The organism is Andreprevotia lacus DSM 23236, assembly GCF_900176275.1.
Classification (GTDB): Bacteria; Pseudomonadota; Gammaproteobacteria; order Burkholderiales; family Chitinibacteraceae; genus Andreprevotia; species Andreprevotia lacus.
This window is the reverse complement of record NZ_FWXD01000012.1, coordinates 1-57,471: the sequence shown is the minus strand read 5'-3', so window position 1 is coordinate 57,471 and position 57,471 is coordinate 1. Positions and strand designations below refer to the sequence as shown.

At 61.0% G+C, this 57,471-nt stretch carries 53 protein-coding genes (1 of these 53 only partly in view); 25 read left to right on the top strand and 28 right to left on the bottom strand.

What is annotated here, in order from left to right; translation table 11 throughout:
- Positions 1–794 carry the 3' portion of a hypothetical protein gene (locus tag B9A19_RS11400; protein WP_084090928.1) on the top strand. The gene continues 31 nt to the left of window position 1, outside the view, so 794 of the gene's 825 nt are visible here — the last part of the coding sequence; its start codon lies beyond the left edge, outside the window; it ends in the stop codon at positions 792–794.
- A 99-nt stretch (positions 795–893) separates the two neighbouring features.
- Here B9A19_RS11400 and B9A19_RS11395 read toward each other — a convergent pair whose 3' ends face one another.
- Both B9A19_RS11395 and B9A19_RS11390 read right to left on the bottom strand, forming a co-directional pair.
- A complete protein-coding gene (locus tag B9A19_RS11395) occupies positions 894–1,304 on the bottom strand; it encodes a hypothetical protein (protein ID WP_139798789.1) in 411 nt (136 codons plus the stop codon).
- Between the two features lie 13 nt (positions 1,305–1,317).
- The gene (locus B9A19_RS11390) at positions 1,318–1,896 is read right to left on the bottom strand and encodes a TMEM175 family protein (protein WP_084090926.1); all 579 of its coding nucleotides are present in this window, start codon (positions 1,894–1,896) and stop codon (positions 1,318–1,320) included.
- Positions 1,897–2,117: 221 nt separating this feature from the next.
- Between B9A19_RS11390 and B9A19_RS11385 the strand changes: the two genes are divergently transcribed.
- The 4 genes from B9A19_RS11385 to B9A19_RS11370 all read left to right on the top strand — a co-directional run bounded on the left by B9A19_RS11385 (position 2,118) and on the right by B9A19_RS11370 (position 6,906).
- Positions 2,118–3,797: a tetratricopeptide repeat protein gene (locus B9A19_RS11385; protein ID WP_176216891.1), complete on the top strand. Its 1,680-nt coding sequence runs from the start codon at positions 2,118–2,120 to the stop codon at positions 3,795–3,797.
- Positions 3,798–3,820: 23 nt separating this feature from the next.
- Positions 3,821–4,354, top strand: a complete 534-nt coding sequence (locus tag B9A19_RS11380; protein WP_084090924.1) for a DUF4124 domain-containing protein — start codon at positions 3,821–3,823, stop codon at positions 4,352–4,354.
- Positions 4,355–4,362: 8 nt separating this feature from the next.
- Positions 4,363–5,499, top strand: a complete 1,137-nt coding sequence (locus B9A19_RS11375; protein ID WP_084090923.1) for an NHL repeat-containing protein — start codon at positions 4,363–4,365, stop codon at positions 5,497–5,499.
- Positions 5,500–5,700: 201 nt separating this feature from the next.
- Positions 5,701–6,906 carry an aspartyl protease family protein gene (locus B9A19_RS11370; protein WP_176216890.1) on the top strand — a complete coding sequence of 402 codons (1,206 nt, stop codon included), beginning with the start codon at positions 5,701–5,703 and terminating at the stop codon, positions 6,904–6,906.
- A gap of 43 nt (positions 6,907–6,949) precedes the next feature.
- Here the strand turns inward: B9A19_RS11370 and B9A19_RS11365 are convergent, their stop codons facing one another.
- From B9A19_RS11365 to B9A19_RS11340, 6 genes are all read right to left on the bottom strand, one after another.
- Complete coding sequence (locus tag B9A19_RS11365) at positions 6,950–8,284, bottom strand: GGDEF domain-containing protein (RefSeq protein ID WP_084090921.1); 1,335 nt, start codon at positions 8,282–8,284, stop codon at positions 6,950–6,952.
- A complete protein-coding gene (locus B9A19_RS11360) occupies positions 8,281–8,976 on the bottom strand; it encodes a GntR family transcriptional regulator (protein ID WP_176216889.1) in 696 nt (231 codons plus the stop codon). Before B9A19_RS11360 ends, B9A19_RS11365 begins: the two co-directional genes overlap by 4 nt.
- Before the next feature lie 193 nt (positions 8,977–9,169).
- A complete protein-coding gene (locus B9A19_RS11355; protein ID WP_084090919.1) occupies positions 9,170–10,801 on the bottom strand; it encodes a Dyp-type peroxidase in 1,632 nt (543 codons plus the stop codon).
- A gap of 18 nt (positions 10,802–10,819) precedes the next feature.
- Positions 10,820–11,524 (bottom strand): hypothetical protein, encoded by a 705-nt coding sequence (locus B9A19_RS11350; RefSeq protein WP_084090918.1) that lies wholly within the window; start codon positions 11,522–11,524, stop codon positions 10,820–10,822.
- On the bottom strand, positions 11,524–12,186 hold the full coding sequence (locus B9A19_RS11345; protein ID WP_084090917.1) for a hypothetical protein: 663 nt from the start codon (positions 12,184–12,186) through the stop codon (positions 11,524–11,526). Before B9A19_RS11345 ends, B9A19_RS11350 begins: the two co-directional genes overlap by 1 nt.
- Positions 12,187–12,362: 176 nt before the next feature.
- Positions 12,363–13,586 (bottom strand): glycoside hydrolase family 18 protein, encoded by a 1,224-nt coding sequence (locus B9A19_RS11340; protein WP_084090916.1) that lies wholly within the window; start codon positions 13,584–13,586, stop codon positions 12,363–12,365.
- A 264-nt stretch (positions 13,587–13,850) separates the two neighbouring features.
- On the opposite strand from B9A19_RS11340, the gene B9A19_RS11335 reads away from it, so the two are divergent.
- From B9A19_RS11335 to B9A19_RS11325, 3 genes are all read left to right on the top strand, one after another.
- Positions 13,851–14,654, top strand: a complete 804-nt coding sequence (locus tag B9A19_RS11335; RefSeq protein ID WP_084090915.1) for an ABC transporter substrate-binding protein — start codon at positions 13,851–13,853, stop codon at positions 14,652–14,654.
- 116 nt (positions 14,655–14,770) lie between these two features.
- On the top strand, positions 14,771–15,529 hold the full coding sequence (locus B9A19_RS11330) for an amino acid ABC transporter permease (RefSeq protein WP_084090914.1): 759 nt from the start codon (positions 14,771–14,773) through the stop codon (positions 15,527–15,529).
- Entirely contained in the window at positions 15,526–16,215 is a 690-nt protein-coding gene (locus B9A19_RS11325) for an amino acid ABC transporter permease (protein WP_084090913.1), read from the top strand. The genes B9A19_RS11330 and B9A19_RS11325 overlap by 4 nt, the downstream gene beginning before the upstream one ends.
- Positions 16,216–16,316: 101 nt before the next feature.
- Here the strand turns inward: B9A19_RS11325 and B9A19_RS11320 are convergent, their stop codons facing one another.
- On the bottom strand, positions 16,317–18,386 hold the full coding sequence (locus tag B9A19_RS11320; protein WP_084090912.1) for a sensor histidine kinase: 2,070 nt from the start codon (positions 18,384–18,386) through the stop codon (positions 16,317–16,319).
- Positions 18,386–19,096 carry a response regulator transcription factor gene (locus B9A19_RS11315; RefSeq protein ID WP_084090911.1) on the bottom strand — a complete coding sequence of 237 codons (711 nt, stop codon included), beginning with the start codon at positions 19,094–19,096 and terminating at the stop codon, positions 18,386–18,388. The genes B9A19_RS11320 and B9A19_RS11315 overlap by 1 nt, the downstream gene beginning before the upstream one ends.
- 249 nt (positions 19,097–19,345) lie before the next feature.
- Between B9A19_RS11315 and B9A19_RS11310 the strand changes: the two genes are divergently transcribed.
- The 6 genes from B9A19_RS11310 (at position 19,346) to B9A19_RS11285 (ending at position 24,766) form a co-directional block, all read left to right on the top strand.
- Entirely contained in the window at positions 19,346–20,611 is a 1,266-nt protein-coding gene (locus B9A19_RS11310; protein WP_084090910.1) for an SPFH domain-containing protein, read from the top strand.
- 2 nt (positions 20,612–20,613) lie between these two features.
- The gene (locus tag B9A19_RS11305) at positions 20,614–22,020 is read left to right on the top strand and encodes a hypothetical protein (protein ID WP_217807047.1); all 1,407 of its coding nucleotides are present in this window, start codon (positions 20,614–20,616) and stop codon (positions 22,018–22,020) included.
- Between the two features lie 33 nt (positions 22,021–22,053).
- Positions 22,054–23,157, top strand: a complete 1,104-nt coding sequence (locus B9A19_RS11300) for a hypothetical protein (protein WP_084090908.1) — start codon at positions 22,054–22,056, stop codon at positions 23,155–23,157.
- 80 nt (positions 23,158–23,237) lie between these two features.
- The gene (locus B9A19_RS11295; RefSeq protein WP_084090907.1) at positions 23,238–23,879 is read left to right on the top strand and encodes a DUF2306 domain-containing protein; all 642 of its coding nucleotides are present in this window, start codon (positions 23,238–23,240) and stop codon (positions 23,877–23,879) included.
- 417 nt (positions 23,880–24,296) lie between these two features.
- Positions 24,297–24,497, top strand: a complete 201-nt coding sequence (locus tag B9A19_RS11290) for a hypothetical protein (RefSeq protein ID WP_139798788.1) — start codon at positions 24,297–24,299, stop codon at positions 24,495–24,497.
- 65 nt (positions 24,498–24,562) lie between these two features.
- A complete protein-coding gene (locus B9A19_RS11285) occupies positions 24,563–24,766 on the top strand; it encodes a hypothetical protein (protein WP_084090905.1) in 204 nt (67 codons plus the stop codon).
- Between the two features lie 194 nt (positions 24,767–24,960).
- Here the strand turns inward: B9A19_RS11285 and B9A19_RS11280 are convergent, their stop codons facing one another.
- From B9A19_RS11280 to B9A19_RS11235, 10 genes are all read right to left on the bottom strand, one after another.
- Positions 24,961–27,366, bottom strand: coding sequence for a penicillin acylase family protein (locus B9A19_RS11280; protein WP_084090904.1), 2,406 nt, complete (start codon positions 27,364–27,366; stop codon positions 24,961–24,963).
- A 443-nt stretch (positions 27,367–27,809) separates the two neighbouring features.
- Positions 27,810–28,694 (bottom strand): restriction endonuclease, encoded by an 885-nt coding sequence (locus tag B9A19_RS11275; protein ID WP_217807046.1) that lies wholly within the window; start codon positions 28,692–28,694, stop codon positions 27,810–27,812.
- Positions 28,695–28,965: 271 nt separating this feature from the next.
- Positions 28,966–30,111 carry a ribonucleotide-diphosphate reductase subunit beta gene (locus B9A19_RS11270; protein WP_084090903.1) on the bottom strand — a complete coding sequence of 382 codons (1,146 nt, stop codon included), beginning with the start codon at positions 30,109–30,111 and terminating at the stop codon, positions 28,966–28,968.
- A gap of 68 nt (positions 30,112–30,179) precedes the next feature.
- A complete protein-coding gene (locus tag B9A19_RS11265) occupies positions 30,180–30,746 on the bottom strand; it encodes a hypothetical protein (RefSeq protein WP_139798787.1) in 567 nt (188 codons plus the stop codon).
- Positions 30,747–31,204: 458 nt separating this feature from the next.
- Positions 31,205–34,108, bottom strand: a complete 2,904-nt coding sequence (locus B9A19_RS11260) for a ribonucleoside-diphosphate reductase subunit alpha (RefSeq protein ID WP_217807045.1) — start codon at positions 34,106–34,108, stop codon at positions 31,205–31,207.
- Between the two features lie 814 nt (positions 34,109–34,922).
- Positions 34,923–35,588, bottom strand: coding sequence for a hypothetical protein (locus B9A19_RS11255; RefSeq protein ID WP_139798786.1), 666 nt, complete (start codon positions 35,586–35,588; stop codon positions 34,923–34,925).
- A gap of 90 nt (positions 35,589–35,678) precedes the next feature.
- The gene (locus tag B9A19_RS11250; RefSeq protein ID WP_084090899.1) at positions 35,679–37,082 is read right to left on the bottom strand and encodes an alkaline phosphatase; all 1,404 of its coding nucleotides are present in this window, start codon (positions 37,080–37,082) and stop codon (positions 35,679–35,681) included.
- 26 nt (positions 37,083–37,108) lie between these two features.
- Complete coding sequence (locus B9A19_RS11245) at positions 37,109–38,536, bottom strand: alkaline phosphatase (RefSeq protein WP_084090898.1); 1,428 nt, start codon at positions 38,534–38,536, stop codon at positions 37,109–37,111.
- Between the two features lie 276 nt (positions 38,537–38,812).
- The gene (locus tag B9A19_RS11240; protein ID WP_084090897.1) at positions 38,813–39,292 is read right to left on the bottom strand and encodes an FKBP-type peptidyl-prolyl cis-trans isomerase; all 480 of its coding nucleotides are present in this window, start codon (positions 39,290–39,292) and stop codon (positions 38,813–38,815) included.
- Complete coding sequence (locus tag B9A19_RS11235) at positions 39,292–39,765, bottom strand: peroxiredoxin (RefSeq protein WP_084090896.1); 474 nt, start codon at positions 39,763–39,765, stop codon at positions 39,292–39,294. The genes B9A19_RS11240 and B9A19_RS11235 overlap by 1 nt, the downstream gene beginning before the upstream one ends.
- A 77-nt stretch (positions 39,766–39,842) precedes the next feature.
- On the opposite strand from B9A19_RS11235, the gene B9A19_RS11230 reads away from it, so the two are divergent.
- The 7 genes from B9A19_RS11230 to B9A19_RS11200 all read left to right on the top strand — a co-directional run bounded on the left by B9A19_RS11230 (position 39,843) and on the right by B9A19_RS11200 (position 45,333).
- Positions 39,843–40,961 carry a ribosomal protein uL16 3-hydroxylase gene (locus B9A19_RS11230; protein ID WP_084090895.1) on the top strand — a complete coding sequence of 373 codons (1,119 nt, stop codon included), beginning with the start codon at positions 39,843–39,845 and terminating at the stop codon, positions 40,959–40,961.
- On the top strand, positions 40,921–41,427 hold the full coding sequence (locus B9A19_RS11225; protein ID WP_084090894.1) for a DUF7931 domain-containing protein: 507 nt from the start codon (positions 40,921–40,923) through the stop codon (positions 41,425–41,427). Before B9A19_RS11230 ends, B9A19_RS11225 begins: the two co-directional genes overlap by 41 nt.
- 204 nt (positions 41,428–41,631) lie before the next feature.
- Positions 41,632–41,841: a hypothetical protein gene (locus B9A19_RS11220; RefSeq protein ID WP_084090893.1), complete on the top strand. Its 210-nt coding sequence runs from the start codon at positions 41,632–41,634 to the stop codon at positions 41,839–41,841.
- 79 nt (positions 41,842–41,920) lie between these two features.
- Positions 41,921–43,228 carry a TRZ/ATZ family hydrolase gene (locus tag B9A19_RS11215; RefSeq protein WP_084090892.1) on the top strand — a complete coding sequence of 436 codons (1,308 nt, stop codon included), beginning with the start codon at positions 41,921–41,923 and terminating at the stop codon, positions 43,226–43,228.
- 66 nt (positions 43,229–43,294) lie between these two features.
- Positions 43,295–43,876, top strand: coding sequence for a DUF4337 domain-containing protein (locus tag B9A19_RS11210; RefSeq protein WP_084090891.1), 582 nt, complete (start codon positions 43,295–43,297; stop codon positions 43,874–43,876).
- A gap of 81 nt (positions 43,877–43,957) precedes the next feature.
- Positions 43,958–44,671, top strand: coding sequence for a bifunctional 2-polyprenyl-6-hydroxyphenol methylase/3-demethylubiquinol 3-O-methyltransferase UbiG (gene ubiG, locus B9A19_RS11205; RefSeq protein ID WP_084090890.1), 714 nt, complete (start codon positions 43,958–43,960; stop codon positions 44,669–44,671).
- Positions 44,672–44,679: 8 nt separating this feature from the next.
- Complete coding sequence (locus B9A19_RS11200) at positions 44,680–45,333, top strand: HAD family hydrolase (protein WP_084090996.1); 654 nt, start codon at positions 44,680–44,682, stop codon at positions 45,331–45,333.
- Positions 45,334–45,426: 93 nt separating this feature from the next.
- Here B9A19_RS11200 and acuI read toward each other — a convergent pair whose 3' ends face one another.
- On the bottom strand, positions 45,427–46,410 hold the full coding sequence (gene acuI / locus B9A19_RS11195; protein ID WP_084090995.1) for an acrylyl-CoA reductase (NADPH): 984 nt from the start codon (positions 46,408–46,410) through the stop codon (positions 45,427–45,429).
- 109 nt (positions 46,411–46,519) lie between these two features.
- Here acuI and B9A19_RS11190 point away from each other — a divergent pair, with 109 nt between their 5' ends.
- Entirely contained in the window at positions 46,520–47,038 is a 519-nt protein-coding gene (locus B9A19_RS11190; protein ID WP_084090889.1) for an acyl-CoA thioesterase, read from the top strand.
- Between the two features lie 16 nt (positions 47,039–47,054).
- On the opposite strand, the gene B9A19_RS11185 is transcribed toward B9A19_RS11190, so the two are convergent.
- Together B9A19_RS11185 and B9A19_RS11180 are read right to left on the bottom strand one after the other, a co-directional pair.
- Complete coding sequence (locus B9A19_RS11185) at positions 47,055–48,704, bottom strand: hypothetical protein (RefSeq protein ID WP_084090888.1); 1,650 nt, start codon at positions 48,702–48,704, stop codon at positions 47,055–47,057.
- A 239-nt stretch (positions 48,705–48,943) separates the two neighbouring features.
- Positions 48,944–49,843: a LysR family transcriptional regulator gene (locus B9A19_RS11180; RefSeq protein ID WP_084090887.1), complete on the bottom strand. Its 900-nt coding sequence runs from the start codon at positions 49,841–49,843 to the stop codon at positions 48,944–48,946.
- A gap of 213 nt (positions 49,844–50,056) precedes the next feature.
- Here B9A19_RS11180 and B9A19_RS11175 point away from each other — a divergent pair, with 213 nt between their 5' ends.
- Positions 50,057–50,335 (top strand): hypothetical protein, encoded by a 279-nt coding sequence (locus tag B9A19_RS11175; protein ID WP_084090886.1) that lies wholly within the window; start codon positions 50,057–50,059, stop codon positions 50,333–50,335.
- Positions 50,336–50,397: 62 nt separating this feature from the next.
- Here B9A19_RS11175 and B9A19_RS11170 read toward each other — a convergent pair whose 3' ends face one another.
- From B9A19_RS11170 to B9A19_RS11155, 4 genes are all read right to left on the bottom strand, one after another.
- Positions 50,398–51,027 carry an SIR2 family NAD-dependent protein deacylase gene (locus tag B9A19_RS11170; RefSeq protein ID WP_176216888.1) on the bottom strand — a complete coding sequence of 210 codons (630 nt, stop codon included), beginning with the start codon at positions 51,025–51,027 and terminating at the stop codon, positions 50,398–50,400.
- 123 nt (positions 51,028–51,150) lie between these two features.
- Complete coding sequence (istB, locus tag B9A19_RS11165) at positions 51,151–51,897, bottom strand: IS21-like element helper ATPase IstB (RefSeq protein ID WP_084090884.1); 747 nt, start codon at positions 51,895–51,897, stop codon at positions 51,151–51,153.
- A complete protein-coding gene (istA, locus tag B9A19_RS11160; RefSeq protein WP_084090994.1) occupies positions 51,891–53,438 on the bottom strand; it encodes an IS21 family transposase in 1,548 nt (515 codons plus the stop codon). Before istA ends, istB begins: the two co-directional genes overlap by 7 nt.
- A gap of 223 nt (positions 53,439–53,661) precedes the next feature.
- Complete coding sequence (locus B9A19_RS11155; protein WP_217807044.1) at positions 53,662–53,919, bottom strand: hypothetical protein; 258 nt, start codon at positions 53,917–53,919, stop codon at positions 53,662–53,664.
- 193 nt (positions 53,920–54,112) lie between these two features.
- Between B9A19_RS11155 and B9A19_RS11150 the strand changes: the two genes are divergently transcribed.
- Complete coding sequence (locus B9A19_RS11150; protein ID WP_139798785.1) at positions 54,113–55,201, top strand: hypothetical protein; 1,089 nt, start codon at positions 54,113–54,115, stop codon at positions 55,199–55,201.
- A gap of 69 nt (positions 55,202–55,270) precedes the next feature.
- Here the strand turns inward: B9A19_RS11150 and B9A19_RS11145 are convergent, their stop codons facing one another.
- Entirely contained in the window at positions 55,271–57,094 is a 1,824-nt protein-coding gene (locus B9A19_RS11145; protein WP_084090881.1) for a P-loop NTPase, read from the bottom strand.
- Between the two features lie 136 nt (positions 57,095–57,230).
- On the opposite strand from B9A19_RS11145, the gene B9A19_RS11140 reads away from it, so the two are divergent.
- Positions 57,231–57,471 (top strand): leucine zipper domain-containing protein (locus B9A19_RS11140; RefSeq protein WP_139798784.1); only part of this gene is annotated, 241 nt, incomplete at its 3' end.

Genomic DNA, 57,471 nt, shown 5'->3' with positions numbered 1-57,471 from the left:
ATCCAGCCGGCACCGGCGCCCGCTGGTTGAAACAAGGCTGGACGCAGTTCAAACAAGCGCCGCTGCGCTGGTGCCTGCTGGCGTTGCTGCTGGTCGCACCGAATGTTGCGGCACGCTTCCTGCCCGTTGGCGGCACCTTGGCCGTAACGATGCTCTACCCGCCCTTGCTGTGCATCTTCGCAGGCATCATTCGCACTGCAGACAGCACGGGCCAGATCAGTCTGTCTGCCGGCTTGGCAGCTTTCGCCCCGCGATGGCAATTTGCCTTGGGCTTGGGGCTCGTTTCCAGCTTGCTGAGTCTGATGTTGCAACTGGTCGTGGCAAGCTGGCTGAGCATTCCCTATGGCGTCATGTTCGACCAACAAGCGCTGGTCATCTGGTTTGCTACGCATGGTGCCGGCCACTATTTGCTGCTCATGCTGCCATTGATGCTGCCGGCGATGGCGCTGACCTACTTTGCCCCGCAGGAAGGCACCTTGCACCAGCGCAGTCTGCTGCAGTCGCTCAAGGCCAGTTTCATCGGTACCTTGCGCAACATACTGCCGTTGCTCGGGCTGATCCTGCTTGCCGCTCTCATCCTGGTGGCACTGCTGCTCGTGCTGATCGTGATCGTCGTCATACTGGTCGTGCTGGCCAAGCTTGGCGGCCTCAACCTCGTTGGCGGCGCCTGGATATCGGTACTGCCTCCGGTGATCACGATCATCATGATGGTGCCACTGATGGCAATCGGCCTCCTCACTCATTTCCATAGCTGGAAAGACATTTTCTCCACGGCAGCACCGCAAGCGGCCTGACGCTGACGCCGGGGACGCTTCCTGGCCTCTGTACCCATCCACAATTGCGCTTGGTGCCGCGATCGCGACACTCGCGCAGCCGTGCCGCTGGGGGCGTGCTCACCCCTGGAGGTCATCCTGTGCGCCCACACCGTTCAGCCGCCGCAGCACCTGCGAGGCCAGCGCCCCTTCGCCCGCACCAAATCCCCGGTTGTGCGGGTTGGTGTTCTGTTCAGCAGTGACGTCCTGCCACAGTTCCACCGCGCGCAGCGTCACATGGGCAGGATCAGTGTCGAGTTCAAAATCGATGAAGCGCCCGTCCTCGGTCAGCAAGCACCCCCAAACACGCGGCATGCCGGGAAAATCGAGCTTCATCCAGACAATGATGGCGCGTTGCGGGTCGATCCCTTGCTGCGCTGCCTGCTGCTGCAATGCAGTCGGCCACGGATGCGCACGCCAATGCGCGGCACAGCGGGCAATGCCGGCATGGGTCAGCGCGTTCTGTTGCTGGACGTTGCGCTGCCGTGCCATTGCCATGTGCTCCTTAGCGCGCGCCCAGCAAACGCTCAATCCGGCGATCCGGTATCAGCCAGATGCCGGCCACCACCAGATAAAGCAGCTGCGCCAGCCATTGCGAGACAAAGGCCAGCGGAATGGCGATGGCGTAGATCACCACCGACAACATGCCCTTGCGATCCTTGCCTATGGCCTGGGCCAGCAGCGAATCCTTGCCTTCGATGGCAATGATGCAGTGCGCCAGCATCCAGTAGGCCACGCCCGCCATCAGCAGCACGGCGCCATACAGTGCGGTGGGCACGGGCGCGAAGTGGTTCTCGCCCATCCAGCCGGTCACAAAGGGCAGCAAGGACAGCCAGAACAGCAGATGCAGATTGGCCCACAGCACGCCGCCGCGCACCTGTTTCACCGCATGCAGCATGTGGTGGTGGTTGTTCCAGTAGATACCCACGTAAACAAAGCTGAGCACATAGCAGAACAGCACCGGCAGCAAGGGCAGCAGCGCCGACAGCGTTTCGCCATGCGGCACTTTCAGCTCCAGCACCATGATGGTGATGATGATGGCCAGCACGCCGTCGCTGAAGGCTTCAAGGCGGTTCTTGTTCATGTGCGCTCCTCGCGGCTGTGCCGGCGTTTTTTGTCTGAATGTGGCGGCATGGTAGCGCATGCCGATAACGCCCGACACCCGGCAATGCTGCGTCAATCAGAACAACAGCATAAACAAGATACCCCTATAATGGACTTTCCTTTTTCTTGCTCCAGCCCAAAGCGGCAGCGTGCCGGATGGGCGCCACCGGCAGCCTGTCCTGTGCGTGCTGCGCCTCCCTCATGTCCGATCTGAACGCCATCCTCTCCGCTGCCTTCCAGGCCCACCAGAACAACGATATCGCCACAGCGATACGCGGTTATCAAACCGTGCTGCAGCAGCTGCCAGGCAACTGGCAGGTGCGTACCCTGCTGGCAACCGCACAATTGCAGTCTGGTGATCTGGCGGGGGCCGAGGCCGGCTTTATGGCCTCGCTGCAACTGAATCAGGGACAGGCCGATGCCTGGCTCAATCTGGGCAATGTTCGGCGCGAGCGCGGCGCCTTGCAGGATGCACTGGCAGCGTTCGATCAATGCCTGGCGCTGAATGCCGACTTTCCGCCGGCCTGGGTCAATCGCGGCAACGTGCTCACCGCGTTGGGCCGCCATGCCGATGCCATCAGCAGCCATCAACGCGCGCTGGCGCTGGCGCCCGATTACGCCGACGCGCACGGCAACCTCGCCATCGCTTATTGGGAGCAACGCGACTTTGCCGCAGCGCTCGCCGCTGCCGAGCAAGCCATTGCGCTCGACAATGCCGACCCGGCCCCGTGGCTGACGCGTGGTCATGCACTACGCGGCTTGAGCCGCTATGCCGACAGCCTGCAAAGCTACGAAGCCGCGCTGGCACGCAACCCGAGCCATGCGCACGCATGGCAGAACAAGGCCAATGCGCTGTGCGATCTGGGCCGCCATGCCGAGGCACTGCAAAGCTACGCGCAGGCACTGCAGCTGACCCCCGACGATGCCGACATCCAGTGGGCGATTGCGCTGACGCAACTGCAGCTGGGCCAGTTTGCCGAGGGCTGGGCCAACTACGAAGCACGCTGGCGCTTGCCCAGCCGTGCCGGCGACCTGGCGCGCTTTGCAATCCCGCGCTGGGCTGGCGAGCCACTGCAAGGCAAGCGCATCGTACTGCACACCGAGCAGGGCTTTGGCGATGCCATCCAGTTCAGCCGCTTTGCGCTGACGCTGCTGGCACAGGGCGCCCACGTCACACTGGAGGTAAAGGCGCCGCTGCAAACGCTGCTGCAATCGCTGTCGCCGGCCATCCAGATCGTTGCGCAAGCCGGCAGCAGCTTTGCCGACCACGATTACCATTGCCCACTGATGAGCCTGCCGCATGTACTGGGCACTACGCTGGCCACGCTGCCGGCGCAAACACCCTATCTGCATGCCAGTCGTGCACGCCAAGCCGAATGGGCCGCACGATTGGGCGCGCCCTCCGCGCTGCGGGTGGGTCTGGTCTGGTCGGGCAGCCCCACGCACAAGGATGACTATTCGCGCTCCATCCCGCTGGCGCAGCTGGCCGGCTTGGTCGCCACACCGGGTACCGAGTTCCACAGCCTGCATGAACGCGTGCGCGACAGCGATCAGGCCGCGCTGGCGCAACTACCCATCACCAGCCACGCAGACAGGCTGAGTGATTTTGAAGCCACTGCGGCACTGATCAGCCAGCTTGATCTGGTCATCACCGTCGACACCGCCGTGGCGCATCTGGCCGGGGCACTGGGCAAACCGGTGTGGGTACTGCTGCCGGTATCGCCCGATTTCCGCTGGCTGCTCGATCGCAGCGACAACCCCTGGTATCCCGATGCACGGCTGTTCCGCCAGCGGCAAGCCGGCGACTGGCCGGGCGTGCTGGCCGAGGCTGGTGCAGCGCTGGCGTTGCTTGCTTCCCAACATGCGGGCACGCCCGCCTGAATCACTTACCGGAGGAGATACTCATGCGCTACTTGCCCCTGCTTGCTGTGTTGTTGTTGCCGCTGCCTGCGTTCGCCATCAACGTCTGTACCGATGCCGCCGGCAAGGTCAGCTATCAGGATGACCCCTGCCCGGAGCTGCCCAGCAACAAGGCGATACAACCGGTACGCGCCAGCAAGCTCACACCGCGCGTGGTGCAGGACACGATCAGCCGCTACAGCCAGGCGCTGCAGGCGCGCGACTATGCAGCGGCCCGGCGCTTTCACTCCAGCCAGCTGGTGGTGGAAATCACCAACAAAAAAGGCACCGCCCGCTACGACGGTCGTACCTTTGGTGAAATGACCAGGCGCGTATTGCAGGCAGCCCAGCGCTATCAGGTGAGCACACGGTGCGACACGCCGAAAATCGAGGCGGATCGCGCCATGGTCACCTGCCAGGTCAACGAGCAAATGGTGCTGAACAACAAGCCCATGGGCGGAACGTCGACTGAACAATACGTCTTCGTGCTGGAAGATGGCCAGGCCCGCTATCTGAGCGTTGCAGCCAAAACTGATTGAGCCTGGGCATGCGCACATCCAGACAGCTCGGCAAATTTGACCGCTACGCACTGCTGGCCGGGCTGGGCCTGCTGCTGGCCTTTGCGCTTTGGTGGTGGAGCAACGGCAGCGCTCACGCGGTGCGTGGCCCGACGCACCTGCAGCTGGGCGGCGATGGGCGCGTCTATGTGGGGCTGGAGCAAGAGCTGGTGGTATTCAACCAGAACGGCGTGCAGCAGGAACGCATTCCGCTGTCGCGCTTTGGCGTGGACATGCTGGTTGGCGATTTCCTGATCGACAAGCAGAGGCGCATCATTCTGCGCCGCCCCGTGGGCGATGGCCCGCCCGGCAAGGGACTGCGCGTGTACATGCGCAAGAACGGCAAGGGCATCGACGAAGTCCCGGAGGGCGACACCGCGCTGCAGCGCTGCCCCTTGCAAGGCGGCACTTGCGAACCGTTCGCGCCGGCCTTTCGCAGCACCCGTACTTTCAAGCTGTGGCTGGATGAAAAACGCAACGCACTCTTCCTGGCCGATACCGCCCAGCACCGGCTGCTGCGCCTGTCCCGCGATGGCGAGCTGCAGGCCAGATCAGAATACGGATACCGTTTCCCCAATACGGTGCAGATCGGCCACGACGGCCTGCTGTACGTGGCCAACACCGACTTCCACCGTATCAGCGCAGTCAGCCCCGAGCAGGCCGATTTCGGCACCGTCCGCGACGAGCGGTTTTTGTCTGATTCGGAACTGGATCGGCGTAGCGACTTTCCCGCCGCCGCAGCCGAGGCCGCGGATGGCACGCTCTGGGTCATCGATGACGACCACCACATGGCCAATGGCAAACTGTTGATGCTGCCTGCCAACGGCACCGCGCAAACGCTGGAGATCGAACAACCATCTGGCGCAGACCCCACCGCCTTGCTGGCGATAGGCAAGCGCATGCTGGTGGTGGACCCGGGCCGGCTGGAAGTCCGCCAGTACGATCTGAATGGCAAGATACTGGCGCCTTTCGGTGATGCCGCCTTTCGATCCGGCCTGGAGTCGCAATTCCTGCAAAAGCGCGTGATGCGTGCACTCTCCTATTTTGCGGTTGCACTGCTGCTCGCGCTGGGCGCTGCACTGATCGCGCTCAACATCCTGCAACGGCGCGAGCAGCAAGCCGCCTAGCCCACCGCCTGCCGGCGTAACGCCTGCAGCGCGGCTTTGACAGCTATGGTGGAACAAGAGCCGCCCGCTGCCCTGGCAGCATGGACTGGCCGTCTGCCGCTGCCCGCCAGCGGTTGACAGCCGGCATGCCGACCAGACGGGGTGGCCCGCTACGCGGAGTTAGCCATGCCGGCTGCCCCTCCCCCACTGCGATCAGCCTCCTTGTGGCACCGGCCCGGCAGGGGCCTGCTCGCTGCCGTCTGCTTCACCGTCGCGCTGCTGGCGCTGCCTGCCAGCGCCGACGATGCCAACCCCGTCGCGCCGCTGGCCACACTCCCCCTGGAATATGTACAAGGCCTGCCACTGCTGCAGGCGCGCATCAACGGCAGGGATATCGGTTATCTGCTGTTCGATACCGGCGGGTCGTTTGCACTGGATGCCCAGACCAGCGATGCGCTGGCGCTGCCGCGAGGCAAGCCGATCCGCCTGCTGGGCATGGGTACGGCAACCGCCCAAAGCCAGCGCATCCGCGCCACGACACTGCAACTGGGCGATCTCACCTTGCAGGACGTCGATGGAGTCAACACCGATTTGTCCTTTCTGCGCCAGGCATTCCACGATGTACCTGTTGTGGGCATCATCGGCGCCGAGCTTTACCTGCACCAGCCCCTTGCCATCGATCACGATCACGACGAGCTACGGGTCTACCCGCCCGGAAGCAACCCGTTTGCCGGCAAACCCAACCCGGTTCCCCTGTTGAGCAGCGGCCATGACGGGCAAAAACTGGTGGTGCCGGCACGCATCGGCAACTCCGACAGCAAGATCGTGCTCGACAGCGGCTACGATGCCGCGCTGGCCATCGTCGGCGAGCACGCCGGCTCGCTGCAGCGCACTGGCCCGTTACGGCGTCTGGTGGGCAGTGGCATCGGCGGAACCAACCTTTACCAGATTGCCCTTGCCGAGCCGATCAGCCTGTTCGGCCAGCGCCTGCCGCCGCAAGTGGCCGAGTTCTATCTCAGCCCGCAATCGGCCGCCCCCATCCTCAATGAAATCGATGCCTATGTCGGGCCACCGCTGCTGCGACGCTTCAACCTGTACATCGACAAGCCCCGCGCGCTGCTGCACGCCGAACTGCGCCCGCCAGGCTGCGAGCACCCGCAATACGGGAACAGCGGCCTGATCGCATGGAAAACCGCGCAGGGATTCGCCATCTCGACCGTGCTGCCGCACAGCCCGGCGGCCAACGCCGGTTTGCGCCGTGGCATGCTGATTACCCGCGTCGATTCACTGCCTGCTGACGCGATCGGTCAATGCGAACTCGACAGCAAGCTGGATGGCGCAACGGGCACACGCGTCCGCCTGCGACTGCAGACGCCAGCACCAGACGCAGTGGAGTTGCAACTGGAGCCGCTGTTTGCCTCACCCTGAGCAGCCCGTGCACCATGTGGCCTGCTGCTGCCGGGTAGCACAGCTAGAGGCTGATCACCCTGTTCCGCCCACCGCTCTTGGCCTGGTACAGCGCCTGATCGGCGCGCTCCAGCACAGGCTGCAACAACTCGTGCGCGCCCCAGCCGGTCACGCCGATGCTGATGGTAAAGGAGATGCGTTGCTGATCCGGCAACACCACGGTTTGCTGCGCCAGTGCCAGACGCAGGCGCTCGGCCAGCACCTGTGCCTGTTCGGGTCCCGTACCCGGCAGCAGGATGGAAAACTCCTCGCCCCCCATGCGCGCAACGATGTCAATGATGCGGCAGGTTTCGCGGCACACCTCGGCCAGCCGCTCCAGCACCTGGTCGCCAGCGGCGTGGCCGAATGCATCATTGACCTGCTTGAAGTGATCAATGTCCAGCGCCAGCACGCTGAGCGGCTGCTGCAGGCGGGCGCTGCGCGCCTGTTCCTGTGCCGCACGCTCCAGAAACGAGCGGCGATTGAGCAAATGGGTGAGCGGATCGGTGCGGGCCAGATGATCCAGCCGGGCAATCAGCTCGACGTTTTCGTTCAGTGCCGCAGTCAGCTGGGCATTGGCGGCCGACAGCTTCTGCGTCACCTCGCGCACCTCGCCCAGGTCGGACACGATTTCAAAGAACTGCGGCTCGTCGCCCACCGGCGTGCCCAGCGAAATGACCAGTGACTGCGCCCAGAAACGCTGCCCGTTGCTGCGGGTGCCGGCAAATTCGAAGCGCACCGGGTTACCCTGCGATGCCATGGCCAGCACATGGTGGAAATCGACCCCGACGGCTATCCAGCCCAGCGTGGCGTGGTTCTCGCCCAGCAAGCCCGACGCCGGGCAACCGACCAGGCGGCAAAAATGCTCGCTGACATAGCTGTAGCGGCCCTGCGGGGTCAGCGTGGCCACCAGGGCATGGCTTTTCAGCGATTGCCACCAGCCACTGCTCTGCAAGGTGAGTTTTTTCAGTTCGCGCCGTGCACGCCAGTCATCGGTGGCATCGATGACGAAACCGGCCACACCATCCAGATTGCCTTCGGTGTCCAGCACCGCCTGACGCTGCATGCGCCACAGCCGCTGGCGACCATCCTGCAGTTGCACCATGACCTCGTTGCCATAGGGCTCACCGCGAGCCAGCGTGGTGCAATCTGCCCGCCCCATAGGCTCGGCCAGCCAGGGCGGCATGCACTCGGCGTCGGAGCGCCCGATGATCTGGCGCACCGGCAAATCGAGCATGTCGGCCCAGTGGCGGTTCACCCAGCGGTAGCGCAGATGGATATCCTTGACCCAGGCGGCATATGGCAGCAATTGTCCCAGCGCGGCGGCATCCATGTTCAGGTCTATGCCGGGCAGGTTCATTCGGTGAACTCCACGACATAGTGGTAGTAGTCGCTGCGAAAATAGGAATACGTCAGCTCAAGCGGGCTGCCATTCTGCATATAGCCCACACGCGTCAGCCGCAGGATGGAATCGCCGGGCTGAAAGTGGCAGCGTGCAGCCAGTGCGGCATCACACAAGGCGGCATCGATCTCCTCGACGGCGCGGAAGATGCTCAGATCGTTGTCACGCATGTATTGATAGAGCGAATCACCGACCTGCATCGGGTCGGGCATGAACACGGCCGGGATCGTCGTGGCCTCATAGCCCATCACGATATCGTCGGCGCGGCGTATGCGTCCCAACCGGGATACCAGTGCGCCGCCTTCCAGGTTGAGGCGCCACTGCTCGTCATGATTGGCCGAGGCTACCTCGCGCATGTGCCATTCGGTGCCCGGGGTAAATCCGCGTGCACGCAGCATCTCGGAAAAACTGGCCAGCCGTGCGATAGGCTGATCGAGCTTGGGCGTGATGACATAGTTGCCATTGGCCTCGCGCCTCAGCCAGTGCTGCTGCGTCAGCGCATCCAGCCCTGCTTCCACCTCGGGCATGGCCATGCCCAGCACCTGGGCAAAATATTCTGCCTGCGGCAACGCTTCGCCCGGCAGCCAGTAGCCGGCCACCACTGCCACGCGCAGCTTCTGGAAAAACTGGATTTGTGCAGCCTGCGGCATGCCCGCATCCGGGGCCAAGGCCAGCAATTTTCGATCGAACCCGTATACATCCATCATGCCGGCCCAGCCCCCTTGCCTGCGTCAGTCAAACATCCGTTCTCACAGATGTTTTTAGACGATGGGCACAGCGCGCGCCGACAAATCGCGCCAGCCCGGCATGCAGGCAGGCCGTGGCGGCCCGCCCGCGAGGCGATCAGGTCGGGTCGACCGTGCCGGCCGCAATCATGCGCAGCGCGGTCAGGCTGGGCACGAAGAAGTATTCGCCGCCACGTGTTTCAACAAAGCGCGGCAGACGCGGCAGGATGTAAGGCGCGTCGTCGCTGGCCGGATCGACTTGCAACACCGCCTTGCTGGGGAAATGCTCGCTCTGGCTGTGGTTGCCGAGCAGGATTTCCTTGTCGTTGCCGGCCTTGAAGTCGTTGCCGTAATTGATCCACTGCTGCTGCACGAACTCGAACTGCCGGTTGATATCGGCATTGAGCATCATGATGATGATGCCATGGTTGCCGTCGTCGCGGCTGCGATCCTTCACCGTGCCATACGGCAGGCCACGGCGCAGCACGCGGCGGCGGTTGGCCAGCGCACCGGGGGTATCGAAAGCGCCTTCGCTGACGCTGAACGCACCGCAGACTTTGGCCGGGTCTTGCTCGTCACGCGTGAACTCCAGCGACGCACGCGGGTTGATGCGGCGGATATGCGCACTGAACGGGCAGCGGCCGCCGCTCATGTCCTCGTCGTAGGTGAAGTTGCTCAGCAGTTGATCCTTGCCGTGGCCATCGGCAGCCTTGTAGTCGGCATCGAAACGCGCCTTGCTGGCATCGTCCCACGCCTTGACGATGGGTGCGCCGTTATCGCGCCAGCGGCCGACAAACTTGGCCGCCAGCAGCTCCTTGCCGCCGGGATAGCGCTGGCCGTGTTCGTCCAGATAGCGTTCGAAAGTGCCGACATTCTCGTGCAGCTTGCGATAAATCATGTAGGTGCCGTTGCGCGCCAGCAGCAGCGGGCTGGGCGCAGGCGGGTATTCCAGTGCCTCGTCAGTATGGCCGAGCAGGAATTCGCCGGCGGCCAGCGGCGCCCACTGACCATTGGCCAGCTGTTTGCCACGACCATTGATGCGCTCGGCGTCATAGGGCACGCCCTCAAATACCGGGTCGCCGATGCCGTCGGTGTAGCCAAAGTGCTCCTTGCTGGTCGGCACGCCGTTTTCCAGCACGGCCTGCACATCCTGATAGTCGAGCAACTCGCCGTTGTCGCCACGATGGCCGCCCAGCAATGCCACGCCGCCCTGCTGCGCGGCTACTTGCTCCAGCAGCCAGCGATAGCCGGCTTCGACGCGCGCCTTGGCGTCATTCACTGCCGCCTGCACGGCGGCAGGCTTGGCATCCTTGGGCAAGGGCATCAGGCCGTTGATGGAGACGAAGATGTGCACATCGTGCTCGCGCGTTTCGCGGTTGTGCTGCCAGATCGGGTCCCAGTGCTCGGGCGCGCTCGGGCCATCGTCGCCAAGGATGTCCTTGCGATCCTTCATGCCGGCCACGAATTCGGGCGAAAAGCCGATCAGCGATTCACGCGGCAGGTCCAGCTCTTTCAGCCCCTGATAATTGAATGCCACATTCAGCGTCCACTCAGGCGGCGGCAGCTTGTCCGGGCCTTCGCCCCACTGCACCGCCGTGGTCACGCGACGGGTCAGCGCGGCAACAAAGGCGCGCCCCTTGGCCCCGTCACGAATATTGAAAAACACATAGCGGGCAGCCGGGTAACGAAAACGGCCATAGGCGCGCAGTACATTGCCCTGAATGTCCAGCAAATCCAGTTGGTAGGTCACGCTTGCAATCCTTGTTGGTCAGGGCAGCCGGTACTTGCCGGGCTCCCACGTGGGAGTGGCAAGCTCGTGCGGGGCAATCTGCTTCATGAAGGCCTGGAAGTTCTGCCGCAGGGTGGCGGTGGGCAAGCCCTGGTTGTCGACGGCAAAGCGGGCGAACTGCTGCTTGATGTAGAGCGCCTTGAGCTGCTCGGGCAACGGTTCGTCGTTGGAGCCGACAAAAAACAGCGATGCCGGCAGCGCACAACGCTGGATATAGGCAGCAAAGCCATCGGCATCCTTCACTTCGTCGAAGCCATAGCAGTATTGCCAGATCGATTCGACTTCCTTGCGTATGGCCTGCCACATGCCGCGCAGATACGGTGCGATATCGCCCGACGGGCCGACGTACACATTGGCCGAGAACACCAGATAACGCGACTTGAGCTGATCATGTGCAGGCATGGCGGCGCGGCGCAACCAGTCCGGCACCACCGGTAACCAGTCGTTGAGCGTGTCCGGTGCGCTGCCACCGGGTTGCGACTCGGTATACACGTTGTCGAGCACGAAATAGCGGCACAGATAGGTCTGTGGCACCGCTGTCATCGGGCTGTTGGGCAGCCCATTCCAGCCCTGCAGGATGCTGCGTACCTTGTCGGCGTAGGCGATCTGCTCGTCGGCAATGATGCCTGGCTTGATCGGTGACAGCACGGTCAGTGCATAGGCGTTGCCGCTGAGGTTGCCCATCAGTGCTTGCTCCCGTCGAGTTGGCCTTCGTGCCAGCGCTGGCGGCGTTCCACCTGATAGGCCGACATGCTGACGATGGGGGTGGGGTACATATCGCCCAGGTCGTGCTGCAAATCACGCAGCAAGGTGCGGTATTGCTTGGCGAAATCGTCATCGCTGGCGTCGCGCGTGGCGCTGTCGAAGTCCAGCAGCTTGGCCTTGACGATGCGCGCCGACTTCACGTCGTTGGACGTGGCCAGCGGATAGGCGTTGTAGTAATGCAGCGTATCGAGCTGGTTATAGCGGATGTATTTATGGAACGGGGTGAGTGATACCGATTTGGAATAACGCACGTTCCACTTCCAGAACATGTCCAGCCCGCTGGGAATGGCAAAGGTGAACGAATCGACGTATTGATCCCAGCTGCCGTTGAAGTTGCTGAAGAACAGCATGTAGGAATACTTGAGCGTTTCCCTGGGCTGGCTGGGGTGCACGTGCGGAAACTGGTCACGGCCAATGATGACCCAGCGCGCATAGTGAATCAGCGACAGCGTGATCAAGCCCTTGAGCGTGGCCGGGCGCTGCAGCGCCACCCAGAAGATCAGCTTGTTGAGCCACGCCGTATACCAGCGTATCGGCGTGATCACGTTCATTGCATAGGCTTTGCCCGCAATATTGGACATGGCAGCGTATCCCTCGGCCAGTTCATTTGCCCGGGGCACGGCTTACCCCAATAGCATAAATGGCTGACCAAGGTAGAGGCTTTAGCCTCAGCCAGCAAGCACTATTTGCATGCCTGCATGTAGGAAAGCGGGCCACATCACGCCGGGGCAGATTGCCCGCCCCGGCGCAGCATGAACTACTTGGCTACGGGCAGCAAATCCTTGGCCAGCTGCTTGAGCAAGGTCTGGTTGCGGTCACCGGTGATCTCCCAGAACATGGCACCACCCAGGTTTTTCTCCTTGATCAGCTTGAGCTTGTAGCCCAGCGATTCGCTGTCTTCATAGCTGACGAACTCGCCGCCGTCCGGGTTGTAGAGGAAAGGCGCCTTGGCGATGTTGTTCCAGTAGCGGGTAAAGCCCTTCTTGTTGACGAGCTTGTCTTCGATTTCGGTGTAATCCAGCGTGCCGTCCTCCCAGCTGCCCCGGCCCTTGCCATCGCACTGCTGATACTCGCCCTGTTTTTCGGCCGCGCATTTCTTCCAGCTCACACCATAGAACGGCACGCCGAGCACCAGTTTGTCGGCCGGTACGCCGGCCTTGAGCATCAGATCGACCAGCGAGGCCACATTGTTCTTGTCAGATGCGCCCGGCAGCATGGAGGCAGGGTCGTGATACAGCGGCGCCAGATGGCCGGATGACTTGCTCCAGGTGCCATTCAGGTCGTAGGCCATCACGTTGGCGAAATCCATGTACTGGATGGCCTTGCCCATTTCGGTATTGCCCATGAATTTCTCGCTGTTGCCCAGGGCTGCGGTCAGCAGATAGGGTCGGCCATCCTTCTTGCCTGCTTCATCCAGCGCGCTGCGCAGCGCAGCAAACAGCAAGGTGAAATTCTGCTTGTCCTCGGGGCGATAGACATTGGTTTCCAGCCCGCCGGATACCGGAAACTCCCAATCGATATCCACGCCGTCAAAGCTGTGCTCGCGGATGAACTCAACTGCGCTATCGGCAAACACCTTGCGCGATTGCTCGGTCAGCGCCACATCCGAGAACGACTTGGACCACGACCAGCCGCCCACCGAGATCAACGTCTGCAATGCCGGGTTTTGCCGTTTGAGACGCCGCAAGGCACCAAAATTGTTCTTGCCGCGCGTATCCACATTGGGATCGCCCACCGTAATACGGCCGTTGGCGATATTGGCAAATGCATAGTTGAGGTGCGTGATCTTGCTGGCATCGATATCGGATGGATAGTAATTGCGGCCGTATGCGCCCCACGAGATGTAATACGCCACTACCCGCTTGCCGGCAGCTACGGCAGGCTTGGCAGCCACTACCGCGCTGGCCGGTGTAGTCTCGGCCGCGTGGCAGATGCCGGCCAGTGCTGCCAGCAGGCAGGCAATCTTGAAACAGGTTTTCATGCGGGTCTCCCTTTTTTGTTATCAACCACCCACAGCACCCGCTATTGCAATGGCGGGCTCGGGTCGTCTTAATTACATACAAACAAGAACTTACATTCAACATCGATTTTTATAGCTCATCAAAAACTATAAAACGAATATTTAATTCTTTCCGGTTATCAATCGCCATCCCGCAAGATGCAAGGCACGCGGTTACCCACCGCGCCCTCCGGCCCGCAGGCAACCCGCCTGCGTGTGCCATCCAATACTTCGGGAGACCCCACGATGAAAATCGCCCTCTTGCTGGCCGTGGCGCTGGCATCCCTCTCCGGCCATGCACTGGCCGACAAACTCGATGACATCAAGAAAGCCGGCGTACTGCGCGTGGCCGCCTTTGACAGTAACCCGCCCTTCGGCTTTGTGGACGAAAAATCGCGCCAGCTGGCCGGCTTCGACATCGATATTGCGCAGGCACTGGCAAAAAAGCTTGGCGTGAAGCTGGAGCTGCAGGCCACCAACCCGGCCAACCGCATTCCGCTGCTGACCGCCAACAAGGTTGATCTGGTCGCGGCCAACTTCACCATCACCGACGAGCGCCGCAAACAGGTGTCGTTCAGCGTGCCTTATTTCGCCACCGGGCAGAAGTTCATTGCGCGCAAGGATGTGCTGAAAAAGCCGGACGACATCGTCAAGCTGCGCATCGGCGTAGACAAGGGCACCACGCAGGAAGCGCTGCTGCGCGAAAAGTACCCGCAAACCCCGGTCGTCGCCTATGACGACACGCCGCTGGCCTTTGCCGCGCTGCGCAATGGCAATGTACAGGCCATCACGCAGGACGATGCCAAACTGCTGGCGCTGCTGGCCAACGCACCGGACAAGACCAAGTACGAAATTTCGCCGTTCGCGCTGACGCGTGAATACCAGGGCATCGGCGTGCCGCTGGGCGAAGCGCGCCTGACCGATTTCGTGAACAGCACGCTGACCGAGCTGGAGAAATCCGGCGAGGTGCAGAAGATTTACGACCACTGGTTCGGCCCCAAGACCCGCGCCCCGCTGCCGCGCGATTTCCGCGTCGGCGACAAGACCTGATTGCACTGATCGGGTCTGCAGCCAGCCCTGCTGGTTACATATTTCACCCCTGAGCTACTTCATCTCCTTTCTTCGGCGGGCGCCTGCGCCCGCCATTTTTCATTGGGAGTTCGCCAATGACCGATTGGCTTGTCCATCCGCCACGCTGGCTGGGCAATGGCTGGCTGACCTTGCGTCATGTCGAGGCCATGCTCGATGGCCTGCTGTACACCAGCCTGCTCTCGCTGGCCGTCATCGCCACCGGTACCTTGCTGGGTTGCGCGCTGGGTATTGCCCGGCACCAGGCCCGGGCGCGCTGGCTGGCATGGCCGCTGGCGGCGCTGCACAACGGGGTGCGCAATGTGCCGCTGCTGGTGCAGGTGCTGTTCTGGTATTTCGGCATCGGCGCGCTGCTGCCCGAAAGCTGGATGCTGTGGCTGAACACGCCGCGCGTCTTGCTGCAACTGGGCGACTGGGCATTGCCGTGGCCATCGTTCGAGTTGCTGGCCGCGTGGTGGGCGCTGTCGCTGTACGCGACTGCCTTCATCGCGGGCGATATCCGCTCCGGCCTCAATGCAGTACCACCCGGCCAGTGGGAAGCTGCACGTGCCAGTGGCATGCGGCAGTGGCAGGTGCTGCGCTACGTCGTCCTGCCGCAGGCATGGCGCACCGCATGGCCACCGGTACTGGGCAGTTATCTGAACACCCTCAAGAACACCTCGCTGACCATGGCCATCGGTGTGATGGAGCTGTCTTACCGCGCGCGGCAGATCGATGCCGAAACACTGCTCACCTTCCAGTCGTTTGCACTGGCCAGCGTGCTGTATGTGCTGCTGATCGTGCTGGTACAACGCTTGCTGCGCCCGCGCCAACGCGCCGCATGGGGGGCTGCATGAATACCGGCATCGTCACCAACAATCTGTTGTTCTTTCTGGTTGGCGCCTGGCCAGCAGGGCCGCTGGGCGGGCTGGCGCTGACAGTCTTGCTGGGCGCCGGTGCCGGCCTGCTCGCCAGCGCGCTGGGCCTGGCGTGGGGCATTGCGCTGGCACAATGCCGTGGCTGGCTGCACCTGGCGCTGCACGCAAGCAGTGAATTGCTGCGCGCAATACCGGTGCTGCTGCTGATGTTCTGGTGCTACTTCCTGCTGCCCATCGTGTTCAAGGTGGATATCCCCGGCGTGCTCACGGTGCTGCTGGCGCTGGCGCTGGTCTCCGGCGCGTATCTGGCGCATGCGGTTGCTGCCGGTATCGCTGCCGTCCCCTCGGGCCAGCGCGAAGCAGCGCTGGCCTGCGGCCTGACACCGCGGCAGGCGCTGCGCTTTGTGCTGCTGCCGCAGGCACTGCGCACGGTGTGGCCGTCCTTCGTCAACCAGTGTGTGACTTTGCTCAAAGACACTTCGCTGGCCTATATCGTCGGCGTGGCCGAGTTCACCTTCGTCGCCAATCAGGTCAACAACCGCGAGCAGGTCTACCCGCTGGAAGTCTTCAGCTTCGTCGCGCTGGTCTACCTGCTGCTGTGCAGTGGCGTGCAGTGGCTGGGCAAGCGTTTGCTGGCGGGCAGGCACGCACCGAAGAGCGGCTAACAAACCCCAGCGGAGCGGTGCTGGCAAGGCGTGCGAAACGCAGACAGTACAAGGGTACGGCAAGTAAGCGCAACGCAGCCAGCAGGGACTTTTTAGCCGCGCTAAATGGCCCTTTGCAGCGTGAGCACCATGCTCACCCCATCCCCGGTATTAATGGCCGCAATGGTGCCGCCCATCTTGGCCATATAGGTCTTGGCCACGAACAGGCCCTGACCGCGATTGCCGTTCGCGGCCGCGTCCTGCTGGTCGGATACGCCGTATTCGAATACCGCATTGATCAGGGTATCGGGGATGTTCGGCCCCTGATTGTGGATGGTGACGGTGGCGGCGGTAGCCGTCGCCTCCAGCGTGATGTCTATGGGAGTGTCGGGCAGCCGGTAGCGCTCGGCATTGCGCAGGATGTGGGTGATCACATCCTCCAGCGAGTATTCATCGGCGCGCACCTGCACCGCCATGCCGGGGCCGTGGTAGCGCACGGCGTTGATGCCCACGCACGGCGCGTTGCCGGCCACATGGTGCAGAAAGGCATCCAGCTCCAGGCTATCCACCTGCAAGGTGGTGGCCTGGAAAGCCTCGCTGGGCGAGGCGCTGCCATACAGGATGCGGATGGCCTGCTGCATGCGGTGGATATAGCGTGCACTCTCGTCACCCGCGCCGCCGTGCAGCGCCATCAACGATTGCAGCGGCGACATGATTTCGTGGCCCACTGCGTGCCACATGTCCTTTTCCTGTTCGGCGCGGATCTGCTCGCGCTGCACGTCCTCTTTCACGCGCTGCAGCAGATCGGACAGCGCACCGGCCAGCACGCCCAGTTCGTCGGCGCCGCGCAGGTCGCCCAGCTCCAGTTGCTCCAGCTCACCCACCCCGCGCACGCCGCGCGATACGCTGGCGGCACGCCGCGTCAGCACGGTGATGCGGCGGATGATGCCGATCTCGATCAGCGCCCAGGTCAGCGCGATCGCCAACAGCATCGCGCCGACAAACCACGATATGCGCGTGGCCACCGCCGCCAGACTGCGGTTGATGCCGCCGATATCCCCGGTCAGCTGCAACTCGTAATTGCCCAGCGGCGTATTGATGATTTCGCTGGCCTGGATGGGCTGGTCATAGCCATCCACCGACAGGCGGCGGATCACGCCACCCAGCCAGCGTGCGGTGTCGCCGCGCTTGTCATCCAGCCCGGCCAGCGTCAGCAGATTCTGCGCGCTGCCCTGCTTGCGGATGCGCAACGTCTCGCCCGGCAGCAGCAGCGGCGTGAGGTCGGCCAGCGAAAATGGCGGCGTAGCGCCACTGCTGTTGCTGTCGAGCAGCGGCACGCCCTGCCCTGGCGGCAAGACTTCCACCCGCACTTGCATGCGAGCCAGATCGGCCGGCGGCCATACCGGGCGCGTTTTCTCGAACAGCGCGTCGCGCAGCACCGCCACCGGCAAGCGCACCGAGAAGAATGCGCGCCGCGCGCAGCCGGTGGTCGGCCTGGTGGCGTCCTCACTCACGCATTGCGGGTTTTGCCACAGCCAGCCGCGAAAATCCTTCACCGGCCGTGCACCGGGCTGGGCCAGTTCGTCCTCGATGAAGCCGGTCAGCCGGCCACGCAGCGCGGCATCGCCATCGGGCGTGCCACGCCCGTCCGGCAGCTCGAACGGCGCCAGCCAGCGATAGGTCTGACCACGCACCGTGGCAGTCACCCGCACGCGATGCGCCTGCGTCACATCCAGATCGCCGCGCGCATGCGGCACCAGCTGCGCGCTGGCAAAACGCCCCGCCACATAGATGAAGCCACCGGCATACGGGTTGCTGCCGATGGCCACGCACACCGCACCATAGGCAGGGTATTGCACCTGGCAGCCGGACATCTCCACCGCCTGCTGTACCTTGCTCTGGTCGTCGAAATCGATGGCCGGAAACGGCAGCAGCAAGGGGTGCAGCGGCGTAACCGGCGTATTGGCTGCGGGCGGGTTGAGCAAGGCCAGCTGGCCGGTGGGGTGGCGCAACCGCAGCGCGATCTGCTCGGCCGTCTTGTGAAAGCTGGTCTGGTAGCTGCGATAGCCGAGCTGCTTTTCCTCCTTGAGCACGTACAGCGCCAGCGCCAACGTCGCCAACGCCAGCAACAGGAAAGCACCACGGAACAGCAGCCGCAGCCGGAACGGCGCCAGACTCCACCAGCGCGCCATCAGCCCTGCCCCGGCGTATCAACCCAGCGGAAACCGCGCATGGGGATGTTCTCGATGCCGTCGAAATACGGGTCCAGCTCACGAAAAGCATCGCGGATGGTGCTGATGTGTTTGCGGATGTTGTCGCGGTTGCGGCCGCTTTTCACCACTGCAAACAGATCATCGTACGACACCACCTGCCCGCGCTGCGCATACAACGCCGCCAGGATGCGCTGCGCCGTCAGCGGCAGGTTGACGCGCTGGCCACGCCAGGTGGGGCTGGACTGGCGCAGCGGGTCGAGCGACAACTCGCTGGCCGGTGCAGCAGGTGCAGCCGGCTGCGTGGCCTGCTTCTCGCGCGCGGCGCGCAGGATTTCGAGGAAGGTATCGACGAAGTCGGCCTCTTCAAACGTGGTTTTCTGCAGGTAATCCCACGCATCCAGCGCCTTCATGATGCTGCGGTAAATGGCTGCGGGCATGGCCGACACCACCAGCACCGGCGTGCCGTGGCGCTTGTTGATGGCATTGATGATGGCCACCCCGGCATGGCGCTCGCGCCCCAGCTCGATATCCAGCACCACCACGTCGTACTGCTCGCGCGCGATGGCGGCTTCGGCATCGTCGCGGGTGAACCATTGCTCGACCGTGATGCCCGGCCGCGCGGCCTCGATCCAGCCCTTGAGCTGGTTACTGGTAGGGATGTCATCTTCGATGACGGCGACTTTGAACATGGCAACGACCTGCGGTTGACTATGCCCACAGTATCCGTACTTTCGCCCCGAGCGCGCCAGCACGTCGGTGTGAGTGTTTCTTCCGGAGCGTGACCGGGCGCTCCGCCGCCGGGCGCATTCTGGCATGACGGCCGCATTGTTCGCTCCAGTGCCCCGGCAGCACCATGGTTGCCAGAACGACGCACCTTGCCACGGTGCGGTTCAGGCCGGAACGGCCACCCCATAACGGCGTACTGAGGAGCATCAATCATGTCGGAAAAGCTCAAGCAAATCGTCCAGTCCATCCGCACTGCACTGGGCGTCCGTGATCAGCGCGAGGGAGAACTGGAAGTAGAAACCACACCACGCCGCAGCAATCCGCAACTGCGCTACGGCCTGATTGCTGCAGCGGTGCTGGTGGGTGGTATCTACTTGTCGGTCGATTCGGTGGCGCCTGGCGAAGTGGTGGTACGCACCAATCAGCTGACCGGCAGCAGCAGTGAATTCCGCGCTGGCAGCATGCTGGCCATCCCCGGGCTGCACCAGCTGCGCCGTTTCTCGCTGCGCGAGCAGCTTTATCACCCCACACAAAGCAGCAAGGCCAATGGCGATGCACCCTTTCAGTCGGTGGAGGGTCTGTCGGTCGGTGTGGACCTGACGGTGCACTACGCACTCGACCCGGCTCGCGTGCTGAGCAGCGCCCGCAAGCTGCCGGACGACATCGGCGGCCAGGTGGTGCAGCCGGCAGTGCAAGGCGTGATCTACAAGACCTTTACCCGCTACACGGTGCGCGAAATCTTCTCGACCAAGCGCGGTGAAATCCAGCAAACCATCGAGAGCGAACTGCGCCCCAAGCTGGCCGGCAGTGGCCTGGTGTTGCTGAACGTGCAGATCGGCAAGGTGGACTTGCCGGCCGACTACCGCGCTGGCCTGGAAAAGATGCTGGCCGAAGAACTGGCCAGCGAACAGATGCGCTACACGCTCGAGCTGAAGGACAAGCAGGTGAAACAGACCGCGCTGGAAGCCGAAGCCGAGAAGGTGAAGCGTGAGAAAGCCGCTGAAGCCGCCGGCAACGAGCAGATCATCGCTGCCAAGGCGCAGGAAGAAGCCATGAAGCACGTGCTGCCGTTCAAGCAGAAACAGATCGAGCAGCGCCAGCTGGAAGCGGAAGCCGACAAGGTATCGCGCATCAAGACCGCCGAGGGCAGCGCACAGGCGCGTGTGATCGAAGCCGGTGGTGAAGCCGATTCGCGCCGCAAGCTGGCCGATGCCGAAGTCTATCGCCAGCAACAACTGGCCAAGGCCAGCAGCGACCAGATGGCGGTCGACGGCGCGCTGCTGTCCAAGCACCCGCTGCTGATCCAGAAGGCCATGGCCGACAAGCTGTCGGACAAGATCTCGGTCATCATCGCCCCCACCCCCAAGGACGGTGGCTTCATTGGCGCTGCGCTGCTGGGCGCGCAACAGAAGAATGCCGCCCCGCAGGTTGATGCCGGCAACAACGCACAGACTGAACAGCAAGCCGAGGAGCAATAATCATGGCCATCGCTACCCTGGCGGCACTCGCTACCGTTGCCATCGTCACGCAGGATCAGGCCGCCCTGCGCAGCGCCCCCAAGGATTCCGCCCAGCAGCAGGCCGTGATGTGGCAGGGCGATACGCTGGAAATCCGCGGTGAAAAACAGGATTACCTGCAGGTGTACAACCACCGCCTGGAGCGTGGTGGCTATATCCGCGCCAGCGCGGTGCGCCAGAGCAATCTGCAGCCCGAAGACGCGCCCGAGTTGCTGTCGGTAGTGCGCTTCCTGCGCGATACACCCGGGGCCGAAGCGCTGGGCATCGGCTACGCAGCAGCCTATTTGAAAGCCGCCCCGGCCAATGGCATCAGCGCCGAAGCGCTGGATGATCTGGGCGTCCTGGCCGAACGGCTGGCGCGGCGTGCCTCAGCCAGGCAAGGCAAGAGCACCGATACCACGCTGGCCGCGCATCTGGATATTGCCGCCAGCTATGGCGTGAAGCTGACCAGCATCGAGCGCGATGGCCGCCTGCAACTGTGTTACGACGGCGATGCCTTCCGCCACGTGCTGGCCATGCCGTCCAGCGACGAACAACGCGCCCGTGCCGCACTGGCGCTCACCCGCCCGGACTGTATCGATCCCAACCTGCGCCCCGGTGAGCGTTATGCCATCGACCAGTGGCGGGCCGAACTGATCGACCGCGTGCCGGCACTCAAGCTGCCCGAGCATGTGAAGAATCGCCTGCAAATGCGCCGTGCCGGCATCGCCGCCAGTCTGGCTTTTGCCAAAGCCCGCAAGGGCGAGGATGCCGCAGCGCTGGCCAACCGCGCACTGCAGGCGCTGGCTGCCGTGAACAAGGCCGAGCTGCCCGAAGAAGATACCGGCAGCTATGCCGATGCCGCCGTGCGTGTCGGCGCCGTACGCTGGGCCGCCGAGCCCGCCGTGGCCATGCCGGGCAAGCTCAGCATCACCACCCTGCCGGGTGAACCGGGCGAAACCTGCGTGGCACTGCTCGACGCAAAGAAAGCCGTGCTGCTCAAACACTGCACCTATGGCGTGGTATGGGCCGGCTCGGCCAGCAGCAACCCGCAAGGCAATGCGCTGGCCCTGGCAGTGCAACCGGTGGACGGCTGGCGCGAGCTGTGGGTATTCCATGCCGTGAGCAACAACTGGCAGCTGGACATCCTGCCACCCGCGCTGAACAACCCGGACGTGGGTTACGCCGAATTCGCCGGCTGGGTACCCGGCGGCCAGCAAATGCTGACCGTACGCGAAGCACGCGTCGATGGCCGCTACAAGCGCAGCTTCGAGCTGCTCAAGCTCGACACGCTGGAAGTGCAAAAACAGGCCGACACCCCGAACTCGCTGACACCGTTCTACAAATGGCAGGATCCGCAGTGGAAGCGAGTGACCATCAGCCTGCGTTGAACAATACAATTGCCCTGAATGCAAAGGACCATCATGCGACACACCACCAAACTGCTTGGCTTGCTGCTGCTCTCCGGCCTGGCTGCGGCAGCGCCGATCACGGTGCAGACATTGACCTACCCGCCCGATGGGCAAGATGCCTTGCGCAGTGAAACGCTGAAGGTCCCATATGTACAGGGAAACAACGCAGCCGCGCGCATCAACACCGCCCTCTATCTATCGCAGTTCAACGCCCCGCCACCGCATCAACCGCATACGCTCGGCAAGGCGGACAAGCTGGATGCAGTCGGCACGGCATCACTGAACTTCAATGTGGTGCGCAACGACGAACGTGTTTTCGCCATACACCTTGAAGGGGAAGGCTGCGGCGCATATTGCGAGAATTTTGATCAGTACCTCAACTTCGACGCACGCGATGGCCGCCTGCTGCTGCCCGACACTCTGTTCACGCCAGCCGGCAAACATGCCTTGAACGAGCAAATGCGCCTGGAACGGCGCAAACGCTATCGTGCAGAGCTGGCCCAGCTGCAACGCGAATACAAGCAGGCCAGACAACAACATGCGAACAAGGACACGCTCGACGATCTCGATGCGCGCATTGCCCTGAATCAGGATTGCCTGGCTGGCACCGAGCCGGCAAACGAGGTGAACGGCCAAGCGGAAAGCTTCTATCTCGCGTACCTGGTGCAAGCAAACTCGCTGCGCCTGGATGGGGGCCGCTGCAGCAACCACGCCAGCCGCGCGCTGGATGATGTTTACGATGTGGTGATTGATTTGCCACTCTCCACCGTGCGCCCCTGGATGAGCGACTACGGCCGCAAGCTGCTGCTGGGCGATAGCAAAAGCGCCAGCACGCCCAGCCTGGCAGGCCGTGTGTGGCAAGGCAAAATCGGCGCCGCGGCTGTCACATTGTGGGTGCGCGACGAAAAGGCCAACCACCTGGATGCACTGTATTTTTACGACAAATACCGTACCCCCATCGCATTAAGCGGCAGCCATGATGGCAACACCGTGCAACTGGATGAAAACGATGCCCAGGGCAAGCCATCGGCGCAATTCCTGTTGCGGCTCGATGGTGACAGCTTGCTTGGCGAGTGGGCAGGCAAGCAAACGCTGCCGGTCAAGCTGGCACCGTAGCCCAAGCAGAAACGACGGTCGCGTGCTGTCGGTAGTACGGTTAACATGCGCGCAGACAGGCTCCCGCAAGGAACCACAACATGCGCCCCACATCCACCCTGCCAAGCTGGCTGACACCAGCCGGATTGCTCACTCTCGGCATCGTGCCCGCGCTGGCCGGCGCCGCGCGATTGGTACTGCTGGCGCATGGCGGGCCACTGACAGCGGACAATGCACGTTTTCTGGCTGCACCGTGGCCGGTGGCCATTCACATTATCTGCACCACACTGTATTGCCTGCTGGGCGCATGGCAATTCTGGCCCCGGCTACGCCGGCAGCAGCCCGGCTGGCACCGGCTGGCCGGGCGCATCCTGGTGCCCTGTGGTCTGGCCAGCGCGCTGTCCGGCCTGTGGATGACACAGTTTTACCCGTGGCCCGAATTCGACGGGCTGGCGCTTTACCTGATCCGCCTGGTGGTGGGCAGCGCGATGCTGGCGTCGCTGTACATCGGCTTTGCGGCCATCCGTAAAGGCAATGTCGCCAGACATCGCGTGTGGATGACACGCGCCTATGCGCTGGGGCTGGGTGCCGGCACGCAGGTATTCACCCATCTGCCCTTGATCATCACCCCCTCGTTGCGCAGCGAGCTGAGCCGCACGCTATGCATGGCCGCAGGCTGGGCCATCAATCTGGCGGTGGCAGAATGGTTGCTGCACCAGCCTGCGCAGCCCTCCACGCGCTGATCACGCGCAGCAAGCACCTTTCAAAAACAAGACGCCCTTGCGATAACACATATCGCACAGCCAGGGTTGAGGCGGCAGCTCACTGCATGCCCAACCGGGCAGCCCATATTCGCACAGCCGGCTTACCCAGCCACTGCTGGCCTGACAGCAAGGCTCGAAAACATCACGCGGCCCGCTCATGGCCACTGCCACCTCACCCCCTACCAGACGCCACATCAATTGCTTGTCGATAACGTCAAAAAGCAAAAAGCAAATCGTCGCTTATTTGCATCAATCCCAAATTAACATTGACCAGATGAGACAGCGTATAGCTACAATGCCAACGGCATAAACAGCAGCCAGCCAATTGGCTGTGTTATGTCCTTGGCTTTACCCCAGATGCTTTCCCAATCCTCGAATCGTCCTACAGGAATGATCATGAAGAAATTCGTTGCTTTTGGTGCGCTGTTCTTTGGCATGATGTTGAATGCTTCCGCCACCGAAACCCGCTATTACCAGGTTTATAGCTCCGAAACACTCGGCGGCCAGGCTTATTGCAGCGCCGTATGGCCTGGTTCGACCTACTTTGGCGTACGCCAGGGCATGGGCGCATATTTCTACATTGCCTGCCAAAAGTAATCGGCGATTGCCGATTATTGCAATAAGCGTCATCCCCTAAATCGCGTAGCTCTACAGGAATGATCATGAAAAAGTTCGTAGCTTTGGGTGTTCTGTTTTGCGGCATGCTGATGAATGCATCGGCCTCCGAGTCGCGCTATTACCAGGTTTCGGGCAATGTGACCGTTGACGGGCCGTCTTTCTGCCAATCCGCATGGCCGGGCTCGACTTACAATGGCCTGCGCCAAGGCTCTGGCCCGTATTACTACGTTGCCTGCATCAAGTACTGATCCAGGAATGAATGCCTGATCGCCTGAATGCAATAGCATTTACGGTCAAAAAAAGAATGGCCCGGCAAATTGCCGGGCCATTTTTACAAGGCTGAAAAACCGGAGCAGTGGCCGTGCTTGCCATCCAGGCCCCCCATCACCCGGTATTGCCAGTCATCAGCGCCGCCAGCAAAACCCTGCTGACGGTATTGCGCTTATTGGCGAACAGCCGTCAAAGTCAGCACATGCGTTTGCGGGCCCGGCAGTAACGGGGCAGCCTTGCCATCGACCCAGGTGGCATGCCCTGCCAGAAAGTAATCGCTGAGCGGATGGCCGCTCTGCCCGCCCGGCATATTGAAGATGGCTTGTGCCTCTCGCGAGGGCGACATCACCATGCGTTCTGACTGGCCAAACTCCGGCGCGGCCACGCGTGGCATGTTTTCATCGCCCGCCAGTTGATCGGCCGGTGCAGCCAGCCAGCGAGCCAACCACGGCATGGCGCCAATGAACGGGTGGCCGATGTGGGCGGTGTTGCGCTGGCCCCACGTTGCCGCACTCAGCGGCGCGCCGTTGGCAGTCAGCTTGGTGATGGTGCTGTCAATCGCCGCCAGCTCGACGGCCTGCCAATCGTTAAAACCCATCGGCAGCCACGCTTGCGGGCGCTGCTCCAGCAACCTGGCGATCACCGTCGGCCAGCGCGACGTGGCCACGGCAAACGAAGCCTGGCTATCGTCTTTTTGCAGCTGCTCGTCCAGGGCGCCGAACAAGCGGCTGTAGAGCTCATTCAGATAGCCCTTGCTGAGGCGATAACCTACCGAGCCCACATCCGCCCGGCCAGTCCAGCCGGTTTGCAGCAAGCGCTTGAACTCGGCCCGCTGCGGGTGGCCGGCCAGCGCCTTGTCGTCCAGTGCACGCAGTGCCCGGTCACGCCAAGGGGCCATGAACACAGCGCGGTCATCCAGCATCACCAGATAGGCCCGAGCCTCGTCGGTCGTGCCCAGCCCGGTGAGGTCATCACGCAACTGCCGGGTACGCGCGCCCAGATCGGCACCGCCATCGCCAATCTTGCTGTACTCGGCCCCTGCCAGCTGGCGGGAATTGGCAGTCCAGAGCTGGCCAGATGCCGGGTCGATCACGCTGGGGTATTGCCCGGGCGCAGCCAAGGCTTGCCAGCCCGCATCGACTGCATCCGCCCGGTAGGGGAAACCCGCCGGCACATGCCGGCCAGGCAGCGGGCCGGCGATGGTCCAGCCGATATGGCCGGCACTATCCCCCACCACCACGTTCTGCGCCGGAATGCCCAGGCGCTGTGCTGCGGCCACCGCTGCGGGCACATCTTGTGCCTGCGCCATCGCCAGCAGACCCAGATTGACCGCGCCCTTATCGTGCGCCACCCAGCGCACCGCGTAACGCTTGCCACCCACCGACCACACCGGGCCGAAGCGGCTATCCGCCACTTTCAGCACGTCTGGCTGGGCGCCTTTCACCACGATCTGTTCGGTATGGTAGGTCATCGCCTCCCAACCGTTGGGCACCTTGTAGCGTTCCGGGTTTTTCGGGTCCCATTCCAGCTCGACCAGATCGAGATAATCACCATAGCTGTTGGTAAAGCCCCAGGCCACGTGGCCATTGGTGCCGGCCACGATGGACGGCACGCCCGGCAAGGTCACCCCCGCCATGCGAACCGGCTTGCCAGCCTCCGGATAGGCCAGCACCGCGCGATACCAGATATGTGGCAAGCGCAGCCCCAGGTGCATATCGGTACCGATGATGGCTGCGCCATGCGCGGTGCGCTTGCCAGCCAGCGCCCAGTTATTGCTGCCGACGGTGCTGAGCATGGCCACCGCCGCAACCTGCTTGGTGGCCACCCGGCCAAACCAGCCCGGCGCCGTCTCCGGCAAAGGCGCAGCGGCCTCGGCGATGGCTGGCGCATCCAGCGGCGCATCCCACTCGCTGCTCTTGGGCAGCAGGAAATCCAGCTGCTGCGCGGTGGTTGATTGATCGCGCAGCCAGCCACGCACGAACTCGCGGTGCAGCTGGGATTCTTGCAGCTCGAAATACATCGACCAGATCACCAGCAGCGAATCTTCCGCCCGCCAGCGGCGCGGCGCTACGCCCAGCAGCGCATACTCGAACGGCCGGTTTGAGAGTTGATCCAGCCCGGCATTCACCCCTGCCACGTAGCGATCCAGCACCTTGCGGTCAGCCTGCGGCAATGCCGCCACTGCCGCTTCCGCCCGCGCGGCAAAGCGGTGCAAACGCCGCCCTTCGTCATAGGCAATCGCTGTCGGCCCCAGCAGCTCGGAAATCTCGCCGGTGGCCGAACGCCGCAACAAATCCATCTGGAAGAAACGCTCTTGCGCATGCAGGAAGCCGGTGGCGTAGGCTACGTCTTCCCGGCTGGCGCCGGAGACCGTTGGCACGCCCTCGGCATCGCGCTGGATTTTTACATCCGCCTGCAAACCCTGGCTGGCCACACTGCCATCCAGCACCGGCTGGCTGCCGCGCAGGAACACCGTGCCGCCGATCACGGCAACGGCCAGCACCAGCAAAACCAGCACCAGCAGGCCAATCAGAATGCGCCACCACAACGGCCTGGGGCGTGCGAGCGATTGCTTCATCAGTCTTCCTCCCGAATTTTTTCGGGAGTGTAGCAGGCTGCAAGAAAACTGATATGACACCTACTTAAAGCTTGCAATGTGTCGCATTAATGCCAAAACCGGTGCAAGGAAAACTCCACAATGCTTGGAGCGATGTTTTGAGTTTCCTCTGCACAATACGCTTGGCGACCTGACCCCGAGCGAGTTTCGGCTCGCCCAACTTAAAGCCATAAACCTCTAGCGTCGACTGCTCGGTTAACTGGGAAGAGATCAGGCAAGATAATGGGCCATGCAAAATACAAGACCCGACCCAATACTGTTTGGTTAGACGTTTTTCTTCATATCAAATCAGCCTGCGGCGATGTTTTTGATTGGCCTTTTTGACCTAACCAAACAGTATTGAGACCCGACCCTATGATTCCCTTGTCGATGTCATCATGGGTAAAAGGCATCTCAGCTCGCTGTTACTTGGTGAACATGTCACGTACGCGCACAAAGGGTGCTCCGGTCTCAGCTGCGCGACGTACCTTGGCAGATAACACGAGATTCAACGGCAGCCCCCTATCCAGACACTCAAAAATATCTAGCCCGTCCATACAGATGATTCGTTTGCCACGGCCAAAGGCGGCCAAACCCTCTTCGGTAAAACCACTGTCGCTTACAAACAGGCCACGAGTCCAGGCTGCTTTTTGCTCCAGCTTTCCTTGAAAGGTATGGAGCTCTGCGACTCCGATTCGCTGAGCGTGCCATTTGGCTTCAACAAGATATATTTCGTTCTCAAGCTGGAAACTTCCGTCGATTTGTTCACCTTTAAGGTTAAAGGGTTCCCGTGCAGCCATTCCGAAGGCATTGAACAGCTTTTTCAGAAATACTTCGAAGCCGTAGCCTCTAGCGTGAGGGGATAGTTGCGCGAGTGCGAGTAGGTCAGCCTTCAAGGTCGTAAACTTGAGCCGATCGGTGGCCTGTGTCGGCGTGTAAGATGTCTGAGCCCCCGGCGCAGGCTCAGACAGCTTGCTGATCAGCTGCAGCAATCGACCTTCAGCACCTTCTACGGTCTCTGGTTTGCACGCGCGTATCCGCACTGCCTCCCGATACTCCCATAGCGCCATCAAGGCTTGAACAACAACTGGCTTGTTCACTGTTTGCAGGAAACACCTCAGACGTTTGGCCTTCGAACCCCCATTGCGCGCATAAACCGGATCATCAATATCAATGTTGAGTTCTTCGGCGAAGAAACCCGCAAATGTCCTGTCCGAAAAGTTCAGCACATACCCGCTACCCATGTCGAACACATCGTCAAGGAACAGCATGTCGATACTGCGGATATTGGGAGTGCTGTTGAACTGCATACTTAGTCCTCTTAATAACCAGCGCTTCAATTAGGGTTTTCGTCGGACAGGCCAAAGTGAAAGCACTCTTAATTGATTACTGGTACTCAATGCAACACACCAACTGCACGCATCAGCATTCCCGGTAACCCAACAGTGCTTATAGAAAAAGCCTCGCTGGTACGAGGCTCTTTCATTTACAACTACCGTACCAATGACGATATATGTGTCGTCGAGTGCAAGCTTATCTGTCGTTTTGGACAAACTATGTGTCGCGCGACGATGATTAATTTCAATCCCAGCTCAACGCCCCACCCGTCTGATACTCGGTCACCCGCGTCTCGAAGAAATTCTTCTCTTTCTTCAAATCAATCATTTCGCTCATCCACGGGAACGGGTTGGTTACGCCGGGGAAGAGTTGATCCAGGCCGATCTGTTGCAGGCGGCGGTTGCAGATGAAGCGCAGGTATTCCTTGAACTGGCCGGCGTTCAGGCCCAGCACGCCGCGTGGCATGGTGTCTTCGGCGTAAGCGTATTCCAGGTCAACGGCTTTCTTGAACAGCTCTACCAGCTCGGCCTTGAAGCTGTCGGTCCACAGCTGCGGGTTTTCCTGCTTGATGGTGTTGATGAGGTCGATGCCGAAATTGCAGTGCATCGATTCGTCTCGCATGATGTACTGGTACTGCTCGGCAGCGCCGGTCATCTTGTTCTGGCGGCCCAGCGCCAAAATCTGCACGAAGCCCACGTAGAAAAACATGCCTTCCATGATGCAGGCGAACACGATCAGCGACTTCAGCAGTTGCTGGTCGGCCGCCAGGGTGCCGGTCTTGAAGTTGGGGTCCGTCAGCACGTCAATAAACGGGATGAGGAATTCATCCTTGTCACGGATGCTGGCCACTTCGTGATAGGCGTTGAACACTTCGCCCTCGTCCAGCCCCAGCGATTCCACGATGTATTGATAGGCGTGGGTGTGGATGGCCTCGTCGAACGCCTGGCGCAGCAGGAACTGGCGGCATTCCGGGCTGGTGATGTGGCGGTAGGTGCCCAGCACGATGTTGTTGGCAGCCAGGCTGTCGGCAGTGACGAAAAAGCCAAGGTTACGCTTGACCAGACGCTTTTCGTCTTCGGTCAGGCCGTTGGGGCTTTTCCAAAGCTCGATGTCGCGCTGCATGTTTACTTCTTGCGGCATCCAGTGGTTGGCGCACTGGGCCAGATATTTTTCCCACGCCCACTTGTGCTTGAACGGCACCAGCTGGTTGACGTCGGTGGTGCCGTTGATCACGCGCTTGTCCACTACGTTGACGCGCGCATTGGCAGCAGCCGGTGCTGCAGGCGCGAACTGCGGCGCAGCAAAGGCTGCAGCGGCCGGGGTGGTGGATTGCGGTGCCGCCGGGCGGGCCGGCGTGGTTTCAACAACGTCGTCGTCAAAGCTCAGCATGGGGGTATCCCTCTCTCAGTCGATTACTGGTCAATCGGTGTCTATTCAAATTCTAAATACAGGCCGGCTCAAAATGCCGCCTGTTGCTGCGTCTGGCCGATGCGCACGGCAATGTCGTCGGTGGCGATATTGCGGCGCTTGGCCAGATCATGAAAATCGCGCGGGTGCTGGTCGCTCAAACCGGCGGAAGGGCGGAAGTTGAGCGACAAGTGCGCGTCGCCCACGTACACGGTTTCACCCGCACCCACATGTACCGAGGCATTCAACGGTGCTTCGGCGTAGCGATGGGTTACTTCGTGTGCCACTTCCAGCCGCCACCAGCCAAACATCTTGGACAGGCGATAATCGCCGGCCGGGACCGTCACGGCATACAGCTTGCCGTGCTCTGTGGCTGCATTGCCAGGCGAATAAATGTAATCGGTGGCAATGCTTGCACGCAGATACAGCGGACCACTCGGGCCGTCGACCACCAAAGTGGCAGTCGCACTATCGCGGTCAAAACTATCCAGCGTCACCGCCACCAGCAGCACTCCCTGGCCAGCCGGCGGCGATAACTTGCCCCCCTGCACCGGCAACGGTGTAGTGCAAGCCGCGAGTACAAGCATCAGTGGCAGTAACAACAGTCTCAGCAACATGACCATCCTCCTTTCGCACAGTTGCCACCAGGAAAACCGGCATCCTGCGGGTTGGACCACAACGGATGCAGGGAGTTTTATCCTGCTCTCCCGCCAGGGGGCCAATGGCAGGCCCAGCATAACCAAGCCTGCCTTCCGGATCGCTACGCTTGCCATTACTGGCAAGCTTCGCAACACACTTGCGGTGTTCGCCGCTACGCAGCGGCGGATTGTGGCTTCGCCGCTGCCCCGGCTGGCGCCGCCTGCCTTACTGGCCAACCTCGCAATGCCCGATCCTTCGGATCGTGCTGCACGTCACTCACGTAACGTGCCCTGTGGCTTCGCCGCTGCCCCGGCTGGCGCCGCCTGCCTTACTGGCGAACCTCGCAATGCCCGATCCTTCGGATCGTGCTGCACGTCACTCACGTAACGTGCCCCGGATTGTGGCTTCGCCGCTGCCCCGGCTTGCTCCGCCTGCCTTACTGGCAGGCCTCGCAATCCGGGTTGTCAATGCTGCAGAACTTCATGTCGCTGGCCGGGGTGTTGTCCTCGGCCTGCGCCACCGGTGCAGCTACCGGCGCCGCGCTGGCAGCTGCAATTGCGCCAGCCGCTTCGGCCGATGCACTGCTGTAACCACCGGCAACCGGCACCGCGTTCAACTCGCCGCCACGGCCGGTCGATTTCTCGGCGTTGGAGGCAGCCAGTGTGCGCAGGTAATAGGTGGTCTTCAGGCCACGAATCCACGCATGCTTGTACAACTCGTCCAGCTTTTTGCCCGAGGCACCGGCCATGTAGATGTTCAGGCTCTGTGCCTGGTCGATCCACTTCTGGCGACGCGAGGCGGCCTCTACCAACCAGCTCGGGTCCATTTCGAAGGCGGTGGCATACAGCTCGCGCAGGTCTTGCGGGATGCGGTCGATGCGCGATACCGAACCATCGAAGTACTTCAGGTCGGAGATCATCACTTCGTCCCACAGGCCACGTTCCTTCAGATCGCGCACCAGGAAGTCGTTGATGACGGTGAACTCGCCCGACAGGTTCGATTTCACGAACAGGTTCTGATACGTCGGCTCGATCGATGCAGCCACACCCACGATGTTGGAGATGGTTGCAGTCGGCGCAATCGCCAGGCAGTTGCTGTTGCGCATGCCATAGGTGGCAATGCGTTCACGCAGCGCGGCCCAGTTCAGGCGCTCGGTGGTGTCCACTTCCAGATAACCACCGCGCTCTTCGGCCAGCAGCTTGAGCGAATCGTGCGGCAGGATGCCACGGTCCCACAGGCTGCCCTTGAAGCTCGGGTAGGCGCCGCGTTCCTGCGCCAGCTCGGTCGAAGCCCAGTAGGCGTGGTAGGCAATGATTTCCATCGATTCGTCGGCAAACTCGACCGCCGCATTGGATGCATACGGCTTGCGCAGTGCATACAGGCAATCCTGAAAGCCCATGATGCCCAGACCCACCGGACGATGCTTCAGGTTGGACGTACGCGCCTTGCGCACCGGATAGAAGTTGATGTCGATCACGTTGTCCAGCATGCGCATGGCGATGCGGGTGGTGCGTGCCAGCTTCTCGCTATCCAGCGTACGGTTGCCGTCGGCGTCTTCCTTGATGTGGTTGATCAGGTTGATCGAGCCGAGGTTGCAAACGGCGATTTCATCCTCGTTGGTATTGAGGGTGATTTCGGTACACAGGTTGGAGCTGTGCACCACGCCCACGTGTTGCTGCGGGCTGCGGATGTTGCACGGGTCCTTGAAGGTGAACCACGGATGGCCGGTTTCGAACAGCATGGTCAGCATCTTGCGCCACAGCGTCAGTGCCGGCAGCTTCTTCACCACCTTCATTTCGCCGCGTGCGGCCTTTTCTTCATAACGCACGTAGGCGGTTTCAAAAGCCTTGCCGTACAGATCATGCAGGTCCGGCGCTTCGGACGGGCTGAACAGGGTCCATTCGCTGCCTTCCATCACGCGCTTCATGAACAGGTCGGGAATCCAGTTGGCGCTGTTCATGTCGTGGGTGCGACGGCGGTCGTCACCGGTGTTCTTGCGCAGCTCGAGGAATTCCTCGATGTCGGCGTGCCAGGTTTCCAGATAGGCGCACACTGCGCCCTTGCGCTTGCCGCCCTGGTTGACGGCCACGGCGGTGTCGTTCACTACCTTCAGGAACGGCACGATGCCCTGCGACTTGCCGTTGGTACCCTTGATGTGGCTGCCCAGTGCACGCACCGGGGTCCAGTCGTTGCCCAGGCCGCCGGCAAACTTGGACAGCAGCGCATTTTCCTTCAGCGCTTCATAGATGCCGTCCAGATCATCGGCCACGGTGGTCAGGTAGCAGCTGGAGAGCTGCGAGCGACGGGTACCCGAGTTGAACAGTGTCGGCGTCGACGACATGAAGTCGAACGACGACAGCAGGTTGTAGAACTCGATGGCACGCGCTTCACGGTCCACTTCATTCAGCGCCAGGCCCATGGCCACACGCATGTAGAACGATTGCGGCAGCTCGATACGGGTGCCTTCCACATGCAGGAAGTAGCGGTCGAACAGCGTTTGCAGGCCAAGGTAGCCAAACTGGTAATCACGCTCGTGCTTGAGCGCAGCGCCCAGGCGGGCCAGATCGTACTGGGCCAGGCGCTCGTCCAGCAGTTCGGCGTCGATGCCCTTTTTGATGAACTTGGGGAAATACTCGGCGTAGCGGGTATCCATTTCCTCGTGCGCGACTTCCTCGCCCAGCACTTCGCGGCGCAGGCTGTTCAGCAGCAGGCGCGCGGTGACTTGCGAATAAGCCGGGTCTTTCTCGATCTGCTGGCGCGCGGCCATGATGACCGACTTGCGCACTTCTTCAGCCGGCACGCCGTCGTAAATGTTCTTCAGCGCCTCGGCCAGAATGGCCGGCTGGTCGGTGGTCGATTCAAGGCCGGTGCAGGCCGAAGCGATCAGCGCCTTGAGCTTGCCCAGATCCAGCGGGCGGCGGCTGCCGTCTTCATACAGCACGTTGATGGCGTGGTGCTGCTCGCCCGCGTCGCTGGTCTTGGCCGAGCGCTCTTGCGAGCGGCTTTCGCGATACAGTACATAGGCACGCGCAACATCGTGCTCGCCCGAGCGCATCAGCGCCAGTTCCACCTGATCCTGGATGTCTTCGATATGGATGGCGCCACCATCCGGCTTGCGGCGCATCAGCGCATGCACGACGGCATCGGTGACGGCGGCAACGCGCTCGCGCACGGCGGCGCTGGATGCAGCATGGCTGCCCTGCACGGCAATGAAGGCCTTGGTCACGGCGACCGAGATTTTCAGCGGTTCAAACGCCACCACCCCGCCGTTGCGGCGGATGGTCTTGTAGTTCTCGTAATTGCCGGCTTGCGGCGCGAGAGAAGCGTTGGAATCGGTCATACGGCCTCCAGCGGCGGTATCCAGCGTAGCGTACATGGGGCTATCCTCGAGAGCGGTGGCGTGATCAGTGGCGCGATGTGTAAAAGCTGTGAATAATTTGTGGAGAAACACTATATCTTGTGGTCTTTGATTACTTTCGACACAAATACTAGGGTATCGACTCCCGCTAGCGCAAGTAGCAAAGCTTGTGGTACGAACCATAAGCACCCACTGATACAGACACGATATGCCGCAAAACCAGCACTGGCGCGGCATAGCCGATGTGGCACCAAAACGACAGCCATTCGCAAGCCGGCCTTGCAGGCCGGGACAGCCGCCAAACGGTAGGCTGCCGCAGCAAGCACGCAACAATCTCCGCCATCCTCACGCTTCGCATTCGGCAAAAATGCCCCTGCCAATACGACACACCGCCCCAACTTTTGGCGGGGCAAGGGAAATCATCCAATGCCTGCCGGCAAACATGTGGTTGTCCTGCGCAGGAACCAGCCGTGCGGCCACCGCACTGGCCAAGCAACACACGGGCAGCAAAGCCGAGCGTGGTAACGGACAACGCAGGCAGCCCGGCTTACACTTTCATCAAAGATGTCAGCCAAAGGAAAGGGGGGATTTAGCCATGCCGGATGATCGATTGCAGCAGGCAATGGGTACCGCCGCGCCCTCACCCCGCCCCTTTTAGCGCTACCGCTGTCCTGCGGTAAAACTACCGCCACGCAAGGGACGCACGCCGGACACACTGCACAGCCGAAAAAAAACGCCGCAAAAGCGGCGTTTCAAAGCGTGTTCGGGCTATTGCGGCCACCCGGGCCGGGCAGGCTCAGTCCAGCAGATCCATATAGGACTTCTGGTTGTAGCCGGCCAGTTGCGTCCACGGCAGCGTTGCGGGCAATGCCTGCGGCGTGACGGTCAGGCGCGACCAGCTGCTGCCGTTCTGCGTGCCGGACTCCACCACCAGCGGCAATTGGCGGGTGTCCGACCACAGCACGCGCATGTAGTGCTCGCCCTTGCGTTGTTCATACCAGCTGGCACCCGCCTCTGGTGCGGCCTGCTTGAGCTTTTGCATCGTGGCCAGTTGCTTGCGGTCAATCAGGACTGCCGAGCCATCCCAGCTGCCATCAAAGCCGAACTGCGCATATTCCGACTCGCCCATGGTAATGACGGTTTTCTGCGCCTTGCGCACGAACTGCAGCGCCGGCTTGCCCTTGCCATCAAGGAATACATGCTTGGCCGCCGTGGCAAAGTTCAGATCGTGGTTGTGGCCGTCACCATCGTGATGCTCCTGCACAGCATTACCGGGCACTACGCGCTCACTCCACACATGGTCGCGGCTGCGTACCCAGCGCTCCTGAAACGTCGTCTGCTTGGTCACGCCCTCGGCGGACACCAGCTTGCTCTCGTAGGTAATCAGCGCAGCGGCATCCGGCAGGTTGGCGGCTTGCGCAAGGCCAGTGGCCAGCAGCAGCGGCAGGATCAGCGTTTTCATCATCATTCCTTGCTCTATCAAATCTCAATGCAAAGCCGCGCCGGATCACGGCGCGGCAGCGTGGGCGGGGCCAGACCCCGCCCGACCCGATCAGAAGCCGAAGGCTTGCTTGATCAGCGAGAACACCTTGGTATTGTCGATGGTGCCCTTGAAGGTCTTGGAGGCAACACCGGCGCCGGTGGCAAACAGCATCACGTCACCGCCACCGTGGCTTTCCGAACCCATCTTCAGCGCAGCTTCCTGCAGATAGTCGTCATGCAGCACCTGGGTGGCATCGGTCGAGCCTTCCACCAGCATCTTGCGGGTGGCCGGACGGTTCGGGCCGTTGCCGAATACCAGTGCGGTGTAGTTGTTGCCATCGGCATCCTTGGCCTCGGTGCCGTCCTTGTAGTTCTTGACGGTACCGAGGATGTTGCTGCCCTTCTTGCCATAGCCGTTGATGGTCATGGTGTGGTCATGGTCAGCCGTCACGACGATCAGCGTGTTCTTCAGGCCCGGGTCGCGCTTTTCCATTTCGGTCAGTGCGGCCTGGATGGCAGTATCGAAGGCAACGGCATCTTCCAGCGCCCGCTTGGCGTTGGTGGCATGCAGGGCGTGGTCGATACGACCGCCTTCCACCATCAGGAAGAAGCCGTTGCTGTTCTTGCCCAGTACATCGATGGACTTGAGCGTCATGTCGGCAAGGCTAGGCTGATCCAGGCTCTTCTTCACACGGTCCAGCTCGTAGTCCATGTGATCGTTGGTGAACAGCGCGAACAGCTTGTTGGTGGCCTTGCCATCAACGGCCTTCAGCTCGGTACCGGTCGAGGCGTAGGTATAACCCTGCGCCTTCATCTCGTTGATCAGGTTACGGCCATCGGTGCGCTTGCCGCCGGTCACGGTGGTCGGCAGGAAGAAGCGGCTACCGCCGCCCATCAGCACGTCCAGGCCGGTGCCCAGCTTGCTGTTGTAGCCGGCACCACCCGGTACGGCTTGCGCAGCGATGGTGTTTTCGGCATCGCGGTGGCAAACGTGCGAGTAGGTTGCCGCCGGGGTAGCGTGGGTGACACGGGTAGTGGTGATGGAACCCACTGCCTTGCCCTTGGCCTTGGCAATTTCCAGCATGGTATCCACGGCCTTGCCGTTGTTGGCCGGGCAGGTGCTGTCCGCGCCGCTCAGATACGGCTTGCCGGCCGGATCCAGCGCCTTGGTGTCCGCGCTCATGGAGATGACTTCGTTGTTCATCTTCACACCGGTCATGTAGGCGGCCATCGACGGTGCCGAGTCGGTGGTCTGGGCATCGTTCGAGTAGGTCTTGACGCGTGCGGTGCGATCCAGCTTTTCCATCGACAGCGTGCCGGCTTCGCCGTACTTGTAGATGCGGGCTGCAGTCACGGTGGCCGGGCCCATGCCGTCGCCGAGGAAGAAGATCACGTTCTTGGCTTCGCCAGCAGCATAGGCCGGGCTCAGCGCTGCCGCGCACAGCGCAGCGATCAGGGTATGTTTCAGATTCATTGCGATTTTCCTTGTACGCGGGCCGCTTAGATGCCGGACGCCTGGCGCAGCAGATTGAATACGTTGGTGTTGTCCATCACGCCGTGGAACAGGTCGGCGTTGTTGCCGATTGCGCCCAGGAAGACATTGGTACCACCGTGGGTTTCATTGCCGGCCGAAACGCGGATTGCTGCTTCCTGGTGATAGGTGCTGGCAAATACGGCGTTGTCATCCAGCGCAGGGAAGTTCTTGCGATCGCCGGCGGCGCGGTTTTCACCGTTACCGAAGCCGATGATGGTGAACGGCATACCGTCAGCATCCTTGGCAATCTGGCCATCGGTGTAGTTGCGCAGCAGACCCAGCACGCCCGGGCTGCTGGCCGAGGTCTTGCCGGTGCGCGCCGCATAGCCGTTCAGCACCAGGGTGTGGTCATGGTCGGCGGTCACGACGATCAGCGTGTTCTTCAGCGTCGGATCGGTCTTCTTCACTTCATCGATGGCGGCCTTGATGGCGGTATCGAAAGCGACGGTATCCTGCAGCGCCTTGCGGGCGGTGGTTTCGTGCAGCGCGTGGTCGATACGGCCACCTTCCACCATCAGGAAGTAACCCTTGTTGTTCTGCTTGAGCGTCTGCAGTGCCTTGACGGTCATGTCGGCCAGGCTCGGTTCCTTGCTCGCGTCGCGATCCAGGTCGTAGCTCATGTGGCTGCTGGTGAACAGGCCCACGTACTTCTTGGTCTTGCTCACGTCGATGGCATCCAGCTCGGCCTTGTTGCTGGCATAGCTGTAGCCCTTGCCCTTCAACTCCGCGATCAGATCGCGACCGTCGGCGCGCTTGCCGCCATCCTTGGTGGTCTGGAAGAACTGGCGACCGCCGCCCAGCAGCACGTCCACGCCATCGGCCAGCTTGCTGTTGTAGCCGGCACCGCCCGGCACGAACTGTGCGGCGATATCGTTTTCGGCATCGCGGTGGCACACGTGCGAGTAGGTTGCGGCCGGTGTGGCATGCGTCACGCGGGTAGTGGTCACCACGCCGGTCGACAGGCCTTGCGCCTTGGCGATTTCCAGGATGGTTTCAACCGGCTTGCCGTTGCCAGTGCCACAGTTGCTGGTCAGATCCTTGGTCGGGTCCAGCGCCTTGGTGTCCTGACTCATGGAGATGACTTCGTTGTTCATCTTCACGCCGGTCATATAGGCCGACATCGACGGTGCCGAGTCGGTCACCATCGCATCGTTGGAATAGGTCTTGATGAACGCCGTTTCCGGCAGCGTATCCATGGTCAGCTCACCATCCTCACCTGCAGCGTAGATACGCGCAGCAGTCGTGGTGGCAATGCCCATACCGTCGCCAAGAAAGAAGATCACATTCTTGGCTTGCGGTTTCACATCGGGAAGCGGAGTGGAGCTGCTGCTGTCACTGGAGCCGCATGCGGCAAGCACGCTGCAGGCCAGCGCAGTCAAGAGTAGGCGTTTCATGTCAGACCTCGTTGGATGAACGAGGGCGGAGCCTAGACAGCGATTGTTACAGAAAAAACAAACTTACGTGATTGAAACATTTCAACGGAACGTGCAATACATCACATGGTTGACAAAAAATGTTGAATTTACAAAATATTTTTCCGTTCGCGCCAGGTAGAAAAAAAGCGGCCGCAGCCACTTTTCATTGCACTTTTCCGACCAGTGGCCGCAAAAAAAGAGGCGCCGCAGCGCCTCTTTTTTACTTCCGGCCAAGCCGGATTGCCAGCTGATCGCTCAGTGGTGGTGGCCGTGCGGGCCATGCACGTGACCATGTGCCAGCTCTTCGGCCGATGCTGCACGCACTTCGCTCACGCTGGCCTTGAACACGATGGTCATGCCGGCAAACGGATGATTACCGTCCACGGTGACCTTGTCGCCGTCAACTTCGGTCACGCGGAACAGCAGCACTTCACCGGTGGCGTCGTCTTCGCCTTCAAACATCAGGCCGACTTCCACCGGCATCGGGAACACGCTGCGTTCTTCCTGGCGCACCAGTTCCGGCTCGTATTCACCGAAAGCATCGTCAGCTTCCATCGTCACCTCGATGGTGTCGCCCACGGTCTTGCCTTCAAGCGCCTCTTCCACCAGCGGCAGAATGTTGTCGTAACCGCCGTGCAGATACGCGATCGGCTCTTCGGTCTTGTCGAGCAGCTTGCCCTCGACATCGAACATTTCGTAGTGGAGCGTGACGACGCTGTTTTTGGCGATTTGCATCAAGATTTTCCTAACTGTTTGACAAGAGAGAGCACTTCAGCGGCATGCCCCTTGGGCTGCACATGATAGAAGGCATGACGGATCACACCTTCCTTGTCGATCACGAAGGTCGAACGCTCAACGCCCAATTTTACCATGCCCTGCACTTCTCTTTCTTTCAATGCATGGTAAAGACGACTGACCTCACCTTCGGGGTCGGACAACAGATCGAACTCGATGCCTTCCTCGTCACTGAACACCTCATGCGCCATGCAGTCATCCAGACTGACACCCAGCACGATGGCGCCATGCTCGCGGAAGATCGCTGTACGATCACTGAACTCAACCGCCTCGATCACCCCGCCAGGTGAGTGGTCACGATTGAAAAAATACAACACCACATGATGGTGACCGCGAAAGTCGCCCAGCCTGACCATCTCCATGCGTGCGTCAGGCAATTCGAAATCGGGGGCTGCCAGGCCAGGATTCAACATCGGCGTCTCCTCGGTTGGTGCGATAATGGAGGCACTCTGTTTCAGATATCTTTCCGATTTCCTTCATATATAGCCCGATGCCATCGCAACTGCTCGGCGGCCTGAGTCCGCAACAATTTCTCGACGAATACTGGCAGAAGAAACCGCTGCTGATCCGCCAGGCCGTCACCGACTTTCCGGAACTGATCGATCTGCACCGCCTGATCGAGCTGGCCACGCGCGACGACGTGGAAAGCCGCCTGATCGAGCACCGCAACGGTCGCTGGCACATGGAGCACGGCCCGTTCCGCCCCACCCGCTTCAACAAGCTGCCCGACAGCGACTGGACCGTGCTGGTGCAGAACGTCAACCAGCATGTGGACCACATAGCCGAGCTGCTGTACCGCTTCAATTTCCTGCCCTATACGCGACTGGACGACATCATGATTTCGTATGCCCCGCCCGGCGGCAGCGTCGGCCCGCATTACGATTCATATGACGTGTTTCTGCTGCAGGTGGGCGGGCGCAAGCGCTGGCAGATTTCCAGCGATGACGCGGGCAACTTCATCGAAGATGCGCCCATCCGCGTGCTCAAGGATTTCCAGCCCGAGCAGGAATGGGTACTGGAGCACGGCGACATGCTCTATCTGCCGCCCAAGTATGCGCACCACGGTGTGGCGCTTGATCCGGGCATGACTTACTCGGTCGGCTTCCGCGCCCCCAAGACCCAGGAAATCGCCAGCCGCTTCCTGGAGTTCCTGCAGGACAACCTGCAGCTGGACGGCATGCTGAGCGACCCGGGCCGCCGCGTGACCGACGCACCGGCCCGCATCGATACCGATTTCGCCAGCCACATCGCGGCCATGCTGCAGCATATTCAATGGGATGAAGCACTGGTCAGCCGCTTTATCGGCGAGTACTTTAGCGAGCCCAAGCAACATGTGGTTTACGACGCCCCCGACGAGCCTCTCGACTTCGACGAGTTTGCCGCAGCCGTTGCCGAACACGGCGTGGTGCTGGACCTGAAAAGCGTACTGCTGTTCGACGAAGCACATATCTACTGCAACGGCGAAGCGCTCGAATGCGATCCGGACAGCCACCCTGCCCTGCAACAGCTGGCCAATGCCCGCCGGCTGCTGCCCGGCGACTATGACGATACCGTGCTGGACACCCTGTATGAATGTTACGACTACGGCTACCTTCACGTGGCCGGCTGATCCGCCGCAGCGGTTTGACCGCTACGCAGACTACGCCGCCTCGTTCAGCGCGCTGTTGGCCGTGGCACAGCACAGCCTGTGGCTGTATGAAGACGACTTCAAGGCCGCAGACTTGGGCGGCCGCGCCAATTGCGAGCAACTGCAACGTTTTCTGGTCGGTGGCGGCCAGCTCACCGTGCTGGCGCGCAGGCCCGACTACATCGCCGCCAGCGCACCGCGCTTTCTGCGCCTGCACGATGTATTTGCCCACCAGATGAGCCTGAATCTGCTGCGCGAGGACGCCCAGACTGACGAACAGGTCTTTTCACTGGCCGATGATAGGCATTATGTGATTCGCCATCATCTGGACTGGCCACGCGGCGAGGCAGGCAGCAACGGCGCGGCCGTAGCGTTTTTGCAACAAAAAAGCCAATATTTACAAGACCTCAGCGAGCCGGCCAGCGCATGGCGCCGGCTGGATATCTAGGCTGACAGTACGTGTACAAACGGTTGCAATTGACCCTGCCGCGACGCACCAAAAGCCGGCAAAACCGCTAGTTTTTCCGACAGAACGTGTTAGAATTCGCCCCGTCGGTCGTCAGTGATGTTTACTGCTCAAATTTTAAGCGATCGATCATAGGTCGATTGCTCTGCTTTTTGGCCCCAACTTACATCTTTAAAGGTAATTACAATGAACAAGACTCTGCTCGTTGCTGCTCTGATCGCTCTTGGCCTGGCTGCTTGCGGTAAGAAAGACGAACCGGCTGCTGAAGCTTCGGCTCCGGCTGTTGAAGCTTCGGCTCCGGCTGCTGCTGCTTCCGAAGCTGCTTCGGCTCCGGCTGAAGCTGCTGCTTCCGACGCTTCGGCTGCTGCTGCTTCCGACGCTTCCGCTGCCAAGTAATCCAGCGAGCTCGTCACGAAAAGCCGACCGAAAGGTCGGCTTTTTGCATTTCTGCCCTCCGTAATCCACCGAGTCCGCCATGCCCCGTATCACGCTCGTGCAGCCGCGCTGGCTGCTGCAGATTGAATCCCGCAACGTCCTCACCGGCCACGCACTGGTCATGCAGGATGATCGCATTGCCGCCATCCTGCCGCAGGCCGACGCACACACAGCCTGGCCGGATGCAGCCGTCGTCAACCTGCCCGATCACGCGCTGATGCCTGGCCTCGTCAACCTGCACGCGCACTCGGCCATGACCCTGCTGCGCGGTTATGCCGACGATCTGGCGCTGATGACCTGGCTGAACGAGCACATCTGGCCGGCCGAGGGCAAACACGTCAGCGACGAATTCGTTTACGACGGCACCCAGCTCGCCATTGCCGAAATGATCCGCGGTGGTACGACCTGCGCCAACGACATGTATTTCCATCACGGCGCCGTGGCACGTGCCGCCATTGCCAGCGGCTTTCGCATCATGGTGGGTTGCTCCATCCTCGAATTCCCCACCCCCTATGCCTCGGGCGCGGACGCCTATATACAAAAGGCACTGGCCTGCATCGACGAATTCCGTGGCGAGCCGTTGGTGGGCTTTACGCTTGCGCCGCACGCACCGTACACCGTGAGCGATGCCACCTTTGGCCGCGTCATCACGCTGGCCGACGAGCTGGGCATCGGCATCCACTGCCACATCCACGAAACGCAGGACGAAATCGCCGGCAGCCTGAAAGAACACGGCGTGCGCCCGCTTGAGCGCTTGGCCGGGCTGGGCCTGCTGTCCGGCCAACTGGTCGCCGCGCACATGGTGCACATGACCGATGCCGAAATCGCACTGGTGGCCAAACGCGGTGTGCATATCGCGCACAACCCGGCCTCCAACCTCAAGCTGGCCTCGGGCTTTGCCCGCGTCACCGATCAGCTCACTGCCGGCATCAATGTCGGCATAGGCACCGATGGTGCGGCCAGCAACAACAAGCTGGACATGTTTGCCGAGCTGCGCCTTGCCGCGCTACTGGCCAAGGGCCAAAGCGGCAACCCCGAGGCCCTGCCGGCCTGGCAGGCGCTGGAAATGGCCACATTGGGCGGTGCCAGGGCGCTGGGCTGGGACGACCGTATCGGCACGCTGGAAGCCGGCAAGGCAGCCGACATGATCGCCGTCGATCTGTCGGCGCTGGGCACCCAGCCCTGCTTCGACCCGGTATCGCATCTGGTCTACGCGCTCGACCGCCAGCAGGTCAGCCATGTGTGGATCAATGGCGAACTGCAACTGGCCGATGGCGAGCTGACCCGTATCAAGCTGCCGCAAGTCGCGGCACGCGCCCGCCACTGGCAACAGCGCATCGCCGGCTGAGCTGCGTCATCCAATCGCGGGTTCGTGCGTTGTGATAGCCGCGTCTATCACAAAGCCGAGCCCGCCATGGAAATTGAAGTCCCCGAAACCGGCAGTCCCGAGAAAAAATCGCTGCTCAACAGCTTTGTTGCCGTCACCGTCGTGGTGCTGTCGGTCTGCATGGCACTGGGCAAGATCAAGGACGACAACATCGTGCAGGCCATGCAGGTGGCCAAGGCAAACTCGCTGGATACCTGGAACGAATACCAGGCCAAGAAGCTGAAAGGCTATATTGAGGAGCAAGGGCTGACCCAGGCCAAGCTCGCCAGTGCGCAGGCCGATGCCGCCAAGGCACAGCAGATTGCGCCAATGATCGCGCAGTTCGAAGCCAAGATCGCCAAGCTGGGCAAGGATGGCGAAGCACTGATGGCCAAGGCCAAGGGTTTCGAGAAGGAATACGACGACCTCGGCTACCGCGACGACCAGTTCGACTTGTCCGATGCGCTATTGTCGATCGCCATGGCCGTCGCCGCCATGGCCGCACTGACCGAGAAACGCTGGATGCTGATGCTGTCGTGGACCTTCGGTGTCGGCGGCGTCATTTTCGGCCTTGCCGGCTTTCTGGGGTGGGCGCTGCACCCGGACGGCATCATCAAGATCCTGACTTGATCCAGGCCGGGCAGATGGCACTGCCCGGCAACCGGCCTACGCGGTAAACTGTCGGTCTGTGTCCACGCTCCATCTCCTCACATGACCGACGCCACCACGCTCAATGCCGATCAGGCCGAACTCGCCAAGTTTTCCGCACTGGCCCACAAATGGTGGGACAAGGACAGCGAATTCAAGCCGCTGCACCAGATCAACCCGCTGCGGCTCGGCTTCATCCAGCAATACGTCGAACTGACCGGCAGCAAGACCGTGGATGTCGGCTGTGGCGGCGGCATTCTGGCCGAGGCACTGGCACAGTCCGGCGCACAGGTCACCGGCATTGATCTGGCCGAGAAATCGCTCAAGGTCGCCAAACTGCACCTGTTTGAATCCGGCCTGAGCGTGGATTATCGCTGCATCGCCGCCGAAGCACTGGCAGACGAAGCCCCGGAAAGCTTCGACGTGGTCACCTGCATGGAAATGCTGGAACACGTGCCCTCGCCCGCCAGCGTGGTCGAAGCCTGCACGCGCATGGTCAAGCCGGGCGGCTGGGTGTTCTTCTCCACACTCAACCGCAACCCCAAGAGCTATCTGCTGGCCGTACTGGGCGCCGAATACGTGCTGGGCATGCTGCCGCGCGGCACGCATGACTACGCCAAGTTCATCAAGCCGTCCGAGCTGGCGCGCATGACGCGCACAGCCGGCCTCGATACCGTGGACCTCACCGGCCTGCATTACAACCCGATCAACCAGCACTATTCGCTCGGTGGCGATACCGACGTGAACTATCTGGTGGCGTGCAGGAAACCGGCATGAGCCAGCAAATGATCAAAGCCGTATTGTTCGATCTGGACGGTACGCTGGCCGATACCGCCCCGGACCTGGGCGCCGCGCTGAACAAACTGCTGGCCGAGGAAGGCCGCCCCGAGCAACCGTACACCGCCATCCGCCCCATCGCCAGCCACGGCGCACGCGGGCTGATCGGCCTCGGTTTCGGCGTCACCCCGCAAGACGATGCCTTTGCCGAACTGCGCGTGCGCTTTCTGGCCCACTACGAAGCGGCGCCACATCAGGGCACGGTATTGTTCGAAGGCGTGGCCGAGCTGATCCAGGCCATTGCCGATCGTGGTCTGGCTTGGGGCATCGTCACCAACAAGCCGGGCAAATACACCGAGCTGCTGATGCCGCACCTGCCGCTACCGGTCGCCCCCGGTGTGGTGGTGTCCGGCGATACCGTCGGCGTGCCCAAGCCCGACCCCAAGCCCATGCTGCACGCCGCGGCCGGGTTGGGCATCGCGCCCGAGCATTGTGTATACGTCGGGGATGCCGAGCGCGACATCGAAGCCGGCCGCAAAGTGGGCATGACCACCGTGCTGGCCAATTACGGCTATATCGCCGACACCGACACACCGCTGGCCTGGGGGGCCGATCTGCAGATCGAGCACCCGCTGGAGCTCTTGGCCCATTTGCCGGGTTAAGTGCCCCCAGCTACACACAGCCCGCCTTTGGCGGGCTTTTTTGTTCACGGCTTCCGCAACAAAGCCACCAAGCCGGCCTGTGTAGTTCGCGCATCAACGATTCACATCTACCACATAGCGTCCGGTATGCCGCCCGGCCATGATCTCGCCGGCGGCGGCAATCGCTTCGCTCAAGCCGATTTCCGTTACCACCTGCCCCAGCTTGCTAGCCGGCAATTCGGCCGCCAGCGCCGCCCATGCGCCTTCGCGCAGTGCGCGCGGCGCGTATACGCTGTCGATACCGGCCAAGGTCACACCACGCAGGATGAAGGGCGCAACGGTGGCCGGCAGTTCCATACCCTGCGCCAACCCGCATGCCGCCACCACCCCGCCGTAGCGTAGCTGCGCACAGACATTGGCCAGCGTGTGACTGCCGACGGTATCCACCGCGCCGGCCCAGCGCATTTTCTGCAAAGGCTTGCCGGCTTGTGCGAACTCGGCCCGATCCAGCACCTGCAAGGCGCCCAGCCCGCGCAGATAGTCCGCCGCCTGCGGCTTGCCGGTGAGTACCGCCACCTCGTAACCGCGCTGCGCCAGCAGCAAGGTGGCAATCGAGCCGACGCCGCCCGTGGCACCGGTCACCAGCACTGGCCCGCTACCCGGTGGCACACCATGCCGCGTAAGTGCCTGCACACACAGCATGGCGGTATAGCCGGCGGTGCCCAAGGCCATGGCATCATGCGGGGTATAAGCCGCCGGCAGCTTGACCATACCCTCGGCCGGCAGCCGTGCACGCTGCGCCAGTGCACCCCAGCGCGTTTCACCCGCACCCCAACCATTGAAGATGATCGGGTCACCCGGCACAAAATCGTCATGATCGGAGGCCAGCACCGTACCGGCGCAGTCCACGCCCGGCACCATGGGCCATAGCCGCACCACCGGCCCGGCGTTGCAGATGGCCAGCGCATCCTTGTAGTTGAGCGTGGAATACGCCACCTGCACCAGCACGCCGTCGGGCGGCAGCCGTGCTTCGTCCAGCGTGGTCAGGCCGGCACTAAACCCACCTTCGTCCTGCTGCAAGCAGATTGCTTGAAACATGCTGCCTCCGGAAAACTGCCATTGACGCCCCGCTGCCGGCTTGGGATAAAGCGGCAGCTCCGCGCCCAGCATAACGCATGGTCAAGCGCGACACCTCAGGGAGAACCCGATGAATCTGTATTTGCGCCTGTTGTGGTTGCTGCTGACCTGGCGCCGCCGCCCCAAGAGTGACCTGCTCGGCCCGTGCCGCACCCCGTTCATGGTGCTGCCCAACGATCTGGACCTGCTGATGCACGTCAACAACGGCCGCTATTTCACCCTGCTCGATCTGGCACGCACCGACCTGATGCTGCGCGCCGATCTCTACGACAAGGTGAACCAGGCCGGCTGGTATCCGGTGGTGGCGGCGGAAACCATGCAGTTCCGCAAATCACTCAAGCTGTGGCAGCGCTTTGAAGTGGAAACCACGGTGCTGGGCTGGGACGAGAAATCGATCTACCTCGACCAGCGCTTCGTGGTCGGCGACGACACCTACGCCGTCGCCGTGATCCGCGCACGCTTTCTGCGCCGCAGCGGCGGCTCGGTCAACTCGGCAGAGATGATGGCGCTGGCCGGCCATACCGAAGCATCCCCCCCGCTGCCGGATTGGCTGCAGGCGTGGGCGGACGGGATGGCCAAGCTGAAGTAATGCCCGCCACCCTGGTTTATTTGGGCTTGAAACTATCCAGCTCGACCAGATTCACCCCTGGTCCAGTGGTGCCGCAGGAGTAACACGCTGGCTGCTTCACCTCCCCACTGGCCATAGTGATGAAGCACAGTTTCTCCGGCGTGGAACGGTCCTTGTAAGTGATGCGATAGCAGACGTCGGCAGGACCGCTGTTGTCGTTTTCCACGACAGAGTACCCCCCCTTGCTGCCCGCCTTGAGGCCACAACTGGAAAGTTTGATTGGCGCCCCGATCACTTGCCACGATTTACAAATGTAATCTTGTGAAGCATGACTGACCGGTGTGGGAATTTCCATGTAGCCATAAATCGGGTCGACCTTGAGCGGTAGCGGTGTTACACATTCACCATTCTGCAGGATTTTCGGGCTGGTACAGACCACGGCTGGGTTTTTGCAAACACCATCGCTCAACACCTGCGGGGCATTACAGACCGGCACGACAGTGCTCGGGTTTGCAGCGGGATAACCGGCGTCGACAAAAGCTTTGGTAGCAGTCGGCACCGCAGTCAATCCTTCGTCAGCCAGATCTTGCTCGATCGCCTGACTGAGAATGCTGAGCACGGTGCTGCGCGACGGTATGGTCTTGGCGCTCCAGATGCGCGACAGCATGGCATTGAGCTCATCCTCCACCTGCTTCACGTAGGCCAGCGTTGCCGGCATGTCTTCGTTCGGATCACGCAAATCATCAATGCTGACAAAGACCGAATTGCCGAGCAAATCACAATTGTCATCGCTAGCGCCCCCCCAGCACAGCTCTGCCTGATAGGTAGTCCCCACCGGGGATGGCGAAACCAGCAACATCAGCACTGGCCGCACTTCGGCCGACGCAGTTGGCGTGGTGCAGGCACCATTGATGTAGACCTGCGGCGAGGAGCAACTTGGGGGCGATGCAGGTGGATCGGGGTTGAAGCTGAAGCGCTTGCTTGCAACGACCCCACCACCAGGCAATACGATGCTGCCGCCTTGACCACCGTTCAGGCTAAAACTGATGTTGCCTGAGTTGCCCGGCTTCTGGCTCGCCGTCTTATAGCCGGATAGCAAAGACTGGCCTCCCGCGTACTGCAGCATGGGGCCGCTCAGTTGCTGCCCACCATTGAGTGTGGCATTGGCTACATACCACGTGGGCTGGCCACTGCTGTCGTACATGAAGGCAGCAACGAAGGCCTGCGTACCCTGTACTTCGACAAAGTAGCCACGCCCGCCCTCGGCATCGTTCCAGTACCAGCCGTTCTGGAAACCTGCAGCTGAGGTGCTAAACGCATTCGGTGTGGAAATCGGGAAACGTTGAATCGCCGTACTGACCGGCTGATCACCATTCACCGGTGTAATCAGCAGATTACCGCTGCCAGCGCTGGAAAAAGCTGCCACTACATAGGCAATGCGATTACTGCTTGGCGCCTTGTAAGCTCCCCCTAGCGTCTGCCCGCCTGCATAACGCATCAACTCGCCGGCATACTGGCCATTGGCCTGTTGCGTCAGCGTGCTGGCATACCATGTGGCAACACCGTTGGTTTCATACATGAAAGCCACCAGGAAAATCTGGTTGCCCTGTACCTCAATGGCGTAGCCACGCCCGCCCTCGGCCGGGTTCCAGTACCATCCGGTCTGTGGCACCGCATAGCTGGCCACGTCGGCTGCAGCAGTTCGAGGCGCCTGCGCAATTACTGCCAATGGTACTGGCGGTGCAGCAGCATCGCTATTCGCACCACCGCCACTGCACCCTGCCAGTATGAATACGCAACAGATCACGGCACAGATCAGCTTCCACATTGTGCTACCCCGCTCGTCACCGGCCGGGCTGGCTCAGTTGGCCCGGTGAATGCAGCATACTCGACTTTTCAAACCATTGTCATGAAGGTGACAGCAGCTCAATTCCACGGCGGATTGTCACCAAAGTGCTCGACCAGCAGATCAATGAAGGCCCGCACCTTGGCGGTCAAATGCGTGCGGTTGGGATAGACCGCATACAACCAGATGTCCGGGCGCGGATAATCACACAGCAGCGGCACCAGTTGCCCCGAGCTTAGATAGGGCTGGGTGAGAATGGTGGGCTGCAGCGTCAGCCCCAAGCCTTCCAGTGCGGCACGGGTGGCCATCTCGGCATTGTTCACGCGCAGGCGCGGGTGCACGTTCACCGTGACCGGGCCGTCGGGGCCATCAAACTGCCAGGCGTTGCCGCTGTTGGAATAGGTGTAGGTAATGCAGGCATGGTCCACCAGGTCTTCCGGCGTTTGCGGTGTGCCTTGTGCAGCCAGATAGGCAGGTGAGCCAACCAACCGCAGCTTGATCGGCCCCAGCCGCCGCGCCACCAGCGTCGGATTGGGCTGGGCGGAAATGCGTATGCCCATGTCCATGCCCTCCTCGACCAGATCGATCACCCGGTCAGACAGATGCAGGTCCACCTTCATGTCGGGATAGCGCGTGTAGTAATCCTTGAGGACGGGGCCAAGGTAATTGACGCAAAAGGTCACCGGCCCGCTGACCTTGAGCGTACCGCGCGGCTTGACCGTGGTCTGGCGCAGATTGGTTTCCAGCTCCTCCAGCTCGGCCAGTACCGCTTGGGCACGCTCGAAGTAGGCGGCGCCCGGCCCGGTCAGGCTGAGGTGGCGCGTGGTGCGGTTGAGCAGCCGGCTGCCCAGGTGTTGTTCCAGATGCTTGACGTGTTTGCTGACCATGGCGGTCGACATGCCCAGCCTGTCGGCCGCAGCAACGAAGCTGCCCAGGGTTGCCACCTGATTGAACACGCGCATGCTGAGCAGGGTATCCAAATTTCAAGCCCCTCAATTATCAACCAATAAGAAACAATCTATCCATGAAATGGCGGTTTATCAACCAATCGCATAAGCATAAAGTACGTTCCATCGATGCCGTACAGCACACCGCCAACGACATCCTTAAAACGCGACACGCCGCTGACAGGCCACAACACCCGTTACTCCGCCATCGCGATCACTGACCAAAAGACAGGAAAGGAACAGATCATGACCAAGTTCAATGCTACCCTCGCAGCCGTTGCCCTCTTCGGTGCCGTTTCCGCCGCCAATGCCGGCCTGGCCCAATTTGCCAACAGCGCCGTGCTACCGGCCCAAGCCGTTTCGACCAACACTGCAGTCGTTGCTACCCCGCAACAACCGCTGGTGCCGTTCGCGCACAGTGCAGTGCATCCGGGCCAGTCGTTCAGCGCCAACGATGCCAAGGCAAGCACCCAGACCCAAGCGCTGGTGCAATACTCGCAAAGCGCCGTGGTGCCGTCGCTGTAATCAGCACGCCCAAGCAAAAGGCCGGCATCGCCGGCCTTTTTCATGCCCGCAAGCAATGTACTTCAAACTTCTGCCAGCGCTTCAGCGATCAGCGTCAATCCTGCCAGTGCACCGCTTGCCAGGCTAATGCAGCCATCAGGCCCCTCCGCCTCGGTGGGGTTGATGCGGATCAGCGTTGCCACACCCGCCAATTGCCGGGCGATGTGTTCGCTGGTGTAGCGCACGGTCGCAATCGTGCTGCCGGCACCCAATTCAACGATGACCAGACGGCCCACGCCGGCCAGCCAGCGATTCATGGCGCCATATTGCAGATCAGTGCGCCGCGACAGCCAGTCACTATCCCCGAACATCAGGATATTGGGGCGCAACAGCCCGCCACAATCCGGGCAATGCGGCAGCTCACCCAGCCAGTGGCAGCGGGCATCGTCGATCAAAGGCTGCACGGCATCGGCGCTGTCGATACGTTTATTGCACCCGTTCACGCATTGCACATGATGGATGGAGCCATGGCACTCCACCACGCGATCAGCAGTAAAACCCGCTTTCTGAAACTGCCCGTCCACGTTGCTGGTAAACACAAACGCACCGTGATGCAGCTGCTCGCCCCATGCATGCAGCACGGCAAAACCGGCATGCGGCACCGTCTCACGATACAGTTTCAGCCTGTGGCCATAAAAACTGCGAAATTTCACGCTTCTGATCAGCCCGTTGAATTCAACTTCCGCACCGAGTTGCATTTGATCTGACCACCCGTTGTGTACGATTTGCACAGTTGTCCCAAAAAAGGGCTCCCGATGGAGCCCTCTTGGCCGCGATCAACCAGTTTTTTTCCCGCGTAGCTTACGCATCGACTCTCCTTTCAAGGCCATAAGGTGCGCGCGGTGCACGATACGATCGAGTATCGCATCAGCGACGGTCGGGTCACCAAACAGGTCGTACCATTTCTCTGGTGGATACTGGCTCGTGATGATCAATGCCCCTTCCATCGACTGCTGATCCAGGATTTCCAGTAGGATCGGACCGAGTCGCGGGTCGATACCTCCAATACCAAGATCGTCGATGATCAGCAACGGCAGTCGGGCAAGTTGGCGACGTCGCTTGGGCAATGTGCCATCGAGCAGGCTGTTGGCGAGGTCTTCGAACAGACGTGTGGCCGTCGTGTAGTAGGTCAGCAGTCCTTGCCGGCATGCTTGTTGGCCAAACGCGCAAGCGAGCCAACTCTTACCCGTACCGGTTGGGCCAGTGAGAATAAGATTCTGCCGCTGACGCATCCATTCGCCACCAGCGAGTGTCTGGATTTGCAGCCTATCCAGTCCGCGACCGCTGCGGTAATCCACGTCTTCCAGTGCGGCTTGGTTGTAGCGCAGCTTGGCCTGCTTCATCAATCTGTTGATACGCCGGTTGTCACGACTGTTCAGCTCTTCGTCCAGCAGCAGCCCGAGCCGCTGCTCGAACGGCATGATCGTCATCGTGGGATCGGCTTGCTGACGCAGCAGTGCAGCTGCCATGCCGGCCAAGCCGAGATCGGCGAGTTTCTGCGGGATCGTCGTCGGGGTCAGCATGATTGGTCACCATTCTGCCGGGCAAAATACGCGGCACCGCGAAGATTGTCATGGCTTGGCGTCGTGACGTTGGGTGACGGCGTTCGGCGATAAGTCTCGTGCCGTAAAATCGATTGCAACCGACCATATGTGAGGATGTTACGGGACACTGCATAACTGCACGCTGGCTCAAGCCGGTCCTGCCACGCCTCGCGACGAACGTCGCGCCGCAAGGCCCGAATCGCCTTTAATCCACTGGCAAAATCACGTCGTTCATCCAAGTTGTGCTGCACGAATTGCAGCGTTGCTGGCCCAACATCTTGTGCCCATTGGCGCAAGGACTCGGGCGAATCGTTCACATGATGACGGTGCCTCGGCGCGAGATGTTCCGGATCGGTCGTCACCCCGGCATCCAGTTGGAGTCGATGGCTCGCCACCCGCCGTCGCTGGCGATAAATGTCGAGGCGTTCGTTAGTGGCGCGCAGATCAACCTGCTCATGCGCCAAGGTGTAGGGAACCGAATAGCAATGCTCGCCGAAGCGCACGTGATAGCGTTCGTCCACGCGCACCTTGTATTGCCATCGACTGTACGGATACCGTTCTTCGCAGAGCGGTTGCAGTGTGGGGCGGTCCAATTCGTCGAAACGGGCCGACCTGCTTCGGGGGTAAGTTCGCGTTACAGCCACGTTCAACCGTGCCATCCAGTAGCCCAGCGTCTGATTCAATTCGTCCAGACTGAAGAAGGTTTGATGCCGCAAGCGCGCAAGCACCCAGCGCTGGACGATTTGCACGCCGACCTCCGCTAATGCCTTGTCCTGCGGGCGCCTTGGTCGTGCTGGCAGAATAACGAAGCCATAGTGTTCGGCCAGCTCTTGATATGCCGGGTTGAGCATGATTTCCGTTCGGCCGTGCTTAACAACCGCCGATTTAAGATTGTCCGGGACGATAAAGCACGGCACGCCGCCGAGCTGTTCCAGCATCTGGATGTGTGCCTTCAGCCAGTCTTCTACTGTTTGCGTGGCAACAGCCGTCGCGAACAAGTAGCCGGAAGCGCCCAATGTGCCGACAAAAATCTGCGCCATCCGGATTTCGCCGGTATCGCGATCGCGGATTGGCATGGTCTTGCCACAAAAATCGACAAACAGGAATTCCCCTGGGCGGTAGACGTAGCGGAGGCTCAGTTTGCAGCGCTTGTGCCACTGTCGGTACAGGCGGGTGAACTGGGCATAGGACACACCGTCTGGCGTGTTTTCCCGATATTCTTCCCACAATAGCCCCAGCGTGACGTCACGCTTTTGTAGCTCCGAATGAACCGTTGACCAGTCCGGCAGCGGTTTGCGCGAAGATGGTGTATCGCGCCACCCAAACAGGGCGTTACGCAGTTGCTCGTCGTCGAGCTCCCTGAGATCGTCCCAATGGAGCTGGCCGATGCGCAGGAGATCTCGGATCGCTCTGACAGTGTTGGCGGCAACGCCGCTCAGCCGTCCGACGGCTCGGTTAGAATGCAAGGGGTCGCTGGCCAAGCGAATGACTTGGCGCAATTTCTCTATAGAAAGTTTCATTGTTTCTCCGGACAACGGGCGAGCAGCCGCCTCGCTCGTCGCGATCCATCCAAAAAAGGCGCAGCATCCCCACGCGATAGCTTGACGCCATCGCGGGTCAGATTGACAATGAAACGCGTCAGGGGATTCAGCTTGACGTTTTCTCATTGGCCTGGGGCGGCAACCCCGGGCCTTTGTCTTTCTGGCTGCAGCGAAGATAGTGGACCATGTGCTCAGCCTAATCTCATGACATTCCCCCCTTCTGATCAGCGGCTTCAGTTGCGGTCATCCGCTGCTGCGCCATCCATTGCGCAACGTCACGCGACAACGCGAAATAGCCGCTTCGTCCCTCCAGTTTGAAAATCGGAACCGGTACGGTTTGCCGGCGAATCGACTGCCGCCAAGCTGCGGCCGACGAGTAGCCCAACACCTTCCACAGCACGCGGCTGGGCAGCATCGGGCCATGCCGATCGATCAGCGCACGCTCCAATTCAGCACTCAAGTTGCTCTGCGAAAGCATGGGTCACGGCCAGTCACGTTGAATGGCATTAGCCTAGCGCGTCGCTCCCCACTTGACGATCCCATAAGATTTGGCATATTTGTACTGTAACCTTGTCAACCTATGTCATTGTTTTCAAATGAAATAGCCTTCGAAGTCATAACTTTCGTTGAGCCACGTTAAAGACGAAGGGCTTATGAATCCGCTTCAGACAAAGAACCAAAAGCGTGACCCTGTAGATATCCTCCGCGTGCGCTTCTGGTATCAGGGCATCGCCAAGGCGCTGGATTGCCAACAGTCGTCCTACCAAGTCGAGAAACGGTTGGAACAAGGTCGATTCGCCCGCAAGGATGGGCGAACAAGCTATCCCGGCAAGTGGAGCGGCTATGCACAGGGCGAACACACACCGCAAGCGCGCTTCGTGCGCTTATTCGAATCCCAAGCTGCGGGCTCTGCCCGTGAGCTGCACCATCCGCTGTGGGCAATCCTGAAGCGAATAGGCTCTCAGCCAATCATTGCCGCAGATTGGATGTCGCGGCTTGATCCGTCGGTGCAGACGTGTGTGTTTCGACCGCAGCACGATTGCTTTGGCGCACCACGTGTTCTTACGCCCTTCAATGACCGCCAAGGACAGAAACTGCTGCGGCGAGGCGACCTCGATGCGCTGGCTGCCTTGGTGCTGTACTGGAACGAAGCCGCTCGCACTGGTGCCTCCGAGACCCAAGAAACGGTGGCGATCCTGATTTACCAGTTGCTGCTAATCGTCGGGCTGGAGTTTTACACTCGGAAGTTGATGGCCGAGCTACTGTGGCTGTTTACCACGAAGATATTCGATGCTACCCCATGGCTGAACGGCCGCTTCGCTATTGATAGCCGCTCTTTCGAGATCAGCATGTTGCTGTTGCACCGTCTGGCCCATTCCGCCGAAGACCCCGGAAAAACACCGCGCTGGCGCGACCTCGTGCGCAAAATGATCGACCTGCTGGCTGGAAAACAAGGGTTCGATATTTGCTACGCGATGCGGCCGGTTTTTGTGCCTTGCTGGGACCTCGGCCCACCGAGGTATAGCGAGTGGGCTGACTGGGAAGAGCATCGACGTTGCTGGGCTTGGGGATGGGATTGCCTGCTCACTAGCCGAATTGGCAAATTCCCGCCCGACGAGGTATTTATGAGCGGCAAGAGCCGAATACGTATCCGGCCCGGCAGTGAGCGGTTACGCGCTCTGCCGCTGCCCACCTTGAACACAGCTGTGATCTTTACCTATGGCGAGTGGCCGCCGGTATAAGCTTGTTTTACAGCACTACAGCACTACAGCACTACAGCATATGGGCCTCGGATATAGCTCACATCACAATTACTCCTGCCTAGACGTATTCTTGGATTGTGCAAAGGCAAAAATCAGCTCTTCAAGCCCGCTGAAGGTTATCTCTTCCGCTTGGGATACCAGTTCACCGATCCGCGCATCCAATCCAATCTGAGCGGCGGCAGCGATGCCGGCTTGCAGTAAAGGGATAGCTTGTTCCAAATTGGGCGCATTAGCACCTTGAGCTTCTGTCTCGCGTTGATGCGTACCAAGATGAGCTTCGGACCTGTTATCTGGCTTCAGTGTTAGCCCTAAGATGGCCACTGCCATGCGGGCATCACGGAAGGCCGAGCTGCCGTAGGCGTCATATAGGGCTCCGAACGGAACTCCCAGACCTGCAAGGATGGTCGTGGCTTGTTTGTTGTCGACTCGGCGGCCAGAGGATTGGTCGGAAATGGAATACGCAGCCAACATAGCGTTTTCTACGAAATTGTCACACTCGCCTTCAGCCACGCCCCACTCGAAATAGAACGCTCTTTCCTTAGGTGGGGTCGTCAGTTCCTTGAACACGCGTATTGCCTGATCTGGAAGATTTGCCCGGCGATATAAGTTGGCGACATGAATACGAGTCAGGGAATTCGTCGATTCCCGGTCAAGGACACCCTGGGCGATGTTGAAGGCCAGATCTTTCCGATCTTGCGCAAAAAAATGGTTGGAAATCTCGAATCGCCACTCTTTGGGATTCTCTGGCAACGAGGCAATGGTTAGAGCGTCCATAGCCGCTTTACCGAGCGCAACATAAAGAGCCCCGATATCTTCGCCAAACTCATTCTCCAGCACCGACACCAAGGTCTCGGCGATGAGCCGGTGACGTGTAAAGATGAAGGACGATGTGGTGGTCGCCGCCGCTTCTTGGCCCAAGGGTACCAGCACCTCGCGGTGCAATTTTCCTGCGGGGCAACCCAGTACTTGGCCCAAAACTGGGCGGGATAAGAACTCCAGTCCTTCGGCATGCATCGCAGCGATGTAGGCCAGAGCATCACGTAGCGTACCGCCACTAGGAATTGGGCGGCGTCCTAAATGTTCCAGTAGCACGCGAGCGCGCTTGCGCAGATCGCTGCCGCTACGCACTGCCAACAGCGCGCCAAAGAAGGCTCCCGACCTATTACTAGCCTCTTCCTTGGCCTGTCGTTCTAGTATCGCGGCCCACTCGGTCTCTGGTTGTTTGGCCAGATCACCTAGGCCAGCTTGGCCGTAAGCCTGCCAACACTGAACGATGGCCTCGGCATCGCTTGCGTCGAGACCGATCAAATATTCTTTATGGAAATCTGCAGAGGTCCAATTTAGGTTTTCTGCTTCTGACGCGAGCCAATCCGTGTCCCGGCAAGCCAGCAAAGCATGCACCCGGCCATTCTGCGTCTGTGGCAATTGTTTAAGAAGATCTTGCAACTGGACCGCCGCGTTATCGGCCTCGTCCAGTAGCAACAGCCACCTGTAGTCGTCGTCCAGTACTGCGAGAATGTCTTTGACCACCAAGGGCTGGGACTCGTCCCGGCGCTGAAGGATGCGCCAGTCGTTTTTCCCTTCGACGATGGCGTAAGCAGCTTGCAGCATCGCGGTGGTTTTGCCTTCGCATCCGGCTGCTAGCAGCAGGGTAACGACGGGCTTGCCGGTAGTATCAAATTGCAGAAAGCGATCCACTAGGTCGCAAACGACACGGCGGCGAGGAATGGACGTGGATAGGGCCGTAGGCCAATCTGGAACGGCGCCATCAAAATAGCGCAGGGCGGTTCCTTCACCGAGCGGTTGGAGATGCTTGGCCAGATCCTCTGGCTGGTGCACAAACCAACCCTTGGGCGGCTGAGCGACCTGCACGGCGGGCCTGTAATCGATCTTGGTCGGTTGATTGCTAGGTGTGAAGGTTCAATAGGTTGTTGCGGGTGTTCACCCGGTGAGATTTTGAGAGACTGGAAATCGCCAAACCCCCAGTCACTACAGAGCCCCGATCCGGATGAACACCCATAAGAATGCCCGATTGACCTACCTTCGTCGCCTTGAAATGGTTCAAGACATCACCCAGCGGCGCCACACCGCGGAACAAGCCGGTGCCACACATGGCGTCAGTGCCGTCACCGCACGCAAATGGCTGGCCCGCTACCTGGCCGGTGGCGCGCCCGCATTGCTCGACAAATCCTCACGCCCAGCCCGTTCGCCACGCACCATTTCGCCCGAGACCGCGCAAACCATCGTGG

Coding starts and splice junctions, on each gene's coding strand:
- B9A19_RS11220 (WP_084090893.1), top strand. CDS start 41,632: ATGAACAAGACTCTGCTCGTTGCTGCTCTGATCGCTCTTGGCCTGGCT.
- B9A19_RS11335 (WP_084090915.1), top strand. CDS start 13,851: ATGAAAATCGCCCTCTTGCTGGCCGTGGCGCTGGCATCCCTCTCCGGC.
- B9A19_RS11395 (WP_139798789.1), bottom strand. CDS start 1,304: ATGGCACGGCAGCGCAACGTCCAGCAACAGAACGCGCTGACCCATGCC.
- B9A19_RS11365 (WP_084090921.1), bottom strand. CDS start 8,284: ATGAACCTGCCCGGCATAGACCTGAACATGGATGCCGCCGCGCTGGGA.
- B9A19_RS11175 (WP_084090886.1), top strand. CDS start 50,057: ATGACCAAGTTCAATGCTACCCTCGCAGCCGTTGCCCTCTTCGGTGCC.
- B9A19_RS11230 (WP_084090895.1), top strand. CDS start 39,843: ATGCCATCGCAACTGCTCGGCGGCCTGAGTCCGCAACAATTTCTCGAC.
- B9A19_RS11265 (WP_139798787.1), bottom strand. CDS start 30,746: ATGTTGCTGAGACTGTTGTTACTGCCACTGATGCTTGTACTCGCGGCT.
- acuI (WP_084090995.1), bottom strand. CDS start 46,410: ATGTTTCAAGCAATCTGCTTGCAGCAGGACGAAGGTGGGTTTAGTGCC.
- B9A19_RS11380 (WP_084090924.1), top strand. CDS start 3,821: ATGCGCTACTTGCCCCTGCTTGCTGTGTTGTTGTTGCCGCTGCCTGCG.
- B9A19_RS11270 (WP_084090903.1), bottom strand. CDS start 30,111: ATGCTGAGCTTTGACGACGACGTTGTTGAAACCACGCCGGCCCGCCCG.
- B9A19_RS11295 (WP_084090907.1), top strand. CDS start 23,238: ATGCGCCCCACATCCACCCTGCCAAGCTGGCTGACACCAGCCGGATTG.
- B9A19_RS11300 (WP_084090908.1), top strand. CDS start 22,054: ATGCGACACACCACCAAACTGCTTGGCTTGCTGCTGCTCTCCGGCCTG.
- ubiG (WP_084090890.1), top strand. CDS start 43,958: ATGACCGACGCCACCACGCTCAATGCCGATCAGGCCGAACTCGCCAAG.
- B9A19_RS11285 (WP_084090905.1), top strand. CDS start 24,563: ATGAAAAAGTTCGTAGCTTTGGGTGTTCTGTTTTGCGGCATGCTGATG.
- B9A19_RS11315 (WP_084090911.1), bottom strand. CDS start 19,096: ATGTTCAAAGTCGCCGTCATCGAAGATGACATCCCTACCAGTAACCAG.
- B9A19_RS11190 (WP_084090889.1), top strand. CDS start 46,520: ATGAATCTGTATTTGCGCCTGTTGTGGTTGCTGCTGACCTGGCGCCGC.
- B9A19_RS11235 (WP_084090896.1), bottom strand. CDS start 39,765: ATGTTGAATCCTGGCCTGGCAGCCCCCGATTTCGAATTGCCTGACGCA.
- B9A19_RS11385 (WP_176216891.1), top strand. CDS start 2,118: ATGTCCGATCTGAACGCCATCCTCTCCGCTGCCTTCCAGGCCCACCAG.
- istA (WP_084090994.1), bottom strand. CDS start 53,438: ATGAAACTTTCTATAGAGAAATTGCGCCAAGTCATTCGCTTGGCCAGC.
- B9A19_RS11345 (WP_084090917.1), bottom strand. CDS start 12,186: ATGTCCAATATTGCGGGCAAAGCCTATGCAATGAACGTGATCACGCCG.
- B9A19_RS11290 (WP_139798788.1), top strand. CDS start 24,297: ATGAAGAAATTCGTTGCTTTTGGTGCGCTGTTCTTTGGCATGATGTTG.
- B9A19_RS11240 (WP_084090897.1), bottom strand. CDS start 39,292: ATGCAAATCGCCAAAAACAGCGTCGTCACGCTCCACTACGAAATGTTC.
- B9A19_RS11390 (WP_084090926.1), bottom strand. CDS start 1,896: ATGAACAAGAACCGCCTTGAAGCCTTCAGCGACGGCGTGCTGGCCATC.
- B9A19_RS11150 (WP_139798785.1), top strand. CDS start 54,113: ATGAATCCGCTTCAGACAAAGAACCAAAAGCGTGACCCTGTAGATATC.
- B9A19_RS11260 (WP_217807045.1), bottom strand. CDS start 34,108: ATGACCGATTCCAACGCTTCTCTCGCGCCGCAAGCCGGCAATTACGAG.
- B9A19_RS11340 (WP_084090916.1), bottom strand. CDS start 13,586: ATGAAAACCTGTTTCAAGATTGCCTGCCTGCTGGCAGCACTGGCCGGC.
- B9A19_RS11245 (WP_084090898.1), bottom strand. CDS start 38,536: ATGAAACGCCTACTCTTGACTGCGCTGGCCTGCAGCGTGCTTGCCGCA.
- B9A19_RS11215 (WP_084090892.1), top strand. CDS start 41,921: ATGCCCCGTATCACGCTCGTGCAGCCGCGCTGGCTGCTGCAGATTGAA.
- B9A19_RS11330 (WP_084090914.1), top strand. CDS start 14,771: ATGACCGATTGGCTTGTCCATCCGCCACGCTGGCTGGGCAATGGCTGG.
- B9A19_RS11360 (WP_176216889.1), bottom strand. CDS start 8,976: ATGCCGCAGGCTGCACAAATCCAGTTTTTCCAGAAGCTGCGCGTGGCA.
- B9A19_RS11255 (WP_139798786.1), bottom strand. CDS start 35,588: ATGAAAACGCTGATCCTGCCGCTGCTGCTGGCCACTGGCCTTGCGCAA.
- B9A19_RS11320 (WP_084090912.1), bottom strand. CDS start 18,386: ATGGCGCGCTGGTGGAGTCTGGCGCCGTTCCGGCTGCGGCTGCTGTTC.
- istB (WP_084090884.1), bottom strand. CDS start 51,897: ATGCTGACCCCGACGACGATCCCGCAGAAACTCGCCGATCTCGGCTTG.
- B9A19_RS11350 (WP_084090918.1), bottom strand. CDS start 11,524: ATGGGCAACCTCAGCGGCAACGCCTATGCACTGACCGTGCTGTCACCG.
- B9A19_RS11280 (WP_084090904.1), bottom strand. CDS start 27,366: ATGAAGCAATCGCTCGCACGCCCCAGGCCGTTGTGGTGGCGCATTCTG.
- B9A19_RS11225 (WP_084090894.1), top strand. CDS start 40,921: ATGAATGTTACGACTACGGCTACCTTCACGTGGCCGGCTGATCCGCCG.
- B9A19_RS11305 (WP_217807047.1), top strand. CDS start 20,614: ATGGCCATCGCTACCCTGGCGGCACTCGCTACCGTTGCCATCGTCACG.
- B9A19_RS11310 (WP_084090910.1), top strand. CDS start 19,346: ATGTCGGAAAAGCTCAAGCAAATCGTCCAGTCCATCCGCACTGCACTG.
- B9A19_RS11250 (WP_084090899.1), bottom strand. CDS start 37,082: ATGAATCTGAAACATACCCTGATCGCTGCGCTGTGCGCGGCAGCGCTG.
- B9A19_RS11200 (WP_084090996.1), top strand. CDS start 44,680: ATGATCAAAGCCGTATTGTTCGATCTGGACGGTACGCTGGCCGATACC.
- B9A19_RS11275 (WP_217807046.1), bottom strand. CDS start 28,694: ATGCAGTTCAACAGCACTCCCAATATCCGCAGTATCGACATGCTGTTC.
- B9A19_RS11375 (WP_084090923.1), top strand. CDS start 4,363: ATGCGCACATCCAGACAGCTCGGCAAATTTGACCGCTACGCACTGCTG.
- B9A19_RS11210 (WP_084090891.1), top strand. CDS start 43,295: ATGGAAATTGAAGTCCCCGAAACCGGCAGTCCCGAGAAAAAATCGCTG.
- B9A19_RS11325 (WP_084090913.1), top strand. CDS start 15,526: ATGAATACCGGCATCGTCACCAACAATCTGTTGTTCTTTCTGGTTGGC.